Annotated in this window: 48 protein-coding genes, 1 tRNA gene, 1 pseudogene and 1 CRISPR repeat array (2 of these 51 running past the window's edge); of the genes and pseudogenes, 16 read left to right on the forward strand and 34 right to left on the reverse strand. The window is 38.5% G+C overall.

Annotated features, from left to right (window positions below; all coding sequences use genetic code 11):
• The 3 genes in view from HBN42_RS03510 to HBN42_RS03520 are tightly spaced (at most 31 nt apart) and all read right to left on the reverse strand, a layout consistent with a single transcriptional unit that may run on beyond the window.
• Nucleotides 1–300, reverse strand: partial view of a PTS sugar transporter subunit IIB gene (locus HBN42_RS03510; RefSeq protein ID WP_165993690.1) — the 5' portion only. Its footprint begins 192 nt before the window's first position; 300 of the gene's 492 nt are visible here — the first part of the coding sequence; it begins with the start codon at nucleotides 298–300; its stop codon lies beyond the left edge, outside the window.
• 31 nt (nucleotides 301–331) lie between these two features.
• On the reverse strand, nucleotides 332–1,555 hold the full coding sequence (locus HBN42_RS03515) for a glycoside hydrolase family 88 protein (RefSeq protein ID WP_328804260.1): 1,224 nt from the start codon (nucleotides 1,553–1,555) through the stop codon (nucleotides 332–334).
• The gene (locus HBN42_RS03520; protein WP_165993692.1) at nucleotides 1,530–1,958 is read right to left on the reverse strand and encodes a PTS sugar transporter subunit IIA; all 429 of its coding nucleotides are present in this window, start codon (nucleotides 1,956–1,958) and stop codon (nucleotides 1,530–1,532) included. Before HBN42_RS03520 ends, HBN42_RS03515 begins: the two co-directional genes overlap by 26 nt.
• Nucleotides 1,959–2,266: 308 nt before the next feature.
• Between HBN42_RS03520 and HBN42_RS03525 the strand changes: the two genes are divergently transcribed.
• Genes HBN42_RS03525 through HBN42_RS03540 form a run of 4 tightly spaced genes read left to right on the forward strand, consistent with a single transcriptional unit; the run spans nucleotide 2,267 to nucleotide 5,417 of the window.
• On the forward strand, nucleotides 2,267–3,079 hold the full coding sequence (locus HBN42_RS03525) for a gluconate 5-dehydrogenase (RefSeq protein ID WP_165993693.1): 813 nt from the start codon (nucleotides 2,267–2,269) through the stop codon (nucleotides 3,077–3,079).
• A 16-nt stretch (nucleotides 3,080–3,095) separates the two neighbouring features.
• A complete protein-coding gene (locus HBN42_RS03530; protein ID WP_165993694.1) occupies nucleotides 3,096–3,734 on the forward strand; it encodes an RpiB/LacA/LacB family sugar-phosphate isomerase in 639 nt (212 codons plus the stop codon).
• 28 nt (nucleotides 3,735–3,762) lie between these two features.
• Nucleotides 3,763–4,770, forward strand: a complete 1,008-nt coding sequence (locus HBN42_RS03535) for a sugar kinase (protein WP_165993695.1) — start codon at nucleotides 3,763–3,765, stop codon at nucleotides 4,768–4,770.
• A gap of 11 nt (nucleotides 4,771–4,781) precedes the next feature.
• Nucleotides 4,782–5,417, forward strand: a complete 636-nt coding sequence (locus HBN42_RS03540; RefSeq protein WP_165993696.1) for a bifunctional 2-keto-4-hydroxyglutarate aldolase/2-keto-3-deoxy-6-phosphogluconate aldolase — start codon at nucleotides 4,782–4,784, stop codon at nucleotides 5,415–5,417.
• A 282-nt stretch (nucleotides 5,418–5,699) separates the two neighbouring features.
• A CRISPR array of direct repeats spans nucleotides 5,700–6,859; the repeat unit is 33 nt; unit sequence ATTTCAATCCACGCACCCCTATGAGGTGCGACT.
• Between the two features lie 148 nt (nucleotides 6,860–7,007).
• Here HBN42_RS03540 and cas2 read toward each other — a convergent pair.
• The 7 genes from cas2 to cas3 form a co-directional block, all read right to left on the reverse strand.
• Nucleotides 7,008–7,301, reverse strand: coding sequence for a CRISPR-associated endonuclease Cas2 (gene cas2 / locus HBN42_RS03545; RefSeq protein ID WP_165993697.1), 294 nt, complete (start codon nucleotides 7,299–7,301; stop codon nucleotides 7,008–7,010).
• Nucleotides 7,302–7,313: 12 nt separating this feature from the next.
• On the reverse strand, nucleotides 7,314–8,339 hold the full coding sequence (gene cas1c / locus HBN42_RS03550; RefSeq protein ID WP_165993698.1) for a type I-C CRISPR-associated endonuclease Cas1c: 1,026 nt from the start codon (nucleotides 8,337–8,339) through the stop codon (nucleotides 7,314–7,316).
• Nucleotides 8,336–9,007, reverse strand: a complete 672-nt coding sequence (gene cas4 / locus HBN42_RS03555; protein WP_165993699.1) for a CRISPR-associated protein Cas4 — start codon at nucleotides 9,005–9,007, stop codon at nucleotides 8,336–8,338. The genes cas1c and cas4 overlap by 4 nt, the downstream gene beginning before the upstream one ends.
• A 1-nt stretch (nucleotide 9,008) precedes the next feature.
• Nucleotides 9,009–9,857: a type I-C CRISPR-associated protein Cas7/Csd2 gene (gene cas7c / locus HBN42_RS03560; RefSeq protein ID WP_165993700.1), complete on the reverse strand. Its 849-nt coding sequence runs from the start codon at nucleotides 9,855–9,857 to the stop codon at nucleotides 9,009–9,011.
• A gap of 3 nt (nucleotides 9,858–9,860) precedes the next feature.
• Nucleotides 9,861–11,747 carry a type I-C CRISPR-associated protein Cas8c/Csd1 gene (gene cas8c, locus HBN42_RS03565; protein WP_165993701.1) on the reverse strand — a complete coding sequence of 629 codons (1,887 nt, stop codon included), beginning with the start codon at nucleotides 11,745–11,747 and terminating at the stop codon, nucleotides 9,861–9,863.
• Nucleotides 11,747–12,484 (reverse strand): type I-C CRISPR-associated protein Cas5c, encoded by a 738-nt coding sequence (gene cas5c, locus HBN42_RS03570; RefSeq protein ID WP_165993702.1) that lies wholly within the window; start codon nucleotides 12,482–12,484, stop codon nucleotides 11,747–11,749. Before cas5c ends, cas8c begins: the two co-directional genes overlap by 1 nt.
• A gap of 403 nt (nucleotides 12,485–12,887) precedes the next feature.
• Entirely contained in the window at nucleotides 12,888–15,293 is a 2,406-nt protein-coding gene (gene cas3 / locus HBN42_RS03575) for a CRISPR-associated helicase Cas3' (RefSeq protein ID WP_165993703.1), read from the reverse strand.
• Between the two features lie 205 nt (nucleotides 15,294–15,498).
• Between cas3 and HBN42_RS03580 the strand changes: the two genes are divergently transcribed.
• The 3 genes from HBN42_RS03580 (at nucleotide 15,499) to HBN42_RS03590 (ending at nucleotide 17,906) form a co-directional block, all read left to right on the forward strand.
• A complete protein-coding gene (locus HBN42_RS03580; protein WP_165993704.1) occupies nucleotides 15,499–16,449 on the forward strand; it encodes an IS30 family transposase in 951 nt (316 codons plus the stop codon).
• A 147-nt stretch (nucleotides 16,450–16,596) separates the two neighbouring features.
• Complete coding sequence (locus tag HBN42_RS03585) at nucleotides 16,597–16,926, forward strand: hypothetical protein (RefSeq protein WP_165993705.1); 330 nt, start codon at nucleotides 16,597–16,599, stop codon at nucleotides 16,924–16,926.
• Nucleotides 16,927–17,387: 461 nt separating this feature from the next.
• Nucleotides 17,388–17,906: a YcxB family protein gene (locus HBN42_RS03590; RefSeq protein WP_165993706.1), complete on the forward strand. Its 519-nt coding sequence runs from the start codon at nucleotides 17,388–17,390 to the stop codon at nucleotides 17,904–17,906.
• Nucleotides 17,907–18,343: 437 nt separating this feature from the next.
• Here HBN42_RS03590 and HBN42_RS03595 read toward each other — a convergent pair whose 3' ends face one another.
• From HBN42_RS03595 to HBN42_RS03615, 5 genes are all read right to left on the reverse strand, one after another.
• Complete coding sequence (locus tag HBN42_RS03595; RefSeq protein ID WP_165993707.1) at nucleotides 18,344–20,995, reverse strand: valine--tRNA ligase; 2,652 nt, start codon at nucleotides 20,993–20,995, stop codon at nucleotides 18,344–18,346.
• On the reverse strand, nucleotides 20,992–21,558 hold the full coding sequence (locus tag HBN42_RS03600) for an ATP-binding protein (protein ID WP_165993708.1): 567 nt from the start codon (nucleotides 21,556–21,558) through the stop codon (nucleotides 20,992–20,994). The genes HBN42_RS03595 and HBN42_RS03600 overlap by 4 nt, the downstream gene beginning before the upstream one ends.
• Nucleotides 21,555–22,136 (reverse strand): GNAT family N-acetyltransferase, encoded by a 582-nt coding sequence (locus tag HBN42_RS03605; RefSeq protein WP_165993709.1) that lies wholly within the window; start codon nucleotides 22,134–22,136, stop codon nucleotides 21,555–21,557. The genes HBN42_RS03600 and HBN42_RS03605 overlap by 4 nt, the downstream gene beginning before the upstream one ends.
• 371 nt (nucleotides 22,137–22,507) lie before the next feature.
• The gene (locus HBN42_RS03610; protein ID WP_165993710.1) at nucleotides 22,508–22,927 is read right to left on the reverse strand and encodes a helix-hairpin-helix domain-containing protein; all 420 of its coding nucleotides are present in this window, start codon (nucleotides 22,925–22,927) and stop codon (nucleotides 22,508–22,510) included.
• A gap of 19 nt (nucleotides 22,928–22,946) precedes the next feature.
• Nucleotides 22,947–23,201, reverse strand: a complete 255-nt coding sequence (locus HBN42_RS03615) for a DUF1912 family protein (RefSeq protein ID WP_165993711.1) — start codon at nucleotides 23,199–23,201, stop codon at nucleotides 22,947–22,949.
• A 145-nt stretch (nucleotides 23,202–23,346) separates the two neighbouring features.
• Between HBN42_RS03615 and HBN42_RS03620 the strand changes: the two genes are divergently transcribed.
• Both HBN42_RS03620 and HBN42_RS03625 read left to right on the forward strand, forming a co-directional pair.
• Nucleotides 23,347–23,781, forward strand: coding sequence for a MarR family winged helix-turn-helix transcriptional regulator (locus tag HBN42_RS03620; RefSeq protein WP_165993712.1), 435 nt, complete (start codon nucleotides 23,347–23,349; stop codon nucleotides 23,779–23,781).
• A gap of 15 nt (nucleotides 23,782–23,796) precedes the next feature.
• Nucleotides 23,797–25,167 carry an MATE family efflux transporter gene (locus HBN42_RS03625; RefSeq protein ID WP_165993713.1) on the forward strand — a complete coding sequence of 457 codons (1,371 nt, stop codon included), beginning with the start codon at nucleotides 23,797–23,799 and terminating at the stop codon, nucleotides 25,165–25,167.
• An 86-nt stretch (nucleotides 25,168–25,253) separates the two neighbouring features.
• On the opposite strand, the gene HBN42_RS10080 is transcribed toward HBN42_RS03625, so the two are convergent.
• Genes HBN42_RS10080 through HBN42_RS03635 form a run of 3 tightly spaced genes read right to left on the reverse strand, consistent with a single transcriptional unit; the run spans nucleotide 25,254 to nucleotide 27,269 of the window.
• Nucleotides 25,254–25,733 (reverse strand): MBL fold metallo-hydrolase, encoded by a 480-nt coding sequence (locus HBN42_RS10080; RefSeq protein WP_235925317.1) that lies wholly within the window; start codon nucleotides 25,731–25,733, stop codon nucleotides 25,254–25,256.
• On the reverse strand, nucleotides 25,723–26,058 hold the full coding sequence (locus HBN42_RS10085) for an MBL fold metallo-hydrolase (RefSeq protein WP_235925316.1): 336 nt from the start codon (nucleotides 26,056–26,058) through the stop codon (nucleotides 25,723–25,725). The genes HBN42_RS10080 and HBN42_RS10085 overlap by 11 nt, the downstream gene beginning before the upstream one ends.
• 14 nt (nucleotides 26,059–26,072) lie before the next feature.
• Nucleotides 26,073–27,269 carry an MFS transporter gene (locus tag HBN42_RS03635; RefSeq protein ID WP_165993714.1) on the reverse strand — a complete coding sequence of 399 codons (1,197 nt, stop codon included), beginning with the start codon at nucleotides 27,267–27,269 and terminating at the stop codon, nucleotides 26,073–26,075.
• 238 nt (nucleotides 27,270–27,507) lie between these two features.
• On the opposite strand from HBN42_RS03635, the gene HBN42_RS03640 reads away from it, so the two are divergent.
• The 3 genes from HBN42_RS03640 to HBN42_RS03650 all read left to right on the forward strand — a co-directional run bounded on the left by HBN42_RS03640 (nucleotide 27,508) and on the right by HBN42_RS03650 (nucleotide 29,835).
• Nucleotides 27,508–27,578 (forward strand) — tRNA-Thr (locus HBN42_RS03640).
• Nucleotides 27,579–27,727: 149 nt separating this feature from the next.
• Nucleotides 27,728–28,621 carry an ABC transporter ATP-binding protein gene (locus HBN42_RS03645; protein WP_165993715.1) on the forward strand — a complete coding sequence of 298 codons (894 nt, stop codon included), beginning with the start codon at nucleotides 27,728–27,730 and terminating at the stop codon, nucleotides 28,619–28,621.
• Nucleotides 28,618–29,835: an ABC transporter permease gene (locus HBN42_RS03650; RefSeq protein WP_165993716.1), complete on the forward strand. Its 1,218-nt coding sequence runs from the start codon at nucleotides 28,618–28,620 to the stop codon at nucleotides 29,833–29,835. Before HBN42_RS03645 ends, HBN42_RS03650 begins: the two co-directional genes overlap by 4 nt.
• A 331-nt stretch (nucleotides 29,836–30,166) precedes the next feature.
• Here HBN42_RS03650 and HBN42_RS03655 read toward each other — a convergent pair whose 3' ends face one another.
• The 11 genes from HBN42_RS03655 to HBN42_RS03705 all read right to left on the reverse strand — a co-directional run bounded on the left by HBN42_RS03655 (nucleotide 30,167) and on the right by HBN42_RS03705 (nucleotide 45,265).
• A complete protein-coding gene (locus tag HBN42_RS03655) occupies nucleotides 30,167–30,775 on the reverse strand; it encodes a VTT domain-containing protein (RefSeq protein ID WP_165993717.1) in 609 nt (202 codons plus the stop codon).
• 138 nt (nucleotides 30,776–30,913) lie between these two features.
• Nucleotides 30,914–31,819, reverse strand: a complete 906-nt coding sequence (locus tag HBN42_RS03660; protein ID WP_165993718.1) for an AEC family transporter — start codon at nucleotides 31,817–31,819, stop codon at nucleotides 30,914–30,916.
• A 234-nt stretch (nucleotides 31,820–32,053) separates the two neighbouring features.
• Nucleotides 32,054–32,941: a shikimate dehydrogenase gene (locus HBN42_RS03665; protein ID WP_165993719.1), complete on the reverse strand. Its 888-nt coding sequence runs from the start codon at nucleotides 32,939–32,941 to the stop codon at nucleotides 32,054–32,056.
• A gap of 15 nt (nucleotides 32,942–32,956) precedes the next feature.
• On the reverse strand, nucleotides 32,957–34,183 hold the full coding sequence (locus HBN42_RS03670) for an MFS transporter (RefSeq protein WP_165993720.1): 1,227 nt from the start codon (nucleotides 34,181–34,183) through the stop codon (nucleotides 32,957–32,959).
• Nucleotides 34,184–34,549: 366 nt separating this feature from the next.
• The gene (locus HBN42_RS03675; RefSeq protein WP_165993721.1) at nucleotides 34,550–37,936 is read right to left on the reverse strand and encodes a glycoside hydrolase family 2 TIM barrel-domain containing protein; all 3,387 of its coding nucleotides are present in this window, start codon (nucleotides 37,934–37,936) and stop codon (nucleotides 34,550–34,552) included.
• Nucleotides 37,937–37,949: 13 nt separating this feature from the next.
• Nucleotides 37,950–39,434, reverse strand: coding sequence for a response regulator transcription factor (locus HBN42_RS03680; RefSeq protein WP_165993722.1), 1,485 nt, complete (start codon nucleotides 39,432–39,434; stop codon nucleotides 37,950–37,952).
• Nucleotides 39,434–41,158 (reverse strand): sensor histidine kinase, encoded by a 1,725-nt coding sequence (locus tag HBN42_RS03685; RefSeq protein ID WP_165993723.1) that lies wholly within the window; start codon nucleotides 41,156–41,158, stop codon nucleotides 39,434–39,436. Before HBN42_RS03685 ends, HBN42_RS03680 begins: the two co-directional genes overlap by 1 nt.
• Nucleotides 41,148–41,753, reverse strand: coding sequence for a YesL family protein (locus tag HBN42_RS03690; RefSeq protein ID WP_165993724.1), 606 nt, complete (start codon nucleotides 41,751–41,753; stop codon nucleotides 41,148–41,150). The genes HBN42_RS03685 and HBN42_RS03690 overlap by 11 nt, the downstream gene beginning before the upstream one ends.
• 144 nt (nucleotides 41,754–41,897) lie before the next feature.
• A complete protein-coding gene (locus tag HBN42_RS03695) occupies nucleotides 41,898–43,346 on the reverse strand; it encodes an ABC transporter substrate-binding protein (protein WP_165993725.1) in 1,449 nt (482 codons plus the stop codon).
• A gap of 30 nt (nucleotides 43,347–43,376) precedes the next feature.
• The gene (locus tag HBN42_RS03700) at nucleotides 43,377–44,303 is read right to left on the reverse strand and encodes a carbohydrate ABC transporter permease (RefSeq protein WP_165993726.1); all 927 of its coding nucleotides are present in this window, start codon (nucleotides 44,301–44,303) and stop codon (nucleotides 43,377–43,379) included.
• Between the two features lie 8 nt (nucleotides 44,304–44,311).
• Nucleotides 44,312–45,265 (reverse strand): ABC transporter permease, encoded by a 954-nt coding sequence (locus HBN42_RS03705; RefSeq protein ID WP_165993727.1) that lies wholly within the window; start codon nucleotides 45,263–45,265, stop codon nucleotides 44,312–44,314.
• Between the two features lie 196 nt (nucleotides 45,266–45,461).
• Between HBN42_RS03705 and HBN42_RS03710 the strand changes: the two genes are divergently transcribed.
• Together HBN42_RS03710 and HBN42_RS03715 are read left to right on the forward strand one after the other, a co-directional pair.
• Nucleotides 45,462–46,343 carry an ROK family protein gene (locus tag HBN42_RS03710; RefSeq protein WP_165993728.1) on the forward strand — a complete coding sequence of 294 codons (882 nt, stop codon included), beginning with the start codon at nucleotides 45,462–45,464 and terminating at the stop codon, nucleotides 46,341–46,343.
• A 12-nt stretch (nucleotides 46,344–46,355) separates the two neighbouring features.
• Nucleotides 46,356–48,530, forward strand: a complete 2,175-nt coding sequence (locus HBN42_RS03715) for a GH92 family glycosyl hydrolase (RefSeq protein ID WP_165993729.1) — start codon at nucleotides 46,356–46,358, stop codon at nucleotides 48,528–48,530.
• An 87-nt stretch (nucleotides 48,531–48,617) separates the two neighbouring features.
• Here the strand turns inward: HBN42_RS03715 and HBN42_RS03720 are convergent, their stop codons facing one another.
• The gene (locus tag HBN42_RS03720; protein WP_165993730.1) at nucleotides 48,618–50,315 is read right to left on the reverse strand and encodes a protein O-GlcNAcase; all 1,698 of its coding nucleotides are present in this window, start codon (nucleotides 50,313–50,315) and stop codon (nucleotides 48,618–48,620) included.
• A gap of 24 nt (nucleotides 50,316–50,339) precedes the next feature.
• Complete coding sequence (locus HBN42_RS03725) at nucleotides 50,340–51,386, reverse strand: GntR family transcriptional regulator (RefSeq protein WP_165993731.1); 1,047 nt, start codon at nucleotides 51,384–51,386, stop codon at nucleotides 50,340–50,342.
• 116 nt (nucleotides 51,387–51,502) lie between these two features.
• Here HBN42_RS03725 and HBN42_RS03730 point away from each other — a divergent pair, with 116 nt between their 5' ends.
• Together HBN42_RS03730 and HBN42_RS03735 are read left to right on the forward strand one after the other, a co-directional pair.
• Nucleotides 51,503–52,789 (forward strand): glycoside hydrolase family 125 protein, encoded by a 1,287-nt coding sequence (locus tag HBN42_RS03730; RefSeq protein WP_165993732.1) that lies wholly within the window; start codon nucleotides 51,503–51,505, stop codon nucleotides 52,787–52,789.
• A gap of 14 nt (nucleotides 52,790–52,803) precedes the next feature.
• Nucleotides 52,804–55,509, forward strand: a complete 2,706-nt coding sequence (locus HBN42_RS03735; protein ID WP_165993733.1) for an alpha-mannosidase — start codon at nucleotides 52,804–52,806, stop codon at nucleotides 55,507–55,509.
• Nucleotides 55,510–55,620: 111 nt separating this feature from the next.
• Here HBN42_RS03735 and HBN42_RS03740 read toward each other — a convergent pair whose 3' ends face one another.
• The 3 genes and pseudogenes from HBN42_RS03740 to HBN42_RS03750 all read right to left on the reverse strand — a co-directional run.
• Nucleotides 55,621–55,998: a hypothetical protein gene (locus HBN42_RS03740; RefSeq protein WP_165993734.1), complete on the reverse strand. Its 378-nt coding sequence runs from the start codon at nucleotides 55,996–55,998 to the stop codon at nucleotides 55,621–55,623.
• Nucleotides 55,979–56,562 (reverse strand): annotated as a pseudogene (locus HBN42_RS03745) (N-acetyltransferase family protein). Before HBN42_RS03745 ends, HBN42_RS03740 begins: the two are co-directional and overlap by 20 nt.
• Before the next feature lie 147 nt (nucleotides 56,563–56,709).
• Nucleotides 56,710–57,671, reverse strand: partial view of a zinc carboxypeptidase gene (locus tag HBN42_RS03750; protein WP_165993735.1) — the 3' portion only. It continues 2,263 nt past the right edge of the window; only the last 962 of its 3,225 coding nucleotides appear in the window; its start codon lies off the right edge, out of view — the gene reads right to left on this strand; the stop codon is at nucleotides 56,710–56,712.

The raw sequence follows: 57,671 nt of genomic DNA on the forward strand, positions 1-57,671 counted from the left end.
AATGGGCACACCACCCTCAATCAGCTTGAGCGCATCTTCTAAATCTTTGATAATCAGAAATATAGTCTGAGCGGGGCTTGCCTTATGAATAACATCAATGACCTTTTGGATACTGAAAAATCGCAGAGCAATAGAGTCAGGGACAACTGTTTTCATTAGAGTTTGTTGAATCTTGTCTGTTGAAACAGCATCATTTGCAACAATTACAGTGTTACAACTTAGCGTTTTAACCCATAATTGACCCTGTCCATGGATCAAACGCTCATCTACCCTTGTCATTACAATATTTGGTTCAGTCATATTTTTTCTCCTTTGTAATCTTGACTAATTTCTACCAGTAGGGATTCCAATCCTTGTAAAACCTGATCAGTGCTTCCAGATAATAATAGTCTCCCCAAATATTACCCTCATCAACACCCTTACCAGAATGCCATGAATAAACACCGTGTAATAATAATGGACGTCCTGGACTAATTGTTTTATTGGCATAATGCTCAATCAAACTACGCAGCATGGCATGCATAGCGTATTTATAAGTCTCTTTGTCCTCATCAACCTCTGGCAAATTTTTCAACATTTCATGTATGCCACAAACTGCCGTAGCTGTTGCTGAAGTATCCCTAGGTTGACCAGAGCCATCACCAAATATCAAATCCCAATAAGAAACATTGTCCTCTGGCAAACGGTTTAATAAATAATTGGTCACTCCTTTAAAGAGATTGACCTGATCCTTATCCTTCATTTTTCGATAGCTGAGCGCTACTCCGTAGATACCCCAAGCCTGACCTCGAGCCCAGGAAGAATCGTCACTATAGCCCTGCCGTGTAACACCTTTTAAAGGAAGTCCTGTTTCAGGATCAAAATAGTAGGTGTGGAAGGAAGAAGAATCATCTCTGATAACAGTATTGGCAGAAGCATAGAAATGACTTTCAGCTATGTCTTTGTATTTTTCATCGCCAGTTTCTTCATAGGCAAAGAAAAGAAGCTGAATATTTAAGAGACAGTCAATAATGAGGCGATAATCTTCTTTTTTCCCTAATTCACCCCAAGCTTGGATAAATCCTCCCTTTTCTTGGTAACGTTCAATCAATTTATCAGCTGCCTTAAGGGCAGCTTCTCTAGCTACTTCATCACCATTAATGCGGTATTCAGCCATACATGATGGTGTGTATAAGAAGCCTAAGTCATGATGATCCAGTTCGACTCTTTGATTGACACGTTGCAAAAAAGACAAGACATTCTGATGGGCTATTTTTTTAATCGCTTCATCTTTATGGTATTCATAGGCCAACCAAAGACAACCTGTCCAAAAGCCATTTGTCCATTCTGTATTGTCCATTTTTTCATAGATATTGTCATAAGTTGCAGGTCTTGGAAAAGCTTCTCCAAAGTAGTCCATATTAAGCTCAAGCTGCTTGATAGCTTCTTTAATAGCCCCTTCAACTTCTTCTTTTGTCAGTAAGTCAACCTTAGTAAATCTTTCCTTATCTTTCAGCGTCTCTATAGCAATTTTCTTTATAGTAGCCAAATCAGATCCCTCCTTGGAAAAGCTCATCATCTTCTAAGGAACAATTGGAAAAATCACTTATGCCCTGATGAGAAGCTTCTAATATCTGTTCCACCAATTGGCTGATGTCAATCACGGTCTCTCTTGAGAAGATTGCTTCTATTAGCATTGCCAAGTTCAAGCCCGATAAGACTTTAATCTTTTTATCAGTATGTTCTACTGATAAAGTTGAAGAGACATTAAAGGGTGTTCCTCCTAATAAGTCCGTTAAAATTAAGATATCCTTATGGTCTGCTATTTCTGTTTCCAGTGCTAATTTAATGTCTTTCGTTGACATATCAGACAAAAAATTTATCCCAACAAGATCTTCTTGTTTTCCTGCAATGAGTTCCAAAGAACTAATGATCCCTTCTGAAAATTTCCCATGTGCAACAACAATAACTTTTAACATAAATCCTCCTTTTTGAGTTTACCGGTTTACTTAATAAGTTGATTATAGCGCTTTCAAAATCATCTGTCAATCTCTTTTTCAAAATTTATAGCAGAAGTATTTTTTCTGAGTTGATAAAAAATTTTAGCTGATCAGATTAATAGTCTGGCTCTGTAAACTTTATTTTTGCTGATATATTATAGTAAGAAAGGTAAAAATTGGTCTAAAAAAGACAAAATAAGCCACGAGGGAAATTCTTGACAAAACCGGTTTACTTTGCTACTATTCATGTAAACAGGTTTATTGCCTGAGATTTTGGAGGATCTTACATGAATGACACATTTTTAAAAGACCAATTTTCTCTACAAGGGAAAGTTGCGCTAATTACTGGAGCTTCCTATGGTATTGGATTTTCCATTGCCACTGCTCTTGCCCAAGCTGGTGCTACTATTGTCTTCAATGATATTCAAGAGGATTTGATTGAAGAAGGTCTAGCAGCCTATAAAAAACTCAACATTGAAGCTCATGGCTATCTTTGCGATGTTAGAGACGAAGAAGCCATCATTCAGATGGTTGAAAAAATCACTCAAGAAGTCGGTGTGATTGATATCCTAGTTAACAATGCAGGAATCATCAAACGAACACCAATGCTTGAGATGAAAGCTAGTGATTTCCGTCAAGTTATCGATATTGATTTAAATGCACCCTTTATTGTTTCTAAGGCAGTCCTTCCAGGAATGATCGAAAAAGGGCATGGAAAAATCATTAATATTTGTTCCATGATGAGCGAACTTGGACGTGAAACTGTTGCTGCCTATGCTGCTGCCAAAGGCGGCTTAAAAATGTTAACCAAGAACATTGCCTCAGAATTTGGCTCTGCTAATATTCAATGTAATGGTATTGGACCAGGTTACATTGCCACACCGCAAACAGCTCCCCTTCGCGAAAAACAAGCAGATGGAACACCACATCCCTTTGATCAATTTATCATTTCAAAAACACCTGCAGCAAGATGGGGAAATCCAGAAGACTTAGGAGCACCAGCCGTCTTTTTAGCAAGTGATGCTTCCAATTTCATCAATGGACATATCCTCTATGTAGACGGAGGAATCTTAGCTTATATCGGAAAACAACCCAACTAGAAAGGATAATTGATAAATGAAAATTGCATTAATTAATGAAAATAGCCAAGCTTCTAAAAATAGCATAATCTATAAAGAATTAGAAGCTGTCGCTAAGAAAAAAGACTATGACTGCTTTAACTATGGGATGTATGGTAAGGGAAAAGAAAGCCAACTAACCTATGTCCAAAACGGCTTACTAGCTGCTATCTTGTTGAACAGTGGCGCAGCTGACTTTGTTGTCACTGGGTGTGGTACTGGGGTTGGTGCAATGCTTGCCTGCAATAGCTTTCCTGGTGTAACCTGTGGCTTTGCTGCAGATCCTGTGGATGCTTACTTATTTTCTCAAGTAAATGGGGGCAACGCCATCTCACTTCCTTTTGCAAAAGGATTTGGCTGGGGTGGAGAACTAAATCTTCGCTACATGTTTGAACGTCTCTTTGAAGAAGAAAAAGGTGGCGGCTATCCTAAAGAACGCGCCATCCCTGAACAAAGAAATGCTAGAATTCTGGACCAAATAAAGTCTATCACCTATAAAGACCTCTTAAGCATCCTAAAAGAAGTGGATCAGGATTTCTTAAAAGAAACCATCTCAGGGGAGCATTTCAAAGAATACTTCTTCTCCAACTGTAAAAATGAGCAAATAGCAGACTATCTTAAGACTGTCATAGCTTAAGTCTACAGGATAGAAAGGCCTTCTTATTATGACTCACATTCTTTTTTTCGGCGAACCTCTTATCAGAATTAGTCCACAAGATTTCAACCACTTCTCCAATGCCTGCCCCAGTAAGCTCTTTTATGGTGGCTCTGAGGTAAATATCGCCCGTAGCTTACAAGGATTTGGTTTAAATACTAAATTGGTAACTGCACTACCAGATACAAGGTTGGGGGACAGCTTTATCCAATTTCTGTATGAGAATCATATCAACTGTGATCATATCCAGCGAAAAGGTGAGCGTATTGGACTCTACTTCCTTGAAAATGCTTTTGGCCCTCGGCAAGGTGAAGTCATCTATGACCGCTCAAATAGTAGCCTACATGATTTCAATCCTGAGCAGTTAGACTTCAGTCATATTTTTAAGGATGTTAGTTTATTCCACTTTAGTGGCATCACCCTTTCTTTAGGGCAATCCATCCAAGAGATTATTCTTATCTTTTTGAAAGAGGCTAAGAAAAGAGGCATTACAATCTCCTTTGACCTCAATTTTCGCAGTCACTTAATCTCTCCTAAAAAAGCTAAAGAATTGTTTTCTCAGTTTGCAGGCTTTGCTGATATTTGCTTTGGGATTGAACCTCTGATGATTGATTCTCAGGACTATGACTTTTTCAAGCGTGAAGAAGCCGATGATGAAGCTATTAAAAACAGGATGTTAAGCCTTATTGAAACTTTTCATCTCAAGGCCATTTACCATACCAGTCGGGGACAAGATCAGCTAGGAAGAAACAGCTATCAAGCCTATCTTGCTACCGAGACAAAGGATTTTTCCATTTCAAAACAAGTGACCAGCCCTATTTTAGAAAGAGTTGGTAGTGGTGATGCCTTTGTAGCAGGCGCTATCTACCAAATGATGGCAAAGTCTGATCCCAAAAGTATTCTCGACTTTGCGGTAGCCAACGCCATATTAAAGTGCACCCTAGAAGGTGACAATATGTTTGAATCTCCTGAACAAGTTGAAAAGATACTTAACCATACCAATGACATCATCCGATAAGAAGGTTTGTTATGACAAAATCAGAAATTTTACTAAGTTTACTGCAAAAAAAGATTGTCCCTGTTATCCGAGGTGACAATAAAGAAGAAGCTATTAGAGCCTCTAAAGCCTGTATAGAAGGCGGTATTAGCTGCATTGAAGTTGCTTACACCAATAAAGACGCCAGTCTCATTATCGAAAGCTTAACTATGCAATACCAAGCCAGTCAGAAAGCCTTGATTGGGGCAGGTACGGTCTTAGATGCCGAAACCGCTCGGCTAGCCATTATGGCAGGAGCACAATTTATAGTATCTCCAGCCTTCAATCCCCATACTGCAATTATCTGTAACCGCTATGCTATTCCCTACTTGCCAGGTTGTATGACCATTACAGAAATAACCAAGGCCCTAGAATATGGCTGTGAATTGGTCAAGATCTTCCCTGGCGGCACAGTGGGTAGCTCCTTTATAAAAGCACTAAGAAGTCCTCTTCCCCAGGTTAGGGTCATGATAACCGGCGGAGTAAACCTAGACAATGCCCAAGACTGGTTTAAAACCGGTGCTTCTGCCATAGGTATTGGCGGAGAATTTAACCAGCTGGCAAAAGAAGGCAAGTTTGATCAAATCACAGAAATGGCCAAAAAGTATACACAGCTCCTTAATCTCTAAGGTTAAACTGGCTGGCCACTGGGATCTTTCAAAATGAAAAGTTCTTGACAACTGGTGACTGCTTCGATTCAAGTAGTCAGCTCCACCATAAGGCTTATGTTTTCCTCAAAAAAGGGCGACTAAAACACACAGCAAATTGCAAAGAATTGGGTACAGAATTCCCATACAGAGTAAATTTTTCAAAATTGTAATATAAAAAATAGCGTGAAATCAAGGTTTTGTGAACAAAGATTTCATGCTATTTTATTACTTTAGAATTTTTTGCAGTCCCTTTTACTTTAAAATCCAATAAAGGCACCCCTATGAGGTGCGACCATTAGCTAATGCACAATTAAAAGCACAGCGTGATTTCAATCCACGCACCCCTATGAGGTGCGACAGAAAGTTATTACCAACCACGCATAAACCGTTTGATTTCAATCCACGCACCCCTATGAGGTGCGACTACTGGTGTGGCAGGCATAAGACTATCGCTGACAATTTCAATCCACGCACCCCTATGAGGTGCGACTCACTGACAGACATGCTGAATTAGATTACTGGATATTTCAATCCACGCACCCCTATGAGGTGCGACTAACCGCTAGTCGATGTGACTGAGCTAACTCTTGATTTCAATCCACGCACCCCTATGAGGTGCGACCGATGTTGATATACTTGATTTGTTCCTTAAAGAATTTCAATCCACGCACCCCTATGAGGTGCGACTGCATCCGACACAAAAACCAATTGCTTTGATGCAGATTTCAATCCACGCACCCCTATGAGGTGCGACTTCAGCGAACTATTGGCGCAAGCGAAGACGACATATTTCAATCCACGCACCCCTATGAGGTGCGACTTGCTGCACTTAATTAGATTATTATTAAAAAACAACATATTTCAATCCACGCACCCCTATGAGGTGCGACGACAAAACCACGTACAAAATTTATTTGAGACAAAAATTTCAATCCACGCACCCCTATGAGGTGCGACGTAAACTGATCCGTCGCCATCCTTGGCCTTCATGAATTTCAATCCACGCACCCCTATGAGGTGCGACTAAATCAAAAGATCAGCAAATCGAAGGACTGATATTTCAATCCACGCACCCCTATGAGGTGCGACGATCTAACTGGTCTTAAAGGTGGTGGAAAAAATATTTCAATCCACGCACCCCTATGAGGTGCGACTGTTCCAGCATGGTGGAACACGCCAATCCCTTATATTTCAATCCACGCACCCCTATGAGGTGCGACGCGGATGAATTATTCAGTTTTGGAGATGTAGCAAATATTTCAATCCACGCACCCCTATGAGGTGCGACTATACCACCTACAAAATCTTTAACACCATTAAATATTTCAATCCACGCACCCCTATGAGGTGCGACTCTCTGGGGTTGTCAACTCGTTTGTCGACATGTGATTTCAATCCACGCACCCCTATGAGGTGCGACTGCGCCAAGTAGCACAGTTTATAGAGTTTTTAGAAGCTTTCACTGATACTTTTGACAGCGTTTGTGGCCTCTTTTCTCTAAAAATAGGTATTTTTTTGCGCGAGCAAGCCCTTATTTACTGTGTAAGTAAGGTTCGCATGCCACTCTCCTTATAACAATAAAACACCCATATCCGGGTCATAAGACTCCGAACGTCCTAACTTTTCCACACGGCGCTGCCAATTTTTCCCCAGCAAATAAAAACGAATACTATCTGTCTCAATATCAATGATTTGCGTCAGACCATGTTTCATTTCCACAAATTCAGCCGGTGACAAAGAACATTCAAAAACAGAATTCTGAACACGTTGACCAAAATTCACACATAATTTAGCCACCTGACGAAGCCGCCTTCTACCAGAACTAGTCTCTGTATTCACATCATAAGTGACCAAAACCATCATCAGATCTACCTCCTAAATCATGAACGGGGGATAGCTATCTAAATCACCACGAATAGCTTTGGCTAATAGCTGAGCTTGAATATAAGGTAATAACATCAACTTCACTTTTTCCTTGGTGAAAGGATGTTCAACCTCCCTATGCTTGCGCTTTTGCCATAAGTCAATAAAGATAGCTCTGCCTTTGTCTGTTAATAAAATGCTACCGTTTTCTTTGACTTCAAAATGCTTCTTGGTCAACTGCCCCTTATTGATCATTGAGAAAACAAAACGGTCAACAATGTAAGATCTAAATTCTTCTACTAAATCCAAAGCCAGACTAGCACGACCTGGTCTATCTGTGTGGAAGAAACCCACATAACTATCTAAACCAACCGATTCTAGAGCAGACTGACATTCAAAGGTCAATAAACTATATCCAAAAGATAGTAAGGCATTGACACAATCCATTGGCGGTCTCTTACTTCTTCCTTGGAAGTAAAAAGTCTTCTTATCCGTCAATACTAAATCATTAAAAATTCGAAAATACTGATTAGCTGCCTGACCTTCAATTCCTCTTAGAGAGTCTTTATTATCAGCCAGTTGAACCATTTCTAAAGCCCAGACTAACTCACTATTAACTTCTTCAAAGAGTTGACTATCAATTTGGGAACGATGATCACGTTTAAAGCGCAATAAATATTTCCTAGAATTTGAAATTTTAGCAAGAATAAACCGCTTTGCATAGTCCAAAGAGCACTCTTGATCTGACAATCGATAATGTTCCCTACGCAACAAAACGTTCCCATTAGCTGCCCCCACATAACGACCACAAAAACGCCCCTGAGGTGTATGGAAAGAAAGATTAATCTGATTTTCTGTGCACAATTTGACTAAGGCAGGAGAAACTCCAAGATAAGAAAAGCAGACAATCCCATCAATGATTCTAAAAGGAAATCGTGACCGAACCTCACCATCTTGCTTGATGACGATATTGTCACCATCTTTAGTCACATAAAAATTATCTTGAGTCAAGTAAAGAGTGTTTAATAATTTTTTCATAGAGTATCCTCATGGCTAATAGCTTCCGCTATATAGTTAGCAATGCTTGGGGTCTTTTTACTAAGGCGAGGCTTGCAGATATCAACCAAAGAGCAGAGCCTACAATTCTTGAAATATTCGGCTGTAGGCAGTCTCTTTTCATTGTAAATCATATGCATTTGAGTAGATAGATGCTCAACTTCTTGTCGCAAATCATCTGTTATAGGAACACTTATCTTCTTATTGACACTATGGTAATAGAGACATCCCTCACTAATATGGCAACCTAGAGTTTCTTCTAAACAAATCGTTTGGGCTATTAATTGAACAATATCACGTGTGTCCTTCTTAGGCTTTCCACGCTTGTACTCAACTACTTTAGGAAGCCATTTACCTCGCTTCCCTTTGAGAGAAACACCTGCCTCATCTTTATAAAACTCAACCACATCCATAATGCCATATAGTCCAAGTCTTGCTGAAGAGATATGCATGGCTCGTGAGACTAAGAAATCTTTTCGCTTTTCTTTGATATAAGGATCATCCGCTTTTGTATGTAAAATCTGGCCATGAGCTGTTGCTTCATTATCAAGCCATTGCTGCTCTACATGAATCAGCGCCCACTGTCGCTTACAAAATTGAAAATGCTGAATCCCAGATAACATGAGATAATCATCTTCTGCATAGACCATATCAGATTCCTTCTAGGATTTCAACCTCTAACCCTTTAGCTTGATACACTGCCAATTGTTCTTGATCTAAGTGAATATCATAATCTTCATAAGTATTTTTATCTTGCTTAGTCTTATCAGCCATCAGTAAATCATAAACACGTGCACTTGAAACATTGCCGAGCTTACTTGAGTGGGTAAACCAGAATACCTGACGAACACGCATTGAACCTTCAGGACGTGCAGATGACGCATCATTTTCAAATAGACTGATAAGAGCTTCTTTGATTAAGGCTGCATCTGCAGCACTAAAGCCTGTCTTTTCAGCAAAGTGTGCATTAATAGAACCTTTAATCACATAGATCCCATAATCCACAAAGTGTTTGGTTCCCATGGTATCAGAAGAACGACTTTTATCAGTTTTTGCCTCCATACCATTGGTACTGCGTGTAATTTGAAGACTTGAAATAACAATAGGCTCTAAAGATTTAGCCATACTAATTGACACCGGACCACGAACTCCAATTGATTTCTTTAAATAAGTGAAAACTTGTCCAAAGCTACGAACATCAAACCATAATTCATTTGCTTTTTTCTCAATGTCTTCGTCCTTATCATTTTTTGTAAATTGAGCAGAAAAACGTTTTTCAAGAGAACGATAATCATCCTCAATACGTTCATTGGCTTGAACAAAGATAGATTGTCCCATATCTTGGAGACGATTACGGATTTTACGTTTGATCGAAACATCACTCATCAAACCATAGCCCTTAGCATCTGTACGAGGCATATTGCCATTTAATGGGTCACCATTTGCATTTGCTTCACGTACTTCAACTGTTACCATAAAATCAATTTTGTGTTCTAACATAAGCTATTCCTCACCTTCATTTGTTAATGTTTCTTGTTTTGTGTAATAGAATTTTTTCTCAGCGTAATAACCAAACATAAAGCGATAATCCAAAGGTTTTTCTATGGATTCTGTTTCCAACAGCGGGGTCAGAAGTTGCATAATCTCTTCTTTTTCTTTGTTTAGCTTACTCCAAGAACCCCTGCTATTGAGTTTCAAGGTTTCTTCATAAGGTTTGATTTTATTTTCTAACAGCATCATAAGTTTGGTTGGTTGCCCAGTATAAGCTGTCCAGTAGCGCTCAGCATTGGTTATACGACCACTGTCACTATTGTCTAACTTATACCGTAAGGTTTCAATCAACTCAAATATAGCTAACAATCGCCCAAAAAGATAAGAACGATTTTGATTAGTATGGTCTAGCATTGGTGACAATTCCTCCCCATTTTGTTTATGTAAAATACCAAGACTCACTTGCTGTACTTGGTACCAGTGTTTAGAATATTTTTGACGTTGCTTAATGTTTTCTTCAAGTTTTTTGACAATTGAAAATGGTACCGGCTTGCCGTCAATCAAGTTAGTCACTAATTTTTGAAATTGATCACTCTTAAAATGATCATTGTCTAATTCCAAAAAACGATCACGATCAACACCATAAGCTGCTAGAATAATCTGTATCAAACTCGGTGTATAATCAGCGTAAGACCCATCCTTACGTCGCCGTTCCCAAGAATAACGACCTTCCCACACTCCCAGATTTTCTAACAAACTGGAAGCCTGTAAATCTCTAAAATATTTTAAAGAAATTCGGCCATTACTCGTTTTATTCATAATAGCGACATAATAATTTGAGGAATCAGAAAATTGTTTCTCTCCCCGGATGAATGATGTTCCAATCTCTTTATTGGTTTGAGAAACGGTGAATTCTGCTTGCTTATCTTCATCATTGTCATAATTAAAGAGACTGTTTATAGGATTCGTAACTGTTAGCTGACTCTCATTAGTTAAATCATCACTAAACCAATTGATTAACTGTTGCTCACCACCAAGCCAAGTATGGGTATTTTCATTTTCCAAAAAATATTTGGCCATCAGATGGATTTTTTCTGAAGTTTGATTACCCACAGTGAAGACGTCGTCCCGCTCCTTAAAGCGACCTTTATAGGCCTCATTATTATTACTAACAGAAATTAACTTAGAGTTTCCAAGTAAACCACGGTGTTTAGTTGCCAACACTTCTTTTCGACCGCTAATATTACATAAAATCAAATTCTCTTGATAAGATTCGACATAAGCAATATAGGCCTGATGGAGTTCTGTAAAGTTTGTAACTGAAACCATTCTATATCCAATATAATCAACTATTGAAAATTCTAAAAAACATGCTGATAAATCCAATGTTCTTGGTTTTTTGGCTTCTAAGTCATAGGTCAATAGCAGCCCATCTCGGAGGTAAGGCTCACTCATTAAGGAGTTGATAACTTTTCCTGAAAAATCTGCTTGTAAAATAGCCTCTTGAATTAGCTTTAAATAATCTTTAACCTGGCCTTCTGGACAAGCCTTCACCCAATTATCCAACTGCTTGTGATAAGTATCATACTGCACTTGATTAACCTCAGATACAAAATAAGAAAACTTATCAACGAGTGGATGTGGAGCAGGATTTTTGCCCGATCTTGCTACAGAATCCAGTGTAACAGGGAAAACAAGAACCTCCTTGTCCCCTAAAAATTCTGCTGATATGAATTCTCCAGATTTATCCAGCTTTACTCTGATAACATTTTTACCATTAGACTTTAAGCTTGTATGATAAATCGGTAATAAAACTGGGCCACTTTTTTGAGGATTATCGACATAATTTTCTTTTTCTGCTGCCTCATAGGCTTTTAATAAGGATGTAAAGAAATCCATCACTTACCTCCTCTCTCAGCATTTTCATCAGTTTGATAAATGGCAAATTCTTCATCTACTGATTTAACCTGGCCTAGTGTTTTAAAGGCATAACTGGATAAGGTATTCATAATCTCACAATCTTTTTGCTCCTTAAAATGAATACACCCATTTTCCATAACGGTATGTGTAAAATAGGATTTCAGGGACTCAGATTTATCTTTTGGATACTTAAAGGAATGAAACATAATGCCAAAATCAATGGTTTGATCAGCATAAGCAACCTCAGCTTGCTCATAGTCTTCTTGACTAATGGCATCAACTAATCCTAGACACTCTCTGGTTCCCAAAAAGACATCTCTACGACCCCCTTTACGAATAGAACGCTCCATAATAGCTTCATGCTTATTTGGATTCCGGTCATGCATTAAGTCTGGTCTATCCTCATTCCAAGTAAAATGACACTTAATAAGGTATTCAACATCGCTGAGATAGGACACATAACTTAAGTCAGCTTTATAATTCGCTAACAAAGCTCTAACACCGTGCAATTCTGTCTGAATCTGCTTACAAACTTTAACCTCCGTGACGATATTAGTAATGGTTGGTTTGAAATAAATAGCATCAACAATGCCTTGTAGAGCTTGGCGAGTCGGAACCGAGTAAGAACTACGTTCTCCACCTCCCTTAGTTGCCGGGTTGCTAAATAGAGCCAGATCTCCTCTCACTCTAATATAAAAATTGCGAGATCGAAACACCTTCTTGCTCCTTTCTGTTGGTTAGGTTACTCATTTTAAACTGTTTTTTCCAATTCTAAAAAAGGGCCCTCTATTTTTAGAATTATTTTTTCTCAGAAATCACTTTTATCAAATTAGCCAAAGCGATTAAAATCGCTGGCACTTGAATGATAATTGTCTCAAGAAAATGAAAAACATCTTCGGTCAACAAGTAGCCTCCTTCTAATTAAAATGATAACTTAATTATAACACTTCTTCTGCTTTTGTGCAACCGGTTACATATTACTATGTAAAACTAACTAGAAAAATTATTTTTCTATCTTGAATTTCATCATCTAATTATGATAAAATTCAAGATAGATCATAGAATAATCTATGCGGATTGAAATTAGTTTGTTTTTTATAGAAAGCGGGTTTTGTTACTCTAGAAAATGAGTAAACTATCTGCTTCTTTTTTTATGCCCATCTTATCATCATAAAATTCCTGTGGTAAAATCCAAATTCGCCCGTCTAGGTAAGATTTAGCTTGTTTTAAGAATACCGAATTCTCTCTAGCATTAACAGTATAAAGCTGTAAGGCTTTCATTTTTTCTTTAATGTAGCTGTAGTCTTCAAAAGTAGGGTACGAATGATCCGCTAAAAAGTTCTCAAAGTCTTCCAATATTTCGATTGAATCCCCGTAGGGAACAAAAACACCAATACTGTCATCTTTGATTAAATCAATCTTCTGACCAGCTGTTTTGAATGATTGGCGAAGCATCCCTTTTAATTGAAGTCTTGCAAACTGATTATGACTTAAGTAATCATAAGCCGTCTGATTATGCCCAAGCGGATAATCCATAGCTTTACTATTATTCTCATAATAGCGTTTGAAGAACTCATCATTTAATACTGAGACGTCAATTGGTGACGGCTGATGATGCAAAATAGTCTCAGTAACATCTTTCTTGTTCTTAATTTCTGTTAATCTAGAAATATTTTCCTCCTCATTCTTAATATTAACAAGAGTCACTTGCCCCAAATGTCGTTTCCCTTCACGATTACAGCGCCCACTGGCTTGAACAATGGAATCTATCCCAGCATAGGACCTGACAACTTGGGCAAAATCCACATCAACACCCGCTTCAATTAATTGTGTGCTGACACAAATCAAGGGAACTTCTTCTTGGAGCAGCTCCTTAATCTCAGCTATGGTATCTAGACGATGTTGCGGACACATATTGGTAGATAATTGATAAAGAGGACGTTCTGTTTGCTCACTTAACAATTGATATAAGCGATAAACAGCTGGTTTTGTATTTAGTATCACCAAGACAGATTCTTCTTGCTCTAAAACATATTCTGCTACTTCTGACAAGCTTGCTTTGCTACTATCTTCTTTTAGCTTTTTAAGTTCTGTCCGTTCAAAAACAAGTCTCTCTTCTTTTGTTAGAGCAACAATGTCTGCCTGCTCTGCCATTTCCCCGCCATAAACCAATTGATGCTCCAAACTATCATAATCGTAAGCTGGTTGAGTGGCCGTACATAATATAATAGTGCAATTCATGACATAGCTCATAAAATTCATCATCAAATTAAAGAGACTTGTCACCTCAATAGGAAGGGATTGAACTTCATCAAGAACTATGACACTGTTAGCCAAATTGGAAAAGCGTCTGATATTGGCTGATTTGGTTTTAAATAAGCTTTGGAAAAATTGAACCATAGTGGTTAAAACAACTGGACTATCCCAACTATCAAGCAAGTATTCCTGCATAGCTTGATCGCGCGTTTCAGCATCAATCTCCTTAACTGCCTTTTCTTTGACAACATTGGAATGGTGCTCCAAGACACCATTCTCGCCAATAATACTTTTGATATCTTTAGCATTTTGTTCCAAAACAGATAGAAAGGCCGTAATATAGTAAAAACGCTTTTTATGTTGATGAGCCATCTGTTGAACGGCATAGCGAAGACTTGCTTTGGTTTTTCCAGCACCTGTTGGCAAGTTCAAACGATAAATACCTGGAGAATCACTTTGACCACGTTCTTTAACTCTCTCAGCAATCGTGGTTCTGACACGATTCAAGTCATTGCTGGGTTTTCCAAATTTTTGATAAAGTTCCTCCACTGATTGAAGATAACTAACACGACGCCCTTGATTTTCGTCTTCATTAGAAGGTAGGATAACTGCTTCATAGGCATTGACCGTATCCAGGATATCTGCATTTTTCAAAAATGATAAATAGAGACGAACAAAAACTCCAAGATAAAAATCTTTTTCCGTATCATCTTTGTAGGGTAATTTAACTAAAGCCTTTTTAAAATTATCATAAGATCTAGCAATTAAATCTTCTAAGTGATCATAACCATAGGTTGGCAGTTGTGATTCTAAATCAGTCGCAAAAGGTTGAATCGTCTTTTCAAATTCCGCTTTTTCACAAAACTTTGTAATCCTCTCCATCAAGCGATTAAACTGCGAGCGACTTGCCTCTTTATCATATAAGTCGTACATGCCATGGTGAGCTGAAATTACGTAAGCAATGACTTCTGAAAAAGCTTGACAATCTTGTCTCGAAATCCCTTGAGGAATTAAACACTGTTGAATCTTCAGCAATAGATAATAAGCTCCTGCCGATGAATGGTCTACCTGACGCTTTGGATTATTTAAGAGTTTATCTTGAAAATCTGGATGAGCCTTTCCTAAATCATGAAATAAACCCATCAAAAAAAGAACATCCCCTTGTTGTATTTTTGCCGAACAATTTCTAGCATCAATAGCTACATTAAAGAGATGGTCTTCTAAAGACTGCTTCTTTTCGAGTTTTGCATCATAGTGTCCAATAATCATAGTGTCACCTTCTTAATTCCAAATTGTAGATAAGTCTATAAGGAATTATTTCATTTTAGTTTTTATATCTTTATTATAATAAAAAAATCACAATTTGTAACCGCTTTATTTATTTTTCCCAATTTGTCATAATAAGTTAGACAGAAAAAGTCATTTATGATAGGCTCAGATAAACACCACATTTGTCTGAAAGGAACTACCATAAATGACCTATACTCATCTTACCACAAATGAACTTGTTATGATAGAGGCATATTTTGAAGAAGGAGTTTCTGTTCTTAAAATAGCTCAGTCTCTTAAACGAAGTCGGCAAACAATCCATAAAGTGGTGACATTTCTAAAAGAGGGCAATTCTGCTAGTGATTATTATCACTGTTATAAGTCCAATAAAGCTCGGTGTGGGCGTCGGAGGGTCTCACTTTCTAAAGATGAAAAGGGGTTTATCCAAGATTATTTGAAACAAGATTGGAGTCTTGATGTCATCAAAGGAACCTTTCCTGATCGTATTACCTGCTCTATGAGAACCTTATATCGTTTAGTCAATCGTGGTGTTTTCTCTGTTGAAGCAATGCCTTGGAAAGGTAAACGTAAACCTAATGGGCATTCTGAAAAACGAGGAAAGCAATCCTTTCGACGAACCATTCGTGAACGCTCTCATTCTTACCCTGAATTTGAGTCTGAATTTGGACATCTAGAAGGTGATCCCATTGTTGGTAGACATCATAAAAGTGCTGTTATCACCCTAGTTGAGCGACTCTCAAAAGCTATCATCACACTAAAAACAAATGGAAGAAAAGCTAATGATATTGAATACTCTATCCACCAATGGATGTCCCAATTTCCAAAACATATTTTCAAATCCATTACGTTTGATTGTGGTAAAGAATTTTCTAACTGGAAATCTATTTCAAATGATTATGACATTGACATTTTCTTTGCGGATCCTGGCTGTCCAGGTCAACGAGGACTAAACGAACACTCCAACGGACTACTGCGTAGACATGGTTTACCAAAGCAAATGGATTTTTCTGATTTGAGTCAACAAGTCTTAACTTCAATAGTAAATAAGAGAAATCTAATTCCTAGAAAATCGCTAGGTTATCAAACACCTTATCATGTTTTTCTGAGTCAAATGAAACTGTCTAACTTAATTTGACAAATTGGGAAACATAATCATTATAGTCATAACAAAAATAAAATGCAATATTTTTATTACTTAAATCACATAAATTAGTTAATCATGTTATAATCGTAGTAATAAAAATAATCAAAATTCTCAAAAAACTTTAAAGGAGATTTTATTATGGCTGGCTTAATTAATGACAATTTTAAAGAAGAAATTTTGACAGAACTTTCTTGGATGATGTCGGCTCTTGATGACATTAGTTTCAAATATAAAATTGAGACCTATGAGCTAATTTTAATTAAATATCGAGTGCAACCAGAGGAGGAACAGGTAATCAGTAAATTCATAGCCATGAATAATAGAACTATCCAAACTTTTACTATCCAAGAAATTCAAAATTGGATGTCCAATGAATTTCTTGCAACATTCCAAAAAGATTGGACCATATCAGATGACCTTGTTCAGAAACTCATTGATTTAAAATCCAAGCAACTTAAAATTGATTAAAACAAAAAAACTTGAACAAATTTTAGTTCAAGTCTTTTTCATGCCCAAATGCTTATGATAAACTTTGGCATTCTTTTATTGACCCTATTTTCTATTTCAAAAAGAAAATAAGTCAGTAAAAACTGCCTCTTCTACTTTGTCGGGTAATGAGTTGCGGTTTTACTGCTAGATTTATCCATCCCGTCTTTAAAACGGTCCTACGGGAAACAACTGTTAGTAGTTCCCTTTTGTTTTATTTTAAAATAAGCTTTAAAATTGTCAACAGAATGACGATTTTTAACTAATCACTTTTATTAATTACAAATAAAATTTTGAACTGAATAAATAGAATCTCACATTTGCTTGATGGTTACTTTATTCTTATCTCCTTTTGTTGAAAATCACCAAAGGGAAATACGTGATTCATAAGAATTTCATATAATAGTTTTATGATAATATAATATGTAAAGAATGAAGTAATCATGAAAAATCAACCTATTTTATATCACGCTCAGTCGACATTTACACTAGATACTTACTTAGAGATGAATCGCGTTTTTACCAAAGTTAGACTCAGAAAAATTAAACTTTGGTATTATGGATTTTTAGCACTAATCATTATCCAATTTATTATTTCCAGGAAAATGGAAGATTTAATTTTTTTAGTAGTCATGGGTATAGCATTTCCATTATTCTTTAAATTTCTCATTTCATTTAAAGCAAAAAGATACTATAATCAATCTAAAATATTTCAAAATAAAGTTGTTGATTACTCCTTTTTTGAAGACTCTGTTGAAATCAAACAAGATAACGGTGAAATGATATATAACTATACTGATATCTATCGTCTTATCATAACAAAAAGTAATTTATATCTTTCTGTAAATGGTAACCAAGCCTTGATTATAGAGGACCAAGCCAACAATCTGGAATTGGTTAATTTCCTTAAAGATAAAAGTAACTTATTCAATGCCCAAAAAGATAAAATTATTGAGTGCTAACGTTTTTAAAATAAAGAAATCATCTATCCAAAATATATATGACAAAAAGTCCTAACACCTAGATTTTAAATCTGATGTAAGGACTTTTTCATATTTTCTACTATATATAAATCAAAAAAACCGACGCCGTTACAGTTAAATCAGTTAAAATCAGTTCAGTACGACAAAGAGTCTTATCCACAAACTTAATAGTTAAAGGATAAGACTCTTTTATATATAAAACCTATAAAATGATGACTTGACTAATTCAATGAACGACTTTTCAATACAATACAGAGGCTCGAAGATAGGACTGATGGTCCATCAAGAGCCTCTAAAGCCGTAGTGAAAGTTGTTCATAATTATTAAATCTTCAAAATTCCATCTGAGACAAGGCAGCCCGACGCAGACAGTACTGATGGTACTGCAAGGAGGGCTAACGCCGTATCAGATGAATTTTAAGATTTAACAAGTTTTTGCATTTCAGCAATACGCTCACTCGTTGCATCAAACTTCGCCTGGTAATCCGCCTGCTTGTCGCGTTCTTTTTGGACGACTTCTGCTTTGGCGTTGGCGACGAAGCGTTCGTTGCCAAGTTTTTTGCCGACCATGTCTAGTTCTTTTTGCCATTTGGCTAATTCTTTGTCTAGACGAGCTAGTTCTTCTTCGACGTTGAGCAAATCTGCTAGTGGCAAGTAGATTTCTGCCCCTGTGATGATGCTTGTCATGGCCAACTCTGGTGCTTCCATGTCAGATGAAATAACTAATTTCTCTGGATTTGTAAAGCGGTTGATGTAATTGGTGTTGTCCGTGAAGAAGTTTTCTAATTCTTTGTCAGAAGTTTTAATCATGATTGTGATGGCCTTGCTTGGTGCAACGTTCACTTCTGCACGCGCATTCCGAACCGCACGGATCAAGTCTTTAAGGCTTTCCACGCCATTGTGCGCAGCTTGATTCTCAAAAACCGGATTAACGACTGGATAGGCCGCCGTTACGATTGAGCCCTGTGCGATTTGTCCGAAAATTTCTTCCGTCACAAATGGCATGATTGGGTGAAGGAGACGTAAGATTTTGTCCAATGTATAAAGAAGGACAGAACGGGTCATCACTTTTTCGGCTTCATTTTCGGAATAGAGCACTTCCTTAGTCAATTCGACATACCAGTTGGCGAACTCTTCCCAAATGAAATTGTACAAGATGTGGCCTGCAACACCGAATTCGAACTTGTCAAAGTTCTCCGTAACTTTGACGATAGTCTCATTAAGGTTGTGAAGAATCCATCTATCAGTCACATTCCCCGCTTCAGACTTAGCAATTTTAGCCACATTGCTCTCAGCTACTTCTAATGTCAAGCCTTTGTTGTTCATGAGGATATAACGGGAAATGTTCCAAATCTTGTTAATGAAGTTCCAGCTGGCATCCATTTTTTCATAAGAGAAACGCACGTCTTGTCCTGGAGCAGAGCCGTTTGATAGGAACCAACGTAAGCTATCTGCACCATATTTTTCAATAACGTCCATTGGGTCAATACCATTACCCAATGATTTAGACATTTTACGTCCTTCTTCGTCACGGATTAGACCGTGGATAAGAACGTTTTGGAATGGGCGTTGGTCAGTGAATTCCAATGATTGGAAAATCATGCGTGATACCCAGAAGAAAATGATGTCATAACCAGTAACTAATGTTGATGTTGGGAAGTAACGTTTGAAGTCTTCAGCCTCTGTATCAGGCCAACCCATAGTTGAAAATGGCCATAAAGCAGATGAGAACCAGGTATCAAGAACGTCTTCATCTTGTTTCCAACCATCACCTTCTGGTGCTTCTTCTCCTACATAGATGTCACCCTCAGCATTGTACCAAGCTGGGATTTGGTGCCCCCACCATAATTGGCGTGAGATAACCCAGTCATGGACATTTTCCATCCAAGACATGAAGGTATCATTGAAACGTAGTGGGTAAAATTCTACTTTGTCTTCTGTTTCTTGGTTAGCAATGGCATTTTTTGCCAATTGGTCCATCTTCACAAACCATTGGGTTGATAAACGTGGCTCAACTACGGCACCTGAACGTTCAGAATGACCTACTGAGTGAACACGTTCTTCAATTTTAACTAGAGCTCCAAGTTGTCTTAATTTCTCAACAGTTGCTTTTCGGGCATCAAAACGATCCATACCAGCAAATTCGCCTGCAAGCTCATTCATTGTTCCGTCATCATTCATAACATTAACTTGTGGTAAGTTATGGCGTTGACCAACTAGGAAGTCGTTAGGATCGTGGGCCGGTGTTACTTTAACAACCCCTGTTCCAAATTCAGGATCAGCATGCTCATCGCCAACGATTGGGATAGGCTTATTCACGATTGGTAAAATAACGTTTTTGCCAATCAAATCTTTGTAACGAGGATCTTCTGGGTTGACAGCTACAGCCACATCCCCAAACATGGTTTCTGGGCGGGTAGTTGCCACTTCTAATGCGCGCGAGCCATCTTCCAACATATAAGTCATGTGGTAGAAAGCGCCTTGAACGTCTTTATGGATAACTTCGATGTCGGACAAAGCTGTGCGGGCAGCCGGATCCCAGTTAATGATGAACTCACCACGGTAAATCCAACCTTTTTTGTAGAGGTCAACAAAGACCTTGCGAACGGCTTTTGAAAGACCTTCGTCTAGGGTGAAACGTTCGCGGGAATAATCAACTGAGATTCCCATCTTGCCCCATTGTTCCTTGATAGTAGAGGCATACTCATCTTTCCAGTCCCAAACTTTTTCCAAGAATTTTTCGCGGCCAAGATCGTAGCGAGAAATGCCTTGCTCGCGCAGACGTTCTTCTACTTTAGCCTGAGTCGCAATCCCCGCATGGTCCATCCCTGGTAACCAAAGAGTATCAAAGCCTTGCATGCGTTTTTGACGGATGATGATATCTTGAAGTGTTGTATCCCACGCATGTCCAAGGTGAAGTTTACCAGTTACATTTGGTGGTGGGATAACGATTGAGTAAGGTTTAGCTTTTTTGTCGCCTGAAGGCTTAAAAACATCTTGGTCAAGCCAAGTTTGGTAACGCCCAGCTTCAACTTCAGCTGGATTGTATTTTGGTGATAGTTCTTTCATTGGTGTTCCTCAATTTCTATTAATCTTTGATAAATGTCTTCTGCTATCTCTTTAGCTGACAAATGGGTGTTGTTAATCTTATGATAATGTTTAAGTTTCTTGGGAGCCTCTTTAGGATTAAAGAGGGCAAAGTCCATGGTCTTTAAAATATCATCTTCAGACCACTTTAGATCTCGCTTCAATGGCTTATGCTTAAGACGGTTCTCTGTTTTATTTCGGCGAAGTCTTTCTCTTAAGTCAGTCTCTAGCTCAACAAAACAAATTTCTCTACCATAGCGATGAAAAATAGCCTGTACCTGTTCTAAGAGACAGACATCATCTGGCGAATTAAAATCAATGACAACTGTAAAAATCATTCCCTGTCCTGTCTTTGCAAAACTTTCAAAGAAATCAAAGCGGATCTTCTGAATTAATTCAGTCGCATCTGCTGACCAAGGCATAAATTTAAGAACAAAATCAATACTTTCATGATTGTGAAAAAGTGTCATATCAGTTAGCTTTTCCAGTTCTTGACCAATGGTCATCTTCCCAGAAGCCTGAGCACCTATAATAACAAGATTCATTTTTTGCTCTCCCATTCAGAGCGTAAGAGGCCGTATCTGAGATCATCTGTCCGTCTTCCCAGAGGATCTTTACGATCGCGGATCCTGCCTTCTAAGCTAAAACCTAATTTCTCCGCAACCCGTTGGCTTTGCTTATTATAAGAAAAACAGCCAACTTCAATTTTATGCAAATGAAGCTCTGTAAAGCCATATTCTATAAGAGCTCTGGCTGCCTCAAGCATATAAGCCTGTCCCCAGAAATCAGGATGGAGCAGGTAACCAATCTCATAGACATCATCTGCACGCTTGTGATTAAAGTCAATAGAGCCGATAATCTTATTGTCATCTTTTAAAGCAATACCATAGCCAGAAGGCAGTCCTTCCTTCTCCAGATTAGCTGGGTAGATAGTCTGCAAATAGTTGATTTCCTCTTCTACAGTTGGGACGGGAGGAAAGCCCGCCTGATAGGTGACTTGACCTAGGCTAGCAAAGGCAAAGATATCCTCAGCATCAGATAAGGTCCGCTGTCTAAGAATCAGCCTGTCTGTTTCTAGTGTCGGCAAGAGATTATTATCATATTTTCCTACTATTTTCATCATAGGCTAGTCTCCTAACTATTGGGATTTACTCTTTAATGACCTTGGCTGGTCAGTAAGAAGGGCTATTTTCACTACAAAGGCTGCTGCTAAAAGACTTTGTGGATAAGGAAAAGCTTAGTTAAATCATAGAAAAATCCCCATCTAGCTTAGCTAGACAGGGACGAATTGATTGCTTAATCCGCGGTACCACCACTGTTTCAGATTACTGAACGAATCTGCGACTTTATCTCTTTACTTGTAAGCCTCAGCAACAACTTTTGACATTTGTACGGATTTCTCAATACCACCGCTTTCTGTAACAAACAAACTCAAAAGACCTCTGATTGCTAATAGTTTAACAGATTTCAAGACTTTAAGCAACGAGAAATGACCTAGTTTTTAAAACTAACACCATTTTCTTTCAATTTCTTAACTGTTGCTGGGCCAATCCCTTTTAAGCTAAGAATATCTTCTTCAGCAACTGTTTGAAAATCTTCTGAGCTTTTAATACCACTATTATATAATGTCTCAACCAGATTAGCACGAATCCCTTCAAGAGCTGGAAGTGCTGAGAAGTCCTCTAAAGTAAGAGGAGCTTTTTCATTTTCCGTAGACGAAATAACTCCTGTAAACTCTTTTTTGAGATCTTCATAGGTGCTACTTGCCACTTTTTCTGCAGTTTGAACTGCTGCCTTACCAGACTCAATCACAGTTTCGACAGTTTGCTCAACATTCGATAGAACTGTTTTTAGCAAGCCTTGGCGTTTTAACTTTCTTTTATATGCTTTTTTATTATTTTTTCCTTTTGCCATATGACTGTCCTCAATTTCTTCAATAATTTTTTGTAGATAATAGCTGATCTGGTAAGTCGTGGAAGGCCTTACCCTGTCGATAGTTATCGAATTTACCAAGCATAAACTGATAAGCGTCTAGCTTACTCTCGTAACGAATAAAAGCATCCTTGGCTCTTTGATCACCATTTTCTTCAGCTATCCTTTGACTGGTTGTCATAGCAACTTGGTTAACTTGAATCTGGGTCTGGACCCATTCTTCAAAATCTTTTAGAAATTCTTCTTCGTAAGACATGCTTCCTACCTTCCTATTTATCTCATAGATTATAACATATGTGGGCTTTTTCTGCCATTCCCCTAGACAATATGCTAGAAAAAGTTAAGAGTCTGTGTTATAATATCTAGGTTGCATAGGAAGCTATGTATTTTAGGAGGAAAGAATGAAGCACGAACATATAGGCGTTTTAATTAAGATGGCCAGTCTAGAATTTGACCGCAAGGCTAGTAGTATCTTATCAGCAGATAAGATAACACCAAGTCAATTCAAGGTTCTAAAGTATCTTTGCCTCCAGCCAGAAGGAAGTGTGCGGCAGATTGATTTAGAAAATTTTTTTGGCATGACCAACCCAACTGTCACAGGTATCTTACAGAATTTAGAAAAAAAAGACCTGATCAGCAGAGAAAATCACCCCACTGATAAAAGGTCTAAACTGATCTTTTTAACAGATAAGGCGGACTCAGCAAAGCAACAAATTCTAGCAACCAGCCAGGAAATCGAAAAAAGCTTTACAGCTAAATTAAGCTCAGAAGAAATTCAAACCCTCAGACCCTTGCTTCTAAAATTACTAAAAGAACCCAAAGTAAGAACAAAATAAAAAAAGGAGGTATGCATGCAAGTTAACAAACTACAAACAGAAAAAATATCAAAATTACTCTTTGCTATGGCTATGCCAGCTATTACAGCAAACCTGGTCAGTTCACTCTATAATATTATTGACCAAATCTATATCGGCCATGGGATTGGTTATCTTGGTAACGCCGCTACCAGTGTCGCATTCCCCTTGACCATCATCTGCTTGGCCTTTGGTCTAACCTTTGGCCTAGGCGGAGCTTCTAATTTCAACTTATCACTGGGCAGAGGTCAGGTTGATCGGGCTAGCAAATTTGTTGGCAATGCCATTAGCCTATCTCTTTCAGTTGGACTTTTGATTGGGATCCTAGTCATTATCTTTATTAAACCCTTACTACTTTTATTTGGGGCAACTGATGCCACCATGACCCTGGCTCAGGATTTTACAGCCATGACTGCCTTTGGCATTCCTTTTTTACTCTTCACTATGAGTGTTAATCCTCTTGTCAGAGCAGACGGTAGCCCAACCTATTCTATGATGGCTATTATCTTCGGAGCTATTTTAAACACGATCCTGGTACCCATTTTTTTATTTTATTTACACTGGGGAATCAAAGGGGCTGGCCTAGCCACCCTAATCAGCCAAATCTGCTCTGCTATTTACATGGGCCTTTATTTTAGAAAATTTAAATCCGTCCAACTTAAGGCCAATGATTTTAAAATTCGTAAAGAGATTGTCTTAGACATTTTGTCTGTTGGATCTTCTTCCTTTATTTTTCAAGCTTCTATGCTGATCATACAAATTGTGACCAACAATATGCTGCGTAAATTTGGAGCACAGTCTGTCTATGGCAGTGATATTGCTATTGCAGTGGCTGGCATTGTAATGAAAATTAATTCCCTTTTTATTGCAGTCATTATCGGCTTGGTACAAGGAGCACAACCAATTCTGGGCTATAACTACGGAGCTAAAAATTTAGCACGAGTTAAAGAAACAACCCAATTGATGTTAAAAACAGCCATTATCATCTCGCTTGTCGCCTTTACTTCGTTTGAACTTCTAACCAGACCTTTCCTTGAGCTCTTTGGTACAGGTTCTAAGCTTTATTTTCAATTTGGAATGAAATACGTCCGCGTTTTCTTATTCTTTGTATTTTTAAATGGTGTCCAAATTTCGGCAACAACCTTTTTCCAATCCATTGGAAAATCTGGAATCGGAGCCTTCTTATCTTTGACCAAGCAAATTATCTTCCTACTGCCCCTACTCTTTATCCTACCTCATTTTATGGGAGTAGAAGGGGTCATGTTTGCTGCTCCTATCTCTGATTTGATCGCCTTTGTTTCAGCACTTTACTTTTTAAAACGTGAATTCAAACGCATGCCTCACGATCTAAGGGCTGATGGCCTATAAAAATGAAAAAGAAAAGACAAACTCCTTTTAGGTCAGCTTGTCTTTTTTATATTATTTCACTTTACAGGGACTTGATCCCTTATTTTCTACTTTCTTGTCAGTTTTAGCTTTTGCCCTACATTTAAGGCATGAATACGTTCTGGATTAATCACGTCTTCTAGGAGGTCTTTGGGATTCTCATTAAAGGTGTTCCAAGTGGGTGCATCACTGGAACCCCAATGGATACAAAGAAGATCTGCCTTTGGATAAGCATTAGCTTCCTTGATAGCTCCCTCATAGGTGATATGCCAGTTATTGTCAGAAAAATCAAAGAGGATCATGTCAGGATTTGGCATGTCTAAATGTTCCTTTAAAAGCTGACTATCACTTGGTAACCAAATGGTTCCGTCAACTGTCTCAATCCAGAAACCCAGGTACTCTTCTTCTCTCCATTGACGGTAATTGTACTTGCTCATCTCATTTTGCCAGTTGTGACGCGTCGGCGTTGTTGTAATCTTGATATTCTTAACCATAAAACTGGCACCCACAGCATGTTCTTTGGTAGCAAAGCCTCTTTCAAGCAACATAGGCTGGCGCATGAAAGGAAGCTGTGTTTTCTTTGATATGAGCTAAGGTTTCAAAGCTGAGATGGTCATTATCTACATGTGAAATCAAAAGGCTGTCAACCTTAGGTATGCTTTTAGAGTCAAGGGGCATGTCAATCAGTAAAGGCATATCAAAACTATCCAAAATAGGATCAATTAAAAGAATTGTACCGTAACTATTTATTAAGATCGAAGCATTTCCCAACCAGTAAACCTCTGTCCCTTCAATAGGGTCAAAAGCGCTGAGCGGAATATTGACTGTCTTTTCTGGCATTGCTTGCCCTTTTGGACTAAAAGCTACTGACATTATTCCTTTACCTCCTAATAATGAGCATGTTTATTGGCATAAAAGAGTGAAAACATGGAAATGACTAATAAGAATAAGAAAAAGCTAAGGGCTGGGTAATAAGACTTGGTAAAGTCAAAGATGTAACCAATAATAGAAAAGGCAATGGCTGCTCCAAAATTGGTAGCAAAATTGATCAAGGGATAAGCCTTACCATAATTTTGAAAACCAAAGATATGGCGGGTAACCAGAGGAATAGAAACTGCTATAACACCAAAGCTTGAACCAAAAAGAAAAGCAGCTAGTAAGAGAAGAGCTGGATTCTTACTAATAAGTAGCAGGAAGATAGCCACTAGGACTGTAATAATCAGTGCACAAGAGGCTTTAATAGCACCAATTTTATCACTGAGGTAACCAACAGCCAACTTAGAAAGGATATTTCCTATCATCGCCATAGACAATAAACCAGCCCCAGTCGTAACACTCAAGCCAATGCTGTCAGCAAAACCTGGGAAATGTTGAGTCATACTTGAGATAAAACTACAAGAGACCGCAAAGATGATAACAGCAAGAAAACTAATGCTAAAGTTAAAGGGTTTGATATCATCACTCTCTAGTCCTTTTTCTTCCTTATGACCATAGGCTTTCAAACCTTCTTTTTCAGGATCAATTTTAAAGGGATATAAAATGGCTGGCAGGCAAAAGAGAAAAATAAAGAAAGCTTGCAGCCAATAACCCATCCGCCAACCATGTGACAGAATAAACTTTGCAAAGATCGGTGACATCAAGGCACCTGTAATGCCGCTAAAACTAAAAGCAATACTAGTAGCCAAGCCGTTTTTTTCAACAAACCAATAGTTGATAATGAGAGTTAGAGTCATGATTGAAAACATACCAACACTAAAACCTCTGATCACCGCTAAAAGGTAAAACTGCCACAGATGACTAGACATTCCCATCAGTCCAGTTGATAAGATTCCTATAACCACGGAAATAGTCAGCAATAACTTAAAGTTAAGCTCCTTTAAAAAATTAGTGACAAATAGGCCAGCAATGGCATTAACCAGTGAAAATATAGTCATATTGAATGCAAAGGATCCTCGTAAGATTCCTAGATCCTGCGATACGACACTATAGAAAACTCCTGACGTATTAATAGAAATCCCAATGGAAGCCGCTGCTAAGCCACAGAGCACCATGAGGACTCGCCAAGATTTATGTTGTTGTTTCATTTTTTTCTCCTAAACTTTTATAAAGATCTTTTAAAATCATCTGATCCTAAAAAGACTATTCTAACTTTACCACAGCTGTGCGCTTTGTACAACGACAGAGACTCAAAATGTCATTCTATTTCAAAAGTACCTTCTCTCAGGATCAAAACTGAAATAAGATTTCCTAAGAAAGACTATTTTTTCAAAGATGAAAAAAAGTCTTGCACAGCAAAGAATCTTATAGTATTATAGAAAGGTAGCCGCTATAGTTAAATGGTATAATAAAGCAATGGTAATGCTTCGTTCCGAGTTCGATTCTCGGTGGTGGCATCGAATAAGACAAAGCCTTTAGAACATTTATTTCTAAGGGCTTTTTTCTGCGGTTTTCAAAGGATAAGAAGCGTCTTGACAGAAAATGTAAAGTAGACTATACTTTTTATAAAGACTGAGGTTTTTACAACTTACTTAGGAGGTATAGGATGTTAAAAATTGACCACTTGTCTAAAAGCTATGGTAAGAAGACCATCTTAAAAGACAACTCGTTCTCAATTAATTCAGGAAGTATTTGTGGTTTCGTGGGTAAAAATGGAGCTGGGAAAACAACATTTTTTCACTCCCTATTAAACTTCGTCACTTATCAAGGAAGCATCACACTAGATGATCAAGCCATCACTAAGAAAACCTACTCCAAAATAGGTTATCTGCCTGAAGAGCGAAGTCTCATGCCTAAACTAACCATATTTGATCAAGTCAAATATCTGGCTAGCCTTAAAGGAATGTCTTCAAAGGAAATCAGTGAAAAACTTCCCTTTTGGATGGAAAAACTTGATGTTAAAGGAAAGATAGGAGATAAAATCAAAAGTCTTTCAAAAGGAAATCAACAAAAGGTGCAACTGATTATCACGCTCATTCATGAACCAGATTTAATCATCCTAGATGAACCTTTCTCCGGTTTAGACCCAGTCAATACAGGACTGCTCAAGGAAATTATTCTTGCTGAAAAGGCACGGGGTGCCACTATTATCTTTTCTGATCATGTCATGACCAATGTGGAAGAATTGTGTGACCAACTGATCATGATTGACGATGGAAAGATTGTTTTAGACGGATCCATTCAAGAAATCAGAGATTCCTTTGGCAAGACTAGACTCTATCTATCATCTGAAGTTGCTGAATCCACCCTGCAAAGTCTGGAGCAAGTGACATCTTACCATAAGACCAATCAGGGCAAATGGAAACTTATCTTGGAAGATCAATCAGCTGGCCCAGCAATCTTCAAAAGAGTAAGTGATGGTCACTACATTGAAACTTTTGATCAACAAGCCCCATCAATTGATGAAATCTTTAAATTAATGTCAGGAGCAAGTTCATGAAAGAAATTCTAATTGTTACAAAAGAAACCTATCTCAGACAAGTTAAATCCTGGTCTTTCTTTCTGATGATTATATCACCTTTTATCTTTATTGGTTTTTCCTTAGGTATAGGTTATATCAGCGGAAGTTCTGCAGCAAAGACTGACAAGATCGCTATTATTGCAGAAGATCCATCAGTGAAAGAAGCTTTTAAAACCATTCCTGACACTAGCTTTGCTTACAAAAACGCTGAGGCAGCAAAAAAAGCCCTAGAAAAAGAGAAGATTTCAGGCTTTTTGGCTATTAGTGAAAAAGATGGTTCTATCATTGCAAACTACCATAGTAAAGAAGAGATGTCAGACCGTCAGAAGGGACAGTTCCAACAGGTACTTCTTCCTCTTCAGAATCAGTTAAATCTCAAAAAAGCTCAGTTAAGTCCTAGTCAAATAAAAGACCTAGCTAAGAAGCCCCAATTAATTAGCCAAAAAGAAAATAAATTCAATTACAATAAGATCAGTAAATACATTTCATTCTTTGGACTGACATTTATCATGTACTTTATCATCATGATTTACGCCTCTCAGACTGTGCAAGAAATTGCTTCTGAAAAGGGAACAAAAATTATGGAAGTCATTTTTTCCAGTATCCCTGCTGAAAAATACTTTTATGGCCGTATCCTAGGTATCTTATCTGTTATTCTGACCCATGTTGGAATCTATATCCTAGGTGCCTATCTTATCTTCCAAGTCGCTAACCAAATAGAAAATTCACGGAAGATGCTTGAAGGTATAAAACCAATTCTATCAAGCACCTTGAAACATTTAGACTGGTCCATGATCTTTTTTGCAATTTTTGGAGTTCTTATCTATGTTGTCTTGGCAGCCTTATGCGGCTCTCTTGTTACCAGAGCAGAGCAAGCAGGACAGGCAGCACAACCTCCTATATATCTCATCATTGTTGCCTTCTTTGGCGCCCTTACCTTTGGCCAAGGAGGTACAGATGCACTAGTTCTAAAAATTGGTTCTTACCTACCCTTTATTTCTACCTTCTTTATGCCTATCCGTCTGATAAATGGCTACGCTTCACAGGCCGAAAGCATCCTTTCTTTAGGGGTTCTAGTCTTGTCTACCCTGGCATTAACCATTTATATTGGTAAGGCCTATTCTGGTTTAATACTTCAAACTGATGACATTGGCTTTTACAAGTCCTTGAAAAAAGGCTTGAGCCACAAATAAAAAAAGATTGAAGAAAAAGTTCTCGTCTTTACTTTTTTGATACTTTTCTTAGGTGGTGGGGAAAATAGGTTAAACAGTCAGGGGAGTGACTGTTTAAGGAAACGGAGAAATTCTATGCCTAAGCTTTGAGCCCTAGGGCTCAAAGCTTCCCTGTAGCTGAAAATTAAAGAATTTTTCAGCTACTAACACCACGGCGAAAACTATCTTTGGAGACTCACTTCGTTCGCACTTCTCTTTGCCTGTCATAAGATTTCTTTGAGAAATAATCAACTAAAAAAGTGATGATCAAGAGAAATCATCACTTCATCTATATTCTAAGAGGCTTACGCATTTAGCCTCTTTTTCTTTGTCGTCTAAGAAAGACAAAAACAAGGGGTAAAACAGATACAAAGATAATGGCTAGCATGATCATTTCAAAATGTCTTTGAACAAAGGGGATACTGCCAAAGAAGTAGCCTGCAAGAAGACCAACCACAACCCAGGCCAGACCACCAATAATATTATAGGTTAAGAATTTCTTTCGATCCATCTTTCCAATCCCAGAGATAAAGGGGATGAAGGTTCTGACAATAGGAATAAATCTTCCTAAAGAAATAGCAATATTGCCATACTTACTAAAAAAAGTCTCTGTTTCTCTGATATGTTGATCCTTGATAAACTTACCTAAAAATGGAAACTTCCGTAAAGAAAGTCCATACTTGCGCCCTAAGCTATAGTTGACATAATCACCTAAAATAGCTGCCACTGCTAAGAGCATAAGAAAAGGGATGGGATTATAAAGACTTTTAGCAATAAAGGCTCCGGTCATAAACAAAAGAGAATCTCCCGGTAGGAATGGAAAGAAAACCAGTCCGGTTTCAATAAAAATAATTAAAAATATAATAGCAAAAGCAAAAAGCCCATACTGAGTCAAAATCATGTTAATAAAATGTGTAAACATAAAAAAATCCCTTTTCTCTCTTGTGGTCAAATCAACTATCTTCGGTTTTTATCATTAAAGCGCCAGCCTCACTAAGTAAACACCTTCAGCCTTAAAACTGGCTTAAGCTAGCAGTTTTTCTTCTCTATATTTGCTACTCTAGATCAGTAAAATATAAGCTGTAATCATAAACACGCTGATTAGAATGGTTAGTGAATTAATGTTTGCTGGGGTTGGACTGTGACTTCCCAATTCCCGTGCAAAGATTGGAGTTAATACGGCAATGGGGGCCATTAGACAAATGCTTAGCATCTCTTTAATGGTTAGATCAATGGGCAAAAGGTAGACCAAAACAATAAGTAGACCGTTTCCAAGAACCCTAATAGTCAAAAGTTCAGACAATTCTTTGAAAGCAGCTCGGCTTAATTGAAAATCAACCATATTACCTAAAACAAACATGGCCAGAAATGGATTAGCATCAGCCGCAATTTTAGCTATAGATAGAAGAGGTAATGGTATTTTAAGTTTGAGCAAAGACAGGCTAAAGCAAATTAAATAGGTGCAAAAAGGAACTGAAGATAAGAGTTTTTTGAGAACATCTCTTGGTCTCATCCTATGTCCTAGCTGACTAGCTGCATTTGCTACTACATAATTCCCTCCAAAAACCATCAAGGCATTTCCTGTGTCAAAGAGAATGACATAGATAAGATAGCTTGCTGGAAAAAAACTTTGAACAAAGGGAAAGGCAAAATTACCAACATTATAGCCTGCTAGCTGAACAGTCTCTTGAGCTTTTTGCACAGCTGATTTCTTATGTCCCCTATAAAAACCTAAAGCTAACATGAGAAAATTCCCAAGCAAGGCTAGAGACACAGGGATTAATAAAAAGAGACTTATTTTTAAATCTTTAGCAGAAATCAACAAAGCAGCTGGCAAGGTCAGATTCATTACAATTTTCGAGAGAGCTCTCCCCTCACTTGCCCCAACAAGTCCTTTCAGCTTAAAAATATAACCTAAAACAACTGCTAGAACAAAAGCACCTGCCTTTACTAAAATATCAAGCACAGTAACCTCCTTATAAACTCTATCTAGTATATCACAATTTTCTCAATAAGCATCTTGATTAAAAAAGCCATTAGTATGCTTTCAGTCTTTCTGTTTTCAGAACTATTTGAATATAAATCATAGCCTAATGACAGCTTACAAAAAAAGCCCTCAATAGGGCTTGAAATTAGCTATAGCAAAAGAATGATCCCAGATTTTCTTAGCTTCAAAGATCTTAGGATCGAGGCTAAACTTTTACTTTTTCTCCTCATTAAAGAGTAGGTCAGCTATATATTCTACAGGCATCTCCTCCCCTGTAAAGAGTTTAAAGGCTTCTGCTCCTTGATATAACATCATGCCAAGTCCATTAATGGCTTTTTTGGCACCATGTTCTTTGGCAAATTTCAATAATTTTGTTTCTGCTGGGCTATAAACCACATCAAAAACAATCAGGTCTGGTCTAATGACTTCTGGATCTGTAATTAAGCTTTGATCTTCCAAAGGCTTCATACCAACCCCAGTGGCATCAATAAAAATACTAGACTCTGCAATTGATTTTTTAAAGGCTTCTTGGTCCGCAAGATCAGATAGACTAGCCTTGGTACTTGTTTTACTAGTGATTTTCTCAACTGTTTTTTCTGCATTGGCATAGAAGTCATCTTTTTGGTTAAAGATGCGCACTTCCTTAGCGCCATCCAAGCCCAGCTGTACAGCTATGGCCGTCCCTGCACCGCCAGCACCTGCTAGAGTAATGATTTGATCTTTAATATCAACACCTTCTTCTGCAAGAGCTCTTACAGCTCCTGTACCGTCAGTTATGTGACCAACCAGGTGTCCCTTACCATCTTTATTAACAACCGTATTAACAGCACCTACAAGTTTGGCTGCTGGTGAAATTTCATCAAGGTAGGGAATAATGGTCTGCTTGTTTGGCATTGATACATTTGAACCTCGAATCCCTAAGGAACGAATGCCCTGAACTGCATCTGCTAATTCTTCATTACCCACCTCAAAGGCAAGATAGGCATAGTCTAGGCCAAGCTTTGCAAAGGATTCATTATGCATCTTTGGAGAAAGGCTATGGCGTATAGGCGTTGCAATCAATGAAATAAGTAAAGTGTGTCCTGATAAACGTTCTGACATAAAAATACTCCTTTTTTACTGGATACCAACAATTGTGTTCTCTGACGAGAAGACCTTTTTATAACGGAAAAAGGTTATGGTTAAGACAAAAGAACCTAGAATAGCTAGAATTGCTACCAGATAAAAGACTGATTGGATACCTCCTTCGGCTAGGATACCTGTGATATAAGGTGTTCCCATTACAGATAAGGAGGTAGATAGGGAATAATAGCTGGTCACAAGGCCTTTTCTTTGTGGGAAAAAGTCCAATAGGATGGTAAGACCCAGCTGCCATATCCCACCTGCCGCAAAAAATCCAATACAGAAAGTCGCAAAGACCAAAGTACAGATATTAGGAACAAAGAGCATAATCAATAGAGCCAAGGCCGACATGCTGGTACAAAAGGTCATAAAAGCAAGGATGTTGACACCTTTTTTAATAATGATAGACGTTACAAAGACAGATATGAAAGAAAAGATACTGTAGAGACTGACAAACATGAGACTATCTGTCTTAGCAATACCCACAACTTCTTCTGCAAAAGTAGGTATCCAAATAATAAAGATATTAAACAAGGAAACAGAAACCAGTGAAAAAATAAGTAGACAGATACCTTCAATAGAAAAACGAGACTGAGGGCAAGGAAGTTCAGCTTCAGCTAGCTGCTCTGTTGAAGGTTTGTTCTTTTCTTTCACCTTATCTTTAGGGAAAGGAAGCTTGACAATAAAGAAAACATTAATGATTAAGGTGAGGATAACAAATAGAAACGTCCAACCAAAATAAAAATGATTTTTTAAGAGGAAGCTGGTTACAATAGGTAGAAAAAATTGTCCCATTGAAATGAAAGCCTTATTTAAAACACTCAAGGCACTATTGTTATGGTGTTCTTCAAAAGACTCAACAACAGCTGGATAGGTTGCGGTATCTAAAAAAGAGTTTCCAATACCAGCAAAAATAGCAAAGAAGAAGGCTAACCAATAGGATTGAGCAAAGAGCAAGCCCCCATAAAAACAGACATAGGAAAACATTCCCAGTAACACTGCTTTTCTTCTTCCTAAAAGATCCGAGAGAAAGCCGGCAATATTGACACTTAGTACCCTACCAAAACCAATGGCACTGATCACTAAAGTGATTTGACTAATGGAAGCCTGCCATCTCCCTTCAAAAATAGACATATTCTGGGAAATGATAATACTTGCAATCCCTTGAAAAATATAGTTTACATAAAGTGCACCTATGGTTGGTACATACTTATTTTTCATCTAAAGTTTCTCCTTAATACTTCTTATTTACAAAGTTTAAAACGAACAGATAATTCCTTCATTTTAAAAACAATTCATCTTTTTATACTTAAAAACGGGATATTCCCCTTAAAACCACTCCATCCTGGTGAAAACCCGTCTTTTATTATAACGTATTTTTTCAAGTTAGGAATGTTTGTTAAAAAAATAATAAAATTCAATTATCTTAATAAGCTCAAGTCAGCTGTCCTTAAAGATCAAAAAAAGCTTGAAATCTCAAGGGAAACGGCTTTTTTAAAAAAGTATCAAGAGAAAATAGGACACAAAAAAATTGAAGAAAAATAACTTTTTCTTCAATCTGCCAATCCTAGAAGATTTGGACTTTTCTTATTTTTCCTTTAAGGTCCACAGGCTAAAGTGATTACTATCAGGTTCTTCTTTACTTGAGAGTTCAATTTCAATAATTAAGGCTGGATAAGTCTCTTCAAATTGATAAATCAGTTCCTGGTTAAAGGCACTAGCAAGAATGGTCATTTCTTGTCCCTTTACTTGTTCTGCCAGATACAATCTGAGGGTAACTTCCTTTTCTTTCAAGTAGTCATTATCCTTAAGTCCAATTGCGCCAATAGATTGAACTGTGTCATAACGATAAGACAGAACATAGATCTGCTCCTTAACTTTCCTAACTTCTTTTTTAGCTAGGGAGCTGATATCACGGTCCAGCACCTTAACCTCTTTTTGCCTTTTAACCGCGAGCTCTAGGGCTAGTTCTTCCCCTAAAAATTGAGCCCTGCCCTGATAGACTGCTACGGTATCTTGACCAGATCTTTCCTCCCATATGATGGGTAAAATTAAGCCTAATTTACCAGCATCCTTACTTTGGGGCTGGAAATATTTTGGTAAGATAGGTTCTTCATAATCTTTAAGCCAAAGTGTTGACTGATAGGTTTTCTGAAGACTATCAATCTGATGATAGTAGGTCTTTGGCTGATCATAGGTGCTAATCTGCTTATAAGCTCCTGCTTTTTCTTTAGGGCTTTGAGCCAAGGGATCCAGGTAAGACCTTTCTCCCTTGAAATCATAGTGATGATGGACTGGGTAGGCACAAACAGAGGCTTTGGCTGCTAAAGGAGACTCAACTTTTAGCTGATAAGAGATACCTTCTAAACCAGGACTTTTAAGCTTCAGCTCCACTAGGCCAGCCTGTCCACTGAGTTGAATGATAAGAAGGAGCTTTCCTTTATAAGCTCTTTTCTTACAAACATTGTACAAGCTATGATCAGTAGGGTTGGCATTGTCCAGTGCCAACAATTTTGCTGGGCCACTGAGCTCTGCTTCAATCAGGTTGTCGGCACTAATAACCAGTTTCTTGTCACAATCACAAAGATTAACTGTCAGATAAAGAAGCTGATCTTCCTGTGATTGGTAATCTTTATAGGTTAGCAATTCCAAATGGTCTACCGACTCAAAATGACTGACCTCTTTTCTACCTGAAGTTTCTGAAATCAGTCTTCCCAAATGATCATAAGCATAGGCTAAGAGCTTTCCCCTCTGATAAGGAATCTGCCAAGATAAGTAGAGGCTGTCAGCCTGCAATTCAGAAGAGCTATCCTCCACATGCACCTGATAGCTATGACCACTTGCTGTTTTCACCTTGGTAAAATATTTTCTGCCGTAATCAATCTGTCGGCCTCTCTCATCTTCAAAGATCAATTGCACGCTGCTGGCATTGGAGTAGACATGGACCTGAACCAGATTGTCTTCTTGCAGCTGGACAACCTTATCGTCCCATACTGGCAGAATATGGAGGGTGTTGATATGCTCTGCCCACTGACTTTGATAAAAATAATAAGAATCTTTTGGAAAACCAGCTGTATCAATAATTCCAAAGTAAGAATGCTTGGGTGAAGGCCAGCTAGCAGTGACTCCTGGACTAATATTGTTCCAAGGTGTTGGCTCACCAAGATAATCAAAGCCAGTCCAGACAAATTCACCTGCTATAAAGTCTCTACTAATAACATCAAACCAGGCCTGACTAGCATAGGCTCCCCAGGCCACTGTTGAAAGATCATAGGAAGTTAACTCATACTGACTGCCATCTTCTTTATCAGGCTCTATATAGACAGATCTAGAATTAACAGCGGAAGCCGTTTCAGAGCCATATAAAAACCACTTTGGGTGTTCCTTATGCAGGCGATCATATTCTTTGCCCTTGGCATAGTTAAGCCCCACCATCCCTTGAACTTGCTTAGACTGACTGAGCTTTTCAAAGATTGCAGAGATTTCCTTATGCCAGCAAAAACTAGTATCCTTAATCTTATTATCCCCAATGGTCAAAAAACGAGAACCATCAATTTCCTCAGCACACTTAATAAGCTTTTCTGCTAATTGAGGATAGTGGGAAGGATCCCCTGAAATACCTTCAAATAATTCATTACCAATAGACCAGCCAATGATGGCAGGGTTAGTAATGCCTTGAATTATCATATTTTGCAAGCAATATTGACCCCAAGTGGTCTCAGCTGCCACTTTAGCCTCTAGATACTGACTATCCCTAGGAGATAACTGCTGATGAAAATACTTGGAAAAATCCTTATCATTACCATTTTTAGGATAAGACCAGGTGTCAAAAGCTTCTTCAAGAATAAGAAATCCCAGTTGGGCAGCCAACTTTTTCATCTGCCTAGCTGCAGGATTGTGAGCAATCCGGATGGCATTTGCTCCCATCTTTTTTAGGAGTTCTAATTGCCGTTCAAAGGCATTCTTGTAGGCACATGCTCCCAGGCCACCCTGATCATGGTGAAGGCAGACTCCTTTTAATTTAAGGGCTTGTCCATTTAAATAGAGACCTCTTTCTGAGGAATAATCAAGCTTTCTAAAGCCCGTTTCTACCTTTATGCAATCGTAGACTCTTTTTGAATCCCTCAATTGAAGCTCAAAAGTATAAAGATAGGGCTGATCTGGAGACCATAGCTTGACAGACCCCAAATCCAGATTAACTTGGCAGGTCTTTTTTTCTTGCAAGCGATTGAGACTCAGCTTATAGTCCTGCAAAATGAGCTTGTCCCTTTTTTCAGAGTAGAGGCTTTCTTTGACACTTACTAAAAGTTCTAGCTTAGAACTTTCTGCTGGAAGCTTTGCTATTTGAAAGAAAAGATCACACTGTAAATTTCTATCCTTTTGGCTGACATAGTCTTGAGAGTTCTGCCATAGAATACGACAACTATTTTCTATAAAATGAACTTTAGCTAAGACGGATAAACTGACCGGCCGGTACAAGCCTGAACCGGAGTACCATCTGGAACTGGGGATCTTGTTTTCTACCCTAATGGCAATGGTATTTTCGCCCCCGAAGTTAATAAAGTCGCTAATCTGATAGGAAAAAGCCAGGTAGCCATTAAGATGTTTTCCAATGTAGTGACCATTCACATAGACTTCTGTCTCCATATAAGAGCCATCACACTCTATACTGAAATCACTGCCTGACAAATGCTGATCTACCAAAAATGTTTTACGGTACCAGCCCACTCCTCCTAACTTATAAGCACTTTCTGCTTCTGCATTTGCTGTATAGGGCTGATTAATACTAAAATCATGGGGGAGGTTAACTTCTTCCCAGTTGCTGTCATCAAAATCAGGACAAAAAAGCTGATCAAAGTCCCCAAATTGGAAACGCCAGTGATCATTAAAATCCTGATGACGACCTTCTTTTTCAATCACTTGTACAGTTCGATTGTAGCAGTTTTGATCATCACAATTATTATTTTTCATCATCTTTATAACCTAGCTAGTATGTCTTCTCAATAGATTGGTAATTGTTCTTATATTGGTCTCGGAATTCCTTTGGAGATAGACCATTTAATTTTTTAAAGATCTTAATAAAATAATGGTTGGTATTATAGCCTGTTTGGTAGGCAATTTCATTAATAGAATCATTGGTATAGAGTAACAAGGTCTGCGCCTTTTGAATTCTAATCTGGTTCAGGTATTGAGCAAAGCTTTGCTTGGTCTCGTTTTTAAAGCATTGCCCCAGATAGACCCCATTAACATGCAGCTGGTCTGCAATGTATTTAAGGCTCAAATCCTCTGCATAGGAATTGGTTATAAAGGCTATGGCTTCAGACACCAAGGCTGAATACCTTTTTTGCTTGGCCTTGTCTTCCTTTGTTACCTCTAAAACACGCAGGAGAGCATCTTTTAACATATTAATTTGTGAACTCTCATGAATGGTTTCCAGCATGGCATTATAAATGCGTTTGTCTAAGCTAGGAAACTTCCGATAAATGTCTAAGAAGAGCAGAAAACTAACATGCTTGACATCCTCTGGGGTATAATCCATTAGTCTCATTTCCTCAAAAATAGCTTCTAATTTGCGGATAATGGTTGGCCTGTCTCCAATCATCAGGGCTTTGTTAAAGGAAAGAAACTGTAGTTCAGAATCTGCAATATCAATTTTAGAATAGCTTTGTGAGTCTCTACTTGATATTTCTTGGTTGAAAAACAAGCTTTTTTGCACTTGATTATAACTTTCATAAACATTTTCCCAGTCTTCAACAGTTTCACCCAGGACAAGCTGGTCAATAATGGAAGTAAAGCTTTTTTGTAGGTTCTTAACAAAGGACTTTGCCTCTTGTCGCTTTCCAACTAAGATGGCAAAGAGTTCTTGTTTTTCTTCATTATGAATGACATTCAATAATTGATTTTGCTTCAGGAAAAAATTGTTTAGCCCCTGCTCATAGGCCCTATAGTGCAGGTATAAGACTGTGTAATCTAAGTCTTGATTAGGGTATTTTTTATTGATCAGCTCTAGGTAGTCTTTCTCACTGAGTTCATCATGTAACCAGTAATTGATCAGAATTTCCTGATACTTGTCCTTTTTATCTTCTTCCTTTTTTTGCTGGTCTAAATAAGCTTTGAAAGAAGCCATTTTTTCTTCAAGTTCTTTTTTATCCACAGGTTTAAGAAGGTAGGCCTTGGTTTCTAACTCAATAGCTTTTTTAACATAATCAAACTCCTGATAACCAGATAAGATCATGGTTTGCAACTGAGGCTGCCGTTTTTTAGCTTCCTCAATCAGGTCTAAACCAGACATTTGCGGCATGTTAACATCAGATATTAAGACATGAAAGCTGTCCTTACTGAGATAGTCCAAAGCTTCCTTAGCTGATTTAGCCGTAGCTGCCACCTCAAAACCAAAGCTTTTCCAATCAATAATGACCTTTAAGCCCTGTAAGATCATATACTCATCATCCACTAGTAGTACCTTATACATTAGCTTTCCTTTCTAATCTTAATCATGACTTGAAAACCACCTTGGGAGGATTGGCTGATTTCCCAAAGAACTCGATCTTTAAAATAAGTTATCAGCCGCAAATAGACATTGGACAAGCCAATGGAGCGTTCTGAATTTAGGTGTGAATTACTCATGTTTGCCATGAGCTCTTCCATCTTTTCTTTAGAACAGCCTCTGCCATTATCTGTGATCAAAAGGCAAATATGATCTTCTTTGTCTAAGGCCTTGATACTGAGGGCATTGTTATAACGTTCGTAATCAATACCGTGGACAAAATAATTTTCCACTAGGGGTTGAATAATGAATTTTGGAACGACAAAGTTGGCTATACTATCATCAATAACAACATGATAGGCAAAACTTTGCGGGTATCTCATCTGATAGAGATATATATACTTTTCACAAAAGGCTAGTTCTTCCTTTAGGCTTGTCGTCTTATCTGAACTAATATTATTTCTTAGAAGCGAAGCAAAGGCATAAATAACATCGGCCAGTTCCTCTTCTTGACAGCTCAAAGCATACATCCTGATATATTCTAGGGTATTGTATAAGAAATGAGGATTAATTTGTGCTTGCAAGGCCTGCATATGAGCATCTCTTTGCTTGACTTCTAAGCTATAGATTTCTGCAATCTTTTGATTAATATTATCCAGCATTTGATTAATCCCATGGGAGATATTATAGAGTTCCAGTTCCATATTGTCATTGTCAATTTTTAAGGACAAGTCTCCTGCTGCCACCTTATCAAGGGTAGAGGTAATTTCAGATACCTGATTGATATAATTCCCAAAGAGGCTGAAAAATAGTTTTAATAAGAGCCAAGATAGGAAACCTGAAATCAGAAGGTAGCAAAAAATAATAGTATAGATTTTTTTCAGAAAATAGGACTTATCAACAACCGAAAGGGCCAAGAGATGATCGGAGTCACTATAGTAAATTTCCTTGTCCTTGCTGATCTTAGCAGGGTCAATTCTTCCTCCCTTTTTAATTTGCGTGGCAATCTTACTAATTAGATCTTTAGGAAGTTCTTTCCCCTGATGATAGAGCTTTCTGCCATAGTTATCAAAGGTCACCGTGCTAATATAGGCATCTTCTTTGAGATTACTTTCTTTTTCTGGAATCTTAAATTGGATATAAAGACTACCTGAGAATTCTCTGGTGTCTGGATTTAATATGGGACGGGTCAGATAGTTGCCCTTAAGAAAAGTTAATTTGCCTGTTTTTAATTGACCCGTTTTTCGAGCACTATCTGCCAGCAAATAATAATTACTGTCATCCAAACTGATAACAATGCTTTTAATTTCCGGATAAAGATCAAACATTCTTTCAATTTGATCAGAAAAAGGAACCGTATTTCTACCATCTTGCCAGTCATCAATCACCCTGTTAAAATACTGACTTTGACTCAAGGTCATAAAATCATAGAGGTTTTGATAATCATCTTTTCGACCAATGAGTTGCTCCATTACCCTTAAGGTGACAAAATTTTGAGATTCTAAGTTCCTTACTGTATTTTCCAGGGTTCTGGTAATTTCTTTACTTTTCGTCTGCCCTTGAAAATTAATAGTCAGGACACTAAGCAACATGGTACTAAAAATGAAAAAGAGTACAATCAAGGTACTATAAATCTTCATCAAGCGGTTGATCAATATGCCTTGATGATAGTAACGACGAAAATTAGTGAGAAATTTTTTAATAAGCATCTACTTTACCATCTACAATCTTTCGATTTCCTTTTGTTAGCTTATCCATCATAATAGCTAAGAGGCCAAAGCTGATAAACAAATACAAACCCTTGTATTGCCAAGTTATTCCCCAGACGGCTACAGTGAGGATTATCTGGGTTAAAAGAGCCTTTCCACTAAGAAAGAGACTCATAAAAGAAAGCTTTGCATTATTCCAGAGGCTGATTTCATAAAAGCAGTTGTAAAAGGTCATATAAATATAGAGCAGATAGCTTAAAAGAATAGCCACCACTAATAAAAAGGTCAGTGCCAAAAAGAAGATCTCTTTTATTTGAAGAGCCAAATAGAGGTTATAAGACAAGAAGCCTAGCAGCAAAAAAAAGCTGAAGAAAATATAATTAGCCTTGAGAAAGTTGGCCTTCCATATGCTAAAAATGGTCTTCATATCTCTTTTGGCATCTTTTTGATCCCATTGGGTCTGTAAGTTAATGAGGGTCTGCCATGCTGGGCCAAGACCAAAAACAATCCCACCGCAAATGGTCAATAGATGAAAGATCAGCGTTAGCTGAATCATCTTCCACACACCATTGCATAACTTTTCTATTCCCGACATCTGACTCTCCTATCTGCATTTTTTCTGTCTTATCTCCTATACTATAACATAAGTTTATAGGCATTGATAACTATTAAAAAAGGATTGAGGCTCCCCTCAATCCTCTATAGTTCACTGATAATCTATTTCTTTAAGATCATCACGTTATTTTTGCTTTGCTTGATAGTCATCAAGTTGGCTTTGCAATTCTTTTTGAACCTTGTCCCATCCAGCAGCTTTCAAATCTTTAAGCATTTTTGGAAGAGTTTGATCAGGATCAACTGTTCCAGTATTAAGACTTGCCTTGTAGCGGTTCATCACATTAGCAATGTTAGATAATTCTGTTTTGATTGGTTTTGTATTGACATTAAAGCCAAGAATTGGAGATTCTGTAGCTTCTTTAATTGACTTGTCACGTTTTGCAATCATGTCATCAGTGATGGATTCTTGGGTGTATAGGATCTTGTTATTTCCAGTATTCCAAGCAGACATGTGTAGTTTAGGTTGATAGCCATCAAGGAGTTTGATTTTTTGATCTCCTACCTTCTTCCAAGCTTTTCCTTCTTCACCATAGACAAGGCCATTTAACAATTTTGGATCACTGTTTAATAAGGCAAGAACTTCAACAGCTTTTTCCTTATGTTTTGAAACATTTGAAACAACAAAGTTGGCCATCTGAGCTTGAGAAGTTGTTTTTAGAGGCACAGTAAGAGGACGTGAAACAATCTCTTTACCTGCTGCATTTGTTAGGATAGTATCGCCGTAGTCCATAGGACCTTGCGTTTCTTCACGCATGAACCAAGTTTTTCCTTCCAAAGGATAGCCTTCTGTGTTTGTTGCAGCATCTTTTGGAATAATACCTTCTTGATACCATTTATGCATCAAACGAAGGTTTTCTTGGAATTTTTCATCTTCATACTGATTAACAATTTTTGCCTTACCAGTTGATTCTACTTTGACTGCAAATGGCTGTTCCTTTGTTAGAGGATAGTCAAAATTACCAGACATATTGTAAACTTGGCCAATAGCAAAGGCAGCAACATTTGGTTCTTTCTCATGGAAGGCTTTTAAGACTGCTTCTGCATCTGCATAGGATTTAATATTAGAAATATCTAGATGATATTTATCAACATATTCCTTATTAAAAGAAAGCATTTGTTGTGCATAAACATTAGCATCTACTGGAAAGGCATAGAGCTTGCCATCAATCATATTTCCTTTAATATAGGCAGGGTCAAAATTCTTGTATGTTTTTTTGGCATACTTTGGAATCAGTTTTGTTAAATCTGCAAAGGCACCTTTTTGAGCATTGACAACATAGTTATTTGCAAAGGCCAAATCATAGTTTTCACCAGAAGCAATGATGGTACTCATCTTATTATCCCAATCACCCCAACCGATGTATTGCATGTCTAGGGTCATACCGGTTTTTTCTTTGATCCGTTTATTTGCGATTTTCATTAATTGATCAAAATTATCTGGTTTTTCACCAATCTGATACATTAATAGCTTACCACCTTCTTCTTTTGAAGATGATTTACTTCCACAAGCCACCAGACTAGAAGCTGCTAAAACAGTTCCAGCAATACAGAAAATCTTTTGCCACTTTTTCATAAGTGAACGCCTCCTAAAATTTAGTTATGTTTATTCTTTTACGCCGCCAATGGTCAAACCACCCACAAAATATTTTTGGAAAAATGGGTAAGTTAAGGCTATTGGTAAGGTCGCAACAACAACAATGGCCATCCGGACAGACTCTTTTGGTAGAGATAAGAGTCCTTCGGAAGCTTGAGCACTCATACTTGCATTTCGGGCTAGTTGCTCAAGATTACTTTGAATCTTCATTAGGAGATACTGGAGCGGAACCAGTTGATCTTTTTGAATATACAAAAGAGCATTAAACCAGTCATTCCAGTAAGTCAAAGCAGAAAATAAACTGATGGTTGCAATGCCAGGCACAGCTAGCGGAAGAACGATCCTTAGGAATATCTTTAATTCACTAGCCCCATCAATTCGAGCAGATTCAATGATACTATCAGGTACGGTTTTCTTAAAGAAAGTCCGCATGATTAATATACCAAAAGGTCCTAAGGCCATGGGTAATATCAGAGCTAAAAGGGTGTCCTTTAGGTGTAAGAGATTGCTAACAACTAAGTAGTTAGCTACCATCCCCGGTGCAAAAAGCATGGTGATAAGGGCATAGATGGTAAAGAACTTCTTATAAGGAAAGTAACTTCTTGATATGGCATAGGCATAGGTTGAGGTCATGGTCGTATTAAGAATAGTCCCAACAACGGTCACAAAGATAGAGATGAGAAAGGATCTCATTATTTTTTGTGACATAACTCCCTGAAAGATGTAGACATAAGCATGAGCAGACCACTCTTTAGGGAAGAATCCATAACCATGATTAATCAAATAGGTCTCATCTGTTAAGGAAATGATAATAACAAAGATAAATGGGATGACACAGGATATGGCAAAGAGAGCTACCAGGGTCGTAAAAATCGCATTTGTTTTCTTGTCAAAGCAACGAATATTGACTTTCTCTATTTTTTTTCTTTTTCTCATCTTTTCTCCTAGAATAAGGCTGAATCAGGATCCATACGTCTTACCACAGCATTTGAGATAAGCAAGATACAAGTACCAACAACGGACTGGTAAAGACTGGCCGCAGAAGCCATTCCAATATCTCCAGTGGAGGTTAAACCATTATAAACATAGGTGTCTAGGACACTGGTTACCTCATAGAGGGCTCCTGTATTTTTAGGAATTTGATAAAATAAACCAAAATCTGATCTAAAGATATTACCAATGTTGATAATCAGCAAAATGGACATCATCGGTATCAGTTGCGGGATAGTAATATTTTTGATCTGTTGCCACTTACTAGCTCCATCGACCATAGCAGCTTCATAATAGGTATCTGAAATCCCCATTATGGAGGCATAATAGATAATACTGTTGTAGCCTAAACCTTTCCAAACACTCATGGTTAGGAGGATTAAGGGCCACCAGGTTGGAGTTGAATACCACATAATTGGCTTGCCACCATGTTGGGTGATCAAGCTATTAATCATCCCACGATCAGGATTTAAAAAGGCATATACAAAGTATTCAATAACCACCCAGGATAAAAAATAAGGCAACAAGGACATGGTATGGTAAACCTTAATGGCCTTTTTGCTTCTGAGTTCACTCATGATAACAGCAAAGACTATGGCAAAAAAAACATTAAAGGCTAAAAAGACTGTATTATAGGCTATGGTATTTCTGGTTATCAGCCAGGCATCCTTAGAAGAAAAAAGATATTTAAAGTTATCTAATCCCACCCAAGGACTAATCCTTAAGCTATCTATAAAACCGTCAGCAGAGTAGTGGAAATCTTTAAATGCCACCACATTTGCCAGAACCGGAATATAGAAGAAAAAAACAAACCATACAAAGCCTGGTAAGACCATCAATAATAAGGTTCTATGTTTAATCACGTTTTTCCAAAAGGATCTTTTTTTAGTTTTGGTTTTTCTATGCATTAAACGAACTCTCCTAGTCACTACTTACTTCTCTTCAAGTATATCAAGCGCTTACAATTACAACAAGAAACAAATTATAGGAATCATAACACAAACTATAGGTTTGATAGCACAAAGTATAGGAATAAAAGGAAAGCCTTTTCATTCCATTTCTTTTTTGGCATACTTACTGTATAAGCTTTCGGAGGTTGAAATTATGCTACTATTAACCATTGATGTTGGAGGAACTTCCATCAAATTTGCCCTCTACCAAGATGGTAAACTCAGTCATCAAAAACAAAGACCTACACCTAAAGATTTGGAACATTTTTACTTATTATTAGAAGAAGAGGTCAAGAGTTATCAAGCTCAACATAACATATCTGGCCTAGCCTTTAGTCTACCAGGAGCTGTTAATAAGGAAAAAGGAATCATAGAAGGAGCCAGTGCATTACCTTATATACACCATTTCAAAATCGCAGCGGCTCTTGAAGAAAGGTTAGGCTTAGCAGTTAGTATGGAAAATGATGCCAACTGTGCTGCCCTTGCTGAGTCCGCACTAGGTTCGGGTAAGAATGCTCAATCTATGGCAACCCTTGTTTTAGGAACAGGGGTTGGTGGTAGTCTGGTCATAGATGGCAAGATTCATCACGGAGCTCATCTCTTTGGTGGCGAATTTGGCTTTATGGTTATGAACGAGGACTATCAGATTTTCAGTCACTTAGGTACCGTTGTTGCTATGGCCAAACGCTATTGTCAGAAAAAAGCAGACGGCAAAACATACAGTGGTAAAGAAATCCTTGCCTTAGCTGAAAATGGCGATCCCCTTGCTATAGCGGAAAGACAGGTTTTTCTAAAAAGCCTTGCCATGGGAATCTATAATATACAACATTCTTTTGATCCCCAACTGATCGCCATTGGTGGTGCTGTATCTCAAGCAGACTTTTTACTGCCCTACCTTGAAAAAGAGTTAGACAAGATCTATGAGGCTGTACAAATCTCAACCAATAGACCCAATTTAGCCATCTGCCACTTTAAACAGGAGGCCAATTTACTTGGCGCTGCTATTGATTTTATACATTCAAGAAAAGAGGATTAAAAAGGAATTTAAATGGATATTCTTGACTTTATTGATACCCGCTATGGTACAGCAAATAGCTATCATTTCTCTGAGGGCAATTGTCTTCCCTTGACGGGAACACCTTTTGCTATGAACTACTTGGCCGTACAAAGTAAGATTGAAGACACTTCCTGGTGGTTTCATCCAAAGGATCATACTTTTGCTGGCATCCGCCTAACACACCAGCCAAGTCCTTGGATAGGAGATTTTTCTAGCTTTCGATTCTTACCTGTCAGTGGTCCTATCCAAAAAGGAGGGCTGGCTCATAATTACTGGTCCTATCGTCCAGATCAGGCAAGCTTTCGGCCTCATGTCATAGAACTTTACAATCCAGCTAGAGACATGGAAGTTAAAGCAAGCTCTTCTACTTATTGCTTTAACTTTCAGCTATCTGCTCAAAAGGGGCAGCTAGGTTTTATCATTGACAATGCTGGTCTCAGCTCCTGGAAGCTTTCAGCAGATGGTAAAACCATTGAGGCTTATGTCAAAAACCATTCAGACTGTGAAGACAAAGACCTTAAAATGTATGTCAGCCTGCAACTTTCACAGCCCATTGTCACTAGAAAAATTGGCCATTTTTTAGATTCCTGCTCTTTTGATGAAGAAAAGGAAGATTCTTTTTTCTATTTTGCCTTTAAAGAGGATCTTAAAAGAGTAGAAATAAGTGGGGCCACATCTTTTATCAGCCATGAACAAGCCCAACTGAACCTGCAAAGAGAGGGGAAAAAGGATTTTTCAAAGGCTCTTTCTGAGAATCAAAAGGCTTGGCATCACTACCTAGATCGCATAGAAGTGGGAGATAGGGACTTTAAGAAGGTGACTGCCTTCTACCAGCACTACTATCGGGCTCTGCTCTTTCCACAAAAATGGTATGAGATTGATTCCAAGGGACAAGCTATTCATTACAATACTTTAAGTAAGGCAGTCACAAGAGGTAGACTCTATACCAATAATGGTTTTTGGGATACCTATAAAACTCTCTATCCCCTCTTATCTTTGATTGCTCCTGAAATTTATAGGGAAGTCTTAGAAGGACTGTTAGCCAGCTATAAGGACACGGGTTTCTTACCTAAGTGGCTCTCTCCTGATGAAAGAGGCATGATGCCAGGAACCATGGCCGATGCTGTCATTGCCGACGCAGCCTTAAAGGGAATTGGCCAAGACCTGATGCCTCAACTTCTCAAAGCCATGTTAGCAACAGCTAATCCAAGCACCGAAAGTCCGAAATATGGACGTCTGGGCCATAAAGACTACCAAAAACTAGGCTATATTCCTAACACTTACAGAGAAAGTGTCAATCAAACTCAAGACTATGCCTATAGTGATTTTTGTATCGGTCAAGTGGCACTCAGTCTGGGTCAAAAGGACTTAGCCAGTCACTATCATAAGCAATCTCTTAATTACCGACATCTCATTGATAAAGAACATACTGTACTTAGAGGCAAAGATGCCAAGGGACAGTTTGCAAAAGACTTCCTTGCAGACGCCTGGGGAAGTGACTATACAGAAGGCTCAAGCTTTCAAAATAGTTTTGCGGCCTACCATGACTTTTTAGGCCTTATCACAGCCTTTGGTGGTCCGCAGGTTTTTCATAAAAAACTTGTGGAAATCTCTAATAGCAAGCCCAGCTTTTCAGTGGGCACCTATGGTTTTGAAATCCACGAGATGTCTGAACTAGCTGCACAAGATTTTGGGCAAATTGCCATCTCAAACCAGCCCAGCTTCCATCTGCCCTATCTCTTTTATTTCATTGGAAAGCCAGAATATGGTCAATTGATTATTAAGAACTTGCTTCAGCATGCCTTTTCTGACCGATCTTATCCTGGTGATGAGGATAATGGCAGCATGAGTTCCTGGTACTTATTAAACAGTATAGGCCTTTACCCTCTGATCCCTGGAAGTGGCCAGTATCTTCTAGGTATCCCCCAGCTAGACAAGTTAACAATCCATTTACAAAATCAGAAAGAGATTGTCATTAACTGCTTGGGAAATCATCCTCAAAACCAATTTGTATCTAGCCTTCTTGTCAATCAAGAACCCTATCATAAACTCTATATCAACCATCAAGAACTTATGCAGGGATGTCACTTGGACTTTCAACTAGGTCTTATACCAGCTCTAAGGAAAGTTCAAAAATCAGACTATCCCTTCTCTCTAACAGATTAATCAAAAAAACTCCTTCTTCCTAGTCATAAAGCTAAGCCTAAACAATTTGTCTGGACCTGACTTTGCTAGTTTGAAAGAGTTTTTTACTTACAGATAATCTGCTTCTGTTGCTTGGCTGATAGATGTCTTATGATCTATAGGCTCTTCATGTAAATGATAAAGCTGATAATAACGACTTGGAATATCGGAAGCTGTCTTGTAGGGAATTTCTTGCAGCTGCTTATAGTGATCAGCTAAATTGTCTGCCTGGGTCTTTAAAAGCTCCCAGAAGTCTAGATCCTTTTCAATCCGATTCAACCAAGGTTCGACCTTTGCCTTAAAGCTTTCATTTGGCATCTCTTTTAAGCTCTGACAAGCTTCTTCTAGCTCACTTAAGAACTGATCTAATTGTTTACAATCTTTTCTCTTTAGAGCTTCTTCCACCTCATAGGGAAAATCCCTATGCAGATGCCTATTGCCATTATGCCAAGTAAAGACTTCCAGAGCTTTTGCAATGCTTGGACTAGCAGCATATTCCTCCAGCACTGCCGTAAATGACCTGGCAGGCTGATAAGCAAAGGCATTCCAAAGGTAGTGGCTCATGTCCATCAATGAAAGTTTTGATAATTCCCAATTGATCATTGGGTTTGAAACAATGCCTAGTAAATCGTAGTCTTCCTTAGCTAAAAATGGTGATCTATTAACATAGGGTGCTAAAAAGAGCTGCTGATAATCCTTTTGGTAGTCATTGACAGGAATATTGTCCCAGATAATAATTGGTCTTTGATAAATAGAAGACATAAGCTTCAGATCTTCTTCTGAAATCTGGCTGGCTAAGGTTGATGGTCCCGTCCAAAAGAAAGGAATGGTCTTTGGCGTAGCCTCTGATAATTCTTTAAGATAAAGGGAATCATAGATATTATCATATTCTGTTGGACAAATGACTATTTCTGGAGCAAAATGATTTTCTAATAAATAGTCATGGACTGTCCTGATCAGGTGAGCTTGGGCAAAAGATGTCTTTTTAAAGCGTTTTTCTACCGAAGCCACTAAGCTATAATCAATATCATCGAGCAGGAGGCCAAAGTGGCTAATTCCCAGATTCAACATTTGCTGCAATTTAGCTTTTAAGAGCCTGTAATCTTCAGGATTAGTGTAGTCAAAGTCCATACCAGGACTAATCATATACCAAAAATCAAGCTGGTATTCTTGAGCCTTCTTAAGTAGGGTTCTAAAGTGGTCTAGCCACTTCTCAGGATAAGGGAGACGCCAATCCTTTCTTTGGTAATGATCATTCTTGGGAGCATACATGTAGGTATTCATCCTATTTTGACCAATAAATTCCAAGCAATCAAGTCTTTCTTCTTCAGTCCAGGGTTCCCCGTAAAATCCTTCTATAATACCTCGTATCTTAAAGGAAGGACAGTGCTTGATACTGACAAGGGGCAGCCGTAAATGATTATCCTTAATGTCCATAATCTTTTCTAGGGCTTCTTGGGCATAAGTAAAAGCTCTCATATTAGCTGTTTCTATGATAATCTGGCCATCTTTATTAATTTCCAGACTAAAGGCATCTTCTTTTAGCTCTCTATTAAATTGATGATAGAAAACTAATTGATCCTCCTGACCACTATCCCACTCAAAAAAGGAAGCCTTGGCCAAACTATCCTTAAGGGCACTTTGGTTTTCAAAACGATAGAACTTGCCAACAAATCTTGTCTTGATAGGAAATCTTAAGTCTATATAATCACCTCTTGTGATAACTTCTTGATAAGCTTCTAAACCTTTATAGATCTCTAATACCATTTCAAACACTCCTTATCTATCTTCTTAATACCTTCTTGAACTCTGTCTAATATAAAGTTCAACTGGTACTTTTTCTATTTTAGCTCTTTTGACACCTTTTAAAATCATTTCTAGGAGCAAGTTGGCTGCATCATTTCCCATCTTGAAATAATTCTGGGCGGCTGTTGTTAGTTGTGGATTTAACAAGACCGAAGCCTGAATATTATCAAAACCAACAATGGCTACCTGATCAGGAACTTGATAAGCAGCTTCCTTTACCTTTTGCAAAACCTGGACAGCTAGCCAATCATTTTCAACCACAAGACCAACCTTTCTGCCTTTTTTAGTAGCAATATAGTCCAAAAGGCTATCAACATAGTGATTGGTAGATCCATTGTCTAAATTAATCCAGTGCTTACTGCTTAGCGAAGCTTGAGAAAGTGCCTTTAAATAGCCCAGGTAGCGATCTCTGACAGAAGAAACTTCTCCAAAAGACTCACAGCCAACAAAGATGATTTCTTGGCAGGCTTCCTCAATAAGGTGTTTGGTTAAGTGATAGCTTCCCTTTTGGTTATCAGCAACTACTGCAGGAAAATTAAAGCTTGGTATCCTCTTATCTAGGAGGACCAGAGGAATCTCTTTTTCATGGCAAAAATAGAGTAGATCAATGCTCTTATGCACATCTTCAGGATAGAAAATAAGACCTGCAAAGTCTTCTAACTGATCTAGCTTGATTTGGTCAACCAACTGAACAATTAGGCGATAGCCCTTATCTGTAATAGCAGCCATAATACCCTTGGCATAGTCTGCAAGTTCAAAATCAGAGGCAAAGGGTAAAACTAACAAGATGTCCTTTGAAGTAGAGCTTTCTGAAGGAACTGGGGCATTGACAAAACTTCCCTTACCCCTACTGCGACTGATTAAGCCTTCTTGTTCTAGCTCTACCAGAGCTCTTTTAGAAGTGATCCGGCTTACGGAAAACTGGTCTGATAATTCTTTTTCTGTAGGGAGCTGTTCTCCTACCTTTAAATAGCCAGAACTAATCTGCTCTTTCAAATAATGATATATCTTTTTATATAATAATTCTTTCATACTGATCTCCTTCTTTAGTATATCATCATATTTTCGCTATGTAAACCTTTACAAAATAAATTCCAAAGCATATAATGTAGTTAAAAAAATAAAATGATATATCATTTGGAGGACCTATGACTCAATCCCTACCTAAAAGTGTTGTAGATTTTATGGAAAAAATCGAAAAGGCTTGTGGAACCGAACTGGCTGACTGGGCAAAAAATTTCAAAACCTCTTTTGCTAATACCTTAGAGACAACCTTAAAAACCTATGATGACGGCACTAGCTTTTTACTAACAGGAGATATTCCGGCCATGTGGTTGCGCGACTCAACCGCACAAATGAAACCCTATCTTTTTCTAGCCAAAGAAGATAAAGGCATCCAAAAAATCATTGCTGGCCTCGTCAAGCGCCAATTTCGTTATATCTGTGTTGACCCTTATGCCAATGCCTTTAACGAAGAAGAAAATGGCAAAGGCCACCAGAACGATCATACTCAAATGAACCCATGGATTTGGGAACGCAAATACGAAGTTGATTCCCTTTGCTACCCCGTTCAGTTAGCCTACCTCTTATATAGAGAGACTGGCAGCACTGAACATTTCAACGAAGACTTCCACAAAGGGATTACCCTTATTCTTGACTTATGGACAGTCGAGCAAGATCATGCCAAGTCCCCTTACCTTTTTGAACGAGACACCTGGCGAAAAGAAGACACCTTGACCCATCAGGGCAAAGGGACACCTGTCAAAGTAACGGGCATGACCTGGTCTGGCTTTAGACCAAGTGATGACGCTTGTCAATATGGTTACCTGATCCCCTCTAATATGTTTGCCTCAGTAGTGTTAGGCTATATTGAAGAACTATACAGCAATCTCTTTGACCAAAGTAATATCGCTGAGCAGGCCAGAAAACTAAGACAGGATATTCTGGCAGGCATTGAAAAGTATGCCATTGTCAAAAACAGCAAAGGAAAAGCCATCTATGCCTATGAAGTTGACGGTCTGGGACACTATTCTATAATGGATGATGCTAATATTCCTAGCTTGTTGGCTGCTCCCTACCTGGGCTTTTGTGCCAAAGACGATCCCATCTATTTAGAAACCAGGCAGACCATCCTTAGCCATGAGAATCCCTACTATTATCAAGGAAAGGTTGCCGCTGGAATTGGTTCCTCCCATACCCCAGAAGATTATATCTGGCATATTGCCCTATCCCTTCAAGGCTTGACGGCCATTGACAAAGAAGATAAGAAGGCCATGCTGGACTTATTAGTGGCTACAGATGCTGGCACCCATCTCATGCATGAAGGCTTCCACGTGGATGATCCTAATAAGTACACGCGTGAGTGGTTCTCCTGGGCAAACATGATGTTTTGTGAACTCCTACTAGATTACCTAGGCTATCACATTGCTCCTTAGAAAGAGAGACAAGAATGACCCGAAAAAAAGTACATATTATTTCCCATAGCCACTGGGACCGTGAATGGTACATGGCTTATGAACAACATCATATGCGTCTGATCAAGCTGATAGATGATCTGCTTGACCTTTTCAAGACCAATCCAGATTTTCATAGTTTTCACTTAGATGGTCAAACCATCATCTTAGACGATTACTTACAAGTAAGACCCGAACGTGAAGCCGAAGTCAGACAAGCCATCAAAGAAGGCAAGCTACGGATCGGACCTTTTTACATCTTACAAGATGACTTCCTAACCAGCAGTGAATCCAATGTTCGTAACATGCTGATCGGTAAAGAAGATTGTGACAAGTGGGGAGCTAGTGTGCCTCTTGGCTATTTCCCAGACACCTTTGGGAATATGGGACAAACCCCTCAATTAATGCTCAAAGCAGGCCTTAAAGCCGCTGCCTTTGGACGTGGCATTCGTCCTACTGGTTTTAATAATCAAGTGGATACTAGTGAAAAATTCACCTCGCAGTTCTCCGAAATGGCTTGGCAGGGACCAGATGACAGCCGTATTCTAGGCCTCTTATTTGCCAACTGGTATAGTAATGGTAACGAGATCCCAACAGATGAGGCTAAAGCTAGAGCTTACTGGGACCAAAAATTAGCTGATGTTGAGCGTTTTGCTTCCACTAAGCAGCTCTTGATGATGAATGGGGTTGACCATCAGCCTGTTCAATTAGATGTTACCGAGGCTATCGCTTTAGCTAATCACCTCTATCCAGACTATGAATTTGTCCACTCCTGCTTTGAAGATTATCTGGCAGACCTGGCTAGTGAATTACCAGATGATCTATCAACCGTTTATGGGGAAATCACCAGTCAAGAAACCGACGGCTGGTACACCCTTGCCAACACTGCTTCTGCGCGTGTCTATATCAAACAAGCTAATACCAGGGTATCTCGTCAACTGGAAAATCTGACCGAACCCCTAGCCAGCATGGCCTATGATATGACAGGAGATTACCCTCATGATCAACTGCGTTATGCTTGGAAAACCTTGATGCAAAATCACCCCCACGATTCTATCTGTGGCTGTAGTGTTGATAGCGTCCACCAAGAAATGATGCCCCGCTTTGAAAAGGCCTATCAAGTAGGGAACTATTTGGCTGAAAAAGCAGCCCAGCAAATTGCTGACGCGGTTGATACCAGTCATTTCCCTGAAGACAGTCAACCCTTTCTTGCCTTCAATACCAGTGGACATCAAAAAAATAGCATTACTGAACTAAGTATAACTTGGAAGAAATTCTTCTTTGGACAGCGTTTCCCTAAAGAGGTCTATCAAGAGGCCAAGGATTACGTGACTAAGCATAGCAAGCATTTTCAAGTCCTTGATGCCAATGGCCACGTGGTCAAGGATGCTGAGATCCTCTCAACAGACATTGCCTTTGATTATGATCTGCCAGAAAGAAGCTTCCGCGAAGCCTATTTTGCTCTAAAAGTTAAGCTCCGCTTGCCATTAAAATTAGAAGCCATGTCTTGGCAAAGCTTTGCCCTAATAGCCAGTGATCAGGAAAATAGTCCAACTGAAAAAGGACTCTTTGATGTTGAAAAAGCGGTGCTGGAAAACGAATATCTAACCATTTCCCTAAATGAAAAGGGACTCTTAGACATTACCGACAAAATCACCCAGCAACATTTCTCTGATTGCTTACAGTTTGAAGACTGTGGCGACATCGGAAACGAATACATCTTCAGACAGCCTGATCAGGACAAGCCTTATTTTGCCCATAAGGGGAGGACAAAACTTCAAGTGCTGACCAATACCTCTAATCTGGCTGAACTGGCATTAATTCAGACCTTTAACATTCCGGTATCTGCCGACCAGCGACTTCAAGACGAGATGGAAGCTGTCATTGACATTACCGAACGTCAAGCTGGCCGATCTAAAGAAAAAGCCAGTCTGACCCTAAAAACCCTTATCCGATTAGAAAAGGGTAACCCCCGCCTTCAATTCACAACCACCTTTGACAATCAAATGACCAACCATCGCTTACGCGTCCTCTTCCCAAGCCAAATAGAGACCGACCACCACTATGCCGATAGTATTTTTGAAACTGTCAAACGACCAAATAACCCCAATCCACAATTTTGGAAAAATCCAAGCAATCCGCAACACCAAGAATGCTTTGTCAGTCTCTTTGACGGAGAAAAGGGTCTGACTATTGGTAACTACGGGCTTAACGAATATGAAGTCTTAGCCGAATCATCTACGATCGCTCTAACCCTTCTACGTTGTGTTGAGGAACTTGGGGATTGGGGCTACTTCCCAACACCTGAGGCTCAGTGCTTAGGCCAACAAGAAGTTCATTATAGTTTTGAAAGCATCCGCAAGGAAACCCAGTTCGCCAGCTACTGGCATGCTCAAGAGGGACAAGTTCCTGTGGTCATTACCCAAACAGGCCACCATCAAGGGCAAGAGGCTTCACACAAAAGCTATCTTGCTCCTTTACCTGATCAAATGGCCTTAACAGCCTTCAAGCGTCGGGCCTCTGACAATGCCCTGGTGACACGCGCCTACAACCTCTCAAATGACAAAGAGTGTCCTTTAGCATTGCAAGTCATTGATCACCAAGCTCAAGTATCTGATTTACTAGAAAGAGAAACTGGTGAATCTATTCCTTCTGACTTACAAAAAGCAGAAATCATTACCCTTGCTTGGCAAGAAAACTAAGAAAAAAGCTTAACAGATTCCAAAGCGGAGCTGTTAAGCTTTTTACATTCTTTTAAGCGCAATCTATAAACTTATCCTAAAATACCTCTATGCTGATCAAACTTTTAGTACTCATAAAGACCCTGGCCGTAAATTTTGACAAAAAGTGATCCATTTTTCTTTGTAGTCTTCCTCATTTAAGATATTTTCTTTTAAATCGCTGACGCTGTAGATATGTCTCTTTTGACAGAGGCGAACACAGTCTTCATAGTAGGGCCACTGATCCTTTTCATCATAATCAACTAAAATATCCTCACAACCTTTTTCCATAGCTACAAAAGCTCTGCTATGTCCATCTAAAATCACGAGATCATCAGCTATTTTTCGGACAATGATAGCTTGACTTGGCTCATTATTTTGTGGATCCAGCCACTGCCTAATAGCATCTAATTTCTTTTGTGAGAGGTAGAGTTGACTGGGCTGTAAACTTTTAATTTTTATTTTCTTCATTTTGTTTCACCTCTAAAAAACTTAAGGGAGGGCTCATATTTGTCTGAGCCTTGCCGATCATCTTTTCCATCCATATGACATGAAACCATTGATCAAATTTATAGCCGACCTTGTGAAAGGTGCCACTAATTGATAGCCTAATTTTTCATGAAAGATCTGGCTGGCATCATTGAGATAGGGCGTTTGTTCTGTGCTTTGAGCAATACAGGCTGTAATACTTAGGATTCCCATTTTTTTCAGACAATTTTCTAGCTCCCTATAGAGCAGCTGACCTATTCCCTGACCACGCGCCTCCTCTTTCACATAGATAGTAGCCTCGCAGGTCCAAGCATAGGCAGCACGTTCATGAAAGGCCTTGGCGTAGGCATAAGCTAGGATTTGCCCTTCTTCTTGGACAAGGAGATAGGGATAAAATTCCAAGATATGAGCCATATGCTTTTTGAATACTTCTAAATCTGGAAGGTCATAGTCAAAGGTCACTGCTGTTTTTTCAACGTAGGGGGCATAAATGGCCAAGAGTTCACTGGCATCATCTAAGCTGGCTAATCTTATCTCAAGTGTCATCATGACTCCTTTTTATTGTCTCAAACTTACTTTCCTACATTTAGTCTAACATAATAGCTTCTGCATTTCTTAAGTTTTTTGTTCTCATTGAAAAGAAGAGTCTGGAAAGTACTTCTATCCCAGACTCTTTTTGCTATCCTAACTTAGTTATTTTTCTTCCTGACGTCTTTTGACACTGACTAGGAGACCACCACTTGCAATAAGTAAAGCACTTAGAATGAAGACCCTGCTATCATCACTTGCACCCCCTAGTTTTGGAAGTCCTTGACTGTTAGTAGTGTCTTCCAATGTATAAGCTTGTCCAGCTCCTGAACTAGGGTGATAGGCCAGTGTTTCTGGTTGATAGTGATTAACCATTGGATCCTTGTTTGAATCGCCACATGGAATATCCGCAAAGGTTGTTAGATTTGTTCCGAAAATGGCATTACTTACCCAGCGATAGAAATTAATGGTATGGGTTTTATTAACAGGATTACCAGCAAAGATAAAGAGTGGTTGGCCTAGGTAACTACCACTTATCGCTACTGTCTTGTTAGCTAGTTTGTCATGACTTGGCCACCAACCTGACACATAAAACTGATCAGCTGAAATATTTGCTAGTCTTCTAAAGCCAGCAGGCACTCCTTCAATCCAAGTTCCTGAATTTGAATAGTAGAGTGACTTAGCACTATAACCACTAGTGTATGGGCTATTGGCATCAAGGTTAATGTGCATAAGTCCCTCATAACTAGCTCCCTTTTCTTCATCTGTCATGGCTGCATCAAAACCAGGAAGAATACCTAATTTTTCTAGACGCATCATGGCAGAGCCTCCTAAGATAATCACAGGTTTTTTACCTAATATAGAGGCGTCAAATTGGTCATTATCTAAGACAATGACATCACTTTGGCTAGGGTCAGTAACCACCTCAAAGCCCATATCTCTTAAAGCAAGGGTTACTTCTGAAACAGAAGTGAAGCCAAGTCCAGCGTTAGGATTGCCTGGAGCATAGACGCGTAGGCTTCGAAGTGACTGACCAATTGGCTTAGCACATACAGCTTTAGCATAAAGTGGGTAAGTGGCCACCATTTGACCATAAGTTGCCTTATCAACCACATAACCATCATTGG

Source organism: Streptococcus catagoni (assembly GCF_011421425.1).
GTDB lineage: Bacteria > Bacillota > Bacilli > Lactobacillales > Streptococcaceae > Streptococcus > Streptococcus catagoni.

Excerpts from the sequence above, each read along its gene's own strand:
- HBN42_RS03515 (WP_328804260.1), bottom strand. The coding sequence starts at position 1,555 with ATGAGCTTTTCCAAGGAGGGATCTGATTTGGCTACTATAAAGAAAATT.
- HBN42_RS03520 (WP_165993692.1), bottom strand. The coding sequence starts at position 1,958 with ATGTTAAAAGTTATTGTTGTTGCACATGGGAAATTTTCAGAAGGGATC.
- HBN42_RS03525 (WP_165993693.1), top strand. The coding sequence starts at position 2,267 with ATGAATGACACATTTTTAAAAGACCAATTTTCTCTACAAGGGAAAGTT.
- HBN42_RS03530 (WP_165993694.1), top strand. The coding sequence starts at position 3,096 with ATGAAAATTGCATTAATTAATGAAAATAGCCAAGCTTCTAAAAATAGC.
- HBN42_RS03535 (WP_165993695.1), top strand. The coding sequence starts at position 3,763 with ATGACTCACATTCTTTTTTTCGGCGAACCTCTTATCAGAATTAGTCCA.
- HBN42_RS03540 (WP_165993696.1), top strand. The coding sequence starts at position 4,782 with ATGACAAAATCAGAAATTTTACTAAGTTTACTGCAAAAAAAGATTGTC.
- cas2 (WP_165993697.1), bottom strand. The coding sequence starts at position 7,301 with ATGATGGTTTTGGTCACTTATGATGTGAATACAGAGACTAGTTCTGGT.
- cas1c (WP_165993698.1), bottom strand. The coding sequence starts at position 8,339 with ATGAAAAAATTATTAAACACTCTTTACTTGACTCAAGATAATTTTTAT.
- cas4 (WP_165993699.1), bottom strand. The coding sequence starts at position 9,007 with ATGGTCTATGCAGAAGATGATTATCTCATGTTATCTGGGATTCAGCAT.
- cas7c (WP_165993700.1), bottom strand. The coding sequence starts at position 9,857 with ATGTTAGAACACAAAATTGATTTTATGGTAACAGTTGAAGTACGTGAA.
- cas8c (WP_165993701.1), bottom strand. The coding sequence starts at position 11,747 with ATGGATTTCTTTACATCCTTATTAAAAGCCTATGAGGCAGCAGAAAAA.
- cas3 (WP_165993703.1), bottom strand. The coding sequence starts at position 15,293 with ATGATTATTGGACACTATGATGCAAAACTCGAAAAGAAGCAGTCTTTA.
- HBN42_RS03580 (WP_165993704.1), top strand. The coding sequence starts at position 15,499 with ATGACCTATACTCATCTTACCACAAATGAACTTGTTATGATAGAGGCA.
- HBN42_RS03585 (WP_165993705.1), top strand. The coding sequence starts at position 16,597 with ATGGCTGGCTTAATTAATGACAATTTTAAAGAAGAAATTTTGACAGAA.
- HBN42_RS03590 (WP_165993706.1), top strand. The coding sequence starts at position 17,388 with ATGAAAAATCAACCTATTTTATATCACGCTCAGTCGACATTTACACTA.
- HBN42_RS03595 (WP_165993707.1), bottom strand. The coding sequence starts at position 20,995 with ATGAAAGAACTATCACCAAAATACAATCCAGCTGAAGTTGAAGCTGGG.
- HBN42_RS03600 (WP_165993708.1), bottom strand. The coding sequence starts at position 21,558 with ATGAATCTTGTTATTATAGGTGCTCAGGCTTCTGGGAAGATGACCATT.
- HBN42_RS03605 (WP_165993709.1), bottom strand. The coding sequence starts at position 22,136 with ATGATGAAAATAGTAGGAAAATATGATAATAATCTCTTGCCGACACTA.
- HBN42_RS03610 (WP_165993710.1), bottom strand. The coding sequence starts at position 22,927 with ATGGCAAAAGGAAAAAATAATAAAAAAGCATATAAAAGAAAGTTAAAA.
- HBN42_RS03615 (WP_165993711.1), bottom strand. The coding sequence starts at position 23,201 with ATGTCTTACGAAGAAGAATTTCTAAAAGATTTTGAAGAATGGGTCCAG.
- HBN42_RS03620 (WP_165993712.1), top strand. The coding sequence starts at position 23,347 with ATGAAGCACGAACATATAGGCGTTTTAATTAAGATGGCCAGTCTAGAA.
- HBN42_RS03625 (WP_165993713.1), top strand. The coding sequence starts at position 23,797 with ATGCAAGTTAACAAACTACAAACAGAAAAAATATCAAAATTACTCTTT.
- HBN42_RS10080 (WP_235925317.1), bottom strand. The coding sequence starts at position 25,733 with ATGTTGCTTGAAAGAGGCTTTGCTACCAAAGAACATGCTGTGGGTGCC.
- HBN42_RS10085 (WP_235925316.1), bottom strand. The coding sequence starts at position 26,058 with ATGTCAGTAGCTTTTAGTCCAAAAGGGCAAGCAATGCCAGAAAAGACA.
- HBN42_RS03635 (WP_165993714.1), bottom strand. The coding sequence starts at position 27,269 with ATGAAACAACAACATAAATCTTGGCGAGTCCTCATGGTGCTCTGTGGC.
- HBN42_RS03645 (WP_165993715.1), top strand. The coding sequence starts at position 27,728 with ATGTTAAAAATTGACCACTTGTCTAAAAGCTATGGTAAGAAGACCATC.
- HBN42_RS03650 (WP_165993716.1), top strand. The coding sequence starts at position 28,618 with ATGAAAGAAATTCTAATTGTTACAAAAGAAACCTATCTCAGACAAGTT.
- HBN42_RS03655 (WP_165993717.1), bottom strand. The coding sequence starts at position 30,775 with ATGTTTACACATTTTATTAACATGATTTTGACTCAGTATGGGCTTTTT.
- HBN42_RS03665 (WP_165993719.1), bottom strand. The coding sequence starts at position 32,941 with ATGTCAGAACGTTTATCAGGACACACTTTACTTATTTCATTGATTGCA.
- HBN42_RS03670 (WP_165993720.1), bottom strand. The coding sequence starts at position 34,183 with ATGAAAAATAAGTATGTACCAACCATAGGTGCACTTTATGTAAACTAT.
- HBN42_RS03675 (WP_165993721.1), bottom strand. The coding sequence starts at position 37,936 with ATGATGAAAAATAATAATTGTGATGATCAAAACTGCTACAATCGAACT.
- HBN42_RS03680 (WP_165993722.1), bottom strand. The coding sequence starts at position 39,434 with ATGTATAAGGTACTACTAGTGGATGATGAGTATATGATCTTACAGGGC.
- HBN42_RS03685 (WP_165993723.1), bottom strand. The coding sequence starts at position 41,158 with ATGCTTATTAAAAAATTTCTCACTAATTTTCGTCGTTACTATCATCAA.
- HBN42_RS03690 (WP_165993724.1), bottom strand. The coding sequence starts at position 41,753 with ATGTCGGGAATAGAAAAGTTATGCAATGGTGTGTGGAAGATGATTCAG.
- HBN42_RS03695 (WP_165993725.1), bottom strand. The coding sequence starts at position 43,346 with ATGAAAAAGTGGCAAAAGATTTTCTGTATTGCTGGAACTGTTTTAGCA.
- HBN42_RS03700 (WP_165993726.1), bottom strand. The coding sequence starts at position 44,303 with ATGAGAAAAAGAAAAAAAATAGAGAAAGTCAATATTCGTTGCTTTGAC.
- HBN42_RS03705 (WP_165993727.1), bottom strand. The coding sequence starts at position 45,265 with ATGCATAGAAAAACCAAAACTAAAAAAAGATCCTTTTGGAAAAACGTG.
- HBN42_RS03710 (WP_165993728.1), top strand. The coding sequence starts at position 45,462 with ATGCTACTATTAACCATTGATGTTGGAGGAACTTCCATCAAATTTGCC.
- HBN42_RS03715 (WP_165993729.1), top strand. The coding sequence starts at position 46,356 with ATGGATATTCTTGACTTTATTGATACCCGCTATGGTACAGCAAATAGC.
- HBN42_RS03720 (WP_165993730.1), bottom strand. The coding sequence starts at position 50,315 with ATGGTATTAGAGATCTATAAAGGTTTAGAAGCTTATCAAGAAGTTATC.
- HBN42_RS03725 (WP_165993731.1), bottom strand. The coding sequence starts at position 51,386 with ATGAAAGAATTATTATATAAAAAGATATATCATTATTTGAAAGAGCAG.
- HBN42_RS03730 (WP_165993732.1), top strand. The coding sequence starts at position 51,503 with ATGACTCAATCCCTACCTAAAAGTGTTGTAGATTTTATGGAAAAAATC.
- HBN42_RS03735 (WP_165993733.1), top strand. The coding sequence starts at position 52,804 with ATGACCCGAAAAAAAGTACATATTATTTCCCATAGCCACTGGGACCGT.
- HBN42_RS03740 (WP_165993734.1), bottom strand. The coding sequence starts at position 55,998 with ATGAAGAAAATAAAAATTAAAAGTTTACAGCCCAGTCAACTCTACCTC.